Annotated in this window: 57 protein-coding genes and 3 tRNA genes (1 of these 60 only partly in view); 42 read left to right on the top strand and 18 right to left on the bottom strand. The window is 54.9% G+C overall.

The window, feature by feature from the left end; genetic code table 11:
* Positions 1-448: 448 nt before the first annotated feature.
* Genes amyA through fliD form a run of 4 tightly spaced genes read right to left on the bottom strand, consistent with a single transcriptional unit; the run spans position 449 to position 4,219 of the window.
* A complete protein-coding gene (gene amyA, locus ACWHWP_RS14685; RefSeq protein ID WP_059310269.1) occupies positions 449-1,936 on the bottom strand; it encodes an alpha-amylase in 1,488 nt (495 codons plus the stop codon).
* Between the two features lie 52 nt (positions 1,937-1,988).
* Positions 1,989-2,363: a flagella biosynthesis regulatory protein FliT gene (fliT, locus tag ACWHWP_RS14680; RefSeq protein WP_047345983.1), complete on the bottom strand. Its 375-nt coding sequence runs from the start codon at positions 2,361-2,363 to the stop codon at positions 1,989-1,991.
* Between the two features lie 5 nt (positions 2,364-2,368).
* Entirely contained in the window at positions 2,369-2,773 is a 405-nt protein-coding gene (fliS, locus tag ACWHWP_RS14675) for a flagellar export chaperone FliS (RefSeq protein WP_059310222.1), read from the bottom strand.
* 21 nt (positions 2,774-2,794) lie between these two features.
* The gene (fliD, locus tag ACWHWP_RS14670) at positions 2,795-4,219 is read right to left on the bottom strand and encodes a flagellar filament capping protein FliD (protein ID WP_059310221.1); all 1,425 of its coding nucleotides are present in this window, start codon (positions 4,217-4,219) and stop codon (positions 2,795-2,797) included.
* 401 nt (positions 4,220-4,620) lie between these two features.
* Here fliD and ACWHWP_RS14665 point away from each other — a divergent pair, with 401 nt between their 5' ends.
* The 9 genes from ACWHWP_RS14665 to sdiA all read left to right on the top strand — a co-directional run bounded on the left by ACWHWP_RS14665 (position 4,621) and on the right by sdiA (position 12,531).
* Positions 4,621-5,445, top strand: a complete 825-nt coding sequence (locus ACWHWP_RS14665) for a flagellin N-terminal helical domain-containing protein (protein WP_047345980.1) — start codon at positions 4,621-4,623, stop codon at positions 5,443-5,445.
* 62 nt (positions 5,446-5,507) lie between these two features.
* A complete protein-coding gene (gene fliB / locus ACWHWP_RS14660) occupies positions 5,508-6,713 on the top strand; it encodes a flagellin lysine-N-methylase (RefSeq protein ID WP_059310220.1) in 1,206 nt (401 codons plus the stop codon).
* Between the two features lie 129 nt (positions 6,714-6,842).
* Entirely contained in the window at positions 6,843-7,562 is a 720-nt protein-coding gene (locus ACWHWP_RS14655) for an RNA polymerase sigma factor FliA (RefSeq protein ID WP_059310219.1), read from the top strand.
* Between the two features lie 54 nt (positions 7,563-7,616).
* On the top strand, positions 7,617-8,168 hold the full coding sequence (fliZ, locus tag ACWHWP_RS14650; RefSeq protein WP_010432406.1) for a flagella biosynthesis regulatory protein FliZ: 552 nt from the start codon (positions 7,617-7,619) through the stop codon (positions 8,166-8,168).
* Between the two features lie 86 nt (positions 8,169-8,254).
* A complete protein-coding gene (gene tcyJ, locus ACWHWP_RS14645) occupies positions 8,255-9,055 on the top strand; it encodes a cystine ABC transporter substrate-binding protein (RefSeq protein ID WP_021240470.1) in 801 nt (266 codons plus the stop codon).
* Positions 9,056-9,161: 106 nt separating this feature from the next.
* Positions 9,162-10,148, top strand: a complete 987-nt coding sequence (gene dcyD, locus ACWHWP_RS14640; protein WP_059310218.1) for a D-cysteine desulfhydrase — start codon at positions 9,162-9,164, stop codon at positions 10,146-10,148.
* Positions 10,149-10,169: 21 nt separating this feature from the next.
* Entirely contained in the window at positions 10,170-10,838 is a 669-nt protein-coding gene (tcyL, locus tag ACWHWP_RS14635) for a cystine ABC transporter permease (protein WP_047345976.1), read from the top strand.
* Entirely contained in the window at positions 10,835-11,587 is a 753-nt protein-coding gene (gene tcyN / locus ACWHWP_RS14630) for an L-cystine ABC transporter ATP-binding protein TcyN (protein WP_047345975.1), read from the top strand. The genes tcyL and tcyN overlap by 4 nt, the downstream gene beginning before the upstream one ends.
* A 221-nt stretch (positions 11,588-11,808) precedes the next feature.
* Positions 11,809-12,531 carry a transcriptional regulator SdiA gene (gene sdiA / locus ACWHWP_RS14625; protein WP_059310217.1) on the top strand — a complete coding sequence of 241 codons (723 nt, stop codon included), beginning with the start codon at positions 11,809-11,811 and terminating at the stop codon, positions 12,529-12,531.
* 66 nt (positions 12,532-12,597) lie between these two features.
* Here the strand turns inward: sdiA and ACWHWP_RS14620 are convergent, their stop codons facing one another.
* Both ACWHWP_RS14620 and ACWHWP_RS14615 read right to left on the bottom strand, forming a co-directional pair.
* Positions 12,598-12,822 (bottom strand): DUF2594 family protein, encoded by a 225-nt coding sequence (locus tag ACWHWP_RS14620; RefSeq protein WP_008500345.1) that lies wholly within the window; start codon positions 12,820-12,822, stop codon positions 12,598-12,600.
* Positions 12,819-13,070: a hypothetical protein gene (locus tag ACWHWP_RS14615; protein WP_447855889.1), complete on the bottom strand. Its 252-nt coding sequence runs from the start codon at positions 13,068-13,070 to the stop codon at positions 12,819-12,821. Before ACWHWP_RS14615 ends, ACWHWP_RS14620 begins: the two co-directional genes overlap by 4 nt.
* A 218-nt stretch (positions 13,071-13,288) precedes the next feature.
* Between ACWHWP_RS14615 and uvrY the strand changes: the two genes are divergently transcribed.
* The 6 genes from uvrY (at position 13,289) to ACWHWP_RS14585 (ending at position 16,825) form a co-directional block, all read left to right on the top strand.
* On the top strand, positions 13,289-13,945 hold the full coding sequence (gene uvrY / locus ACWHWP_RS14610; RefSeq protein WP_013096026.1) for a UvrY/SirA/GacA family response regulator transcription factor: 657 nt from the start codon (positions 13,289-13,291) through the stop codon (positions 13,943-13,945).
* Entirely contained in the window at positions 13,942-15,774 is a 1,833-nt protein-coding gene (gene uvrC, locus ACWHWP_RS14605; RefSeq protein WP_059310216.1) for an excinuclease ABC subunit UvrC, read from the top strand. The genes uvrY and uvrC overlap by 4 nt, the downstream gene beginning before the upstream one ends.
* 56 nt (positions 15,775-15,830) lie before the next feature.
* A complete protein-coding gene (gene pgsA / locus ACWHWP_RS14600) occupies positions 15,831-16,379 on the top strand; it encodes a CDP-diacylglycerol--glycerol-3-phosphate 3-phosphatidyltransferase (RefSeq protein WP_008500348.1) in 549 nt (182 codons plus the stop codon).
* A 152-nt stretch (positions 16,380-16,531) separates the two neighbouring features.
* A tRNA-Gly gene (locus ACWHWP_RS14595) sits at positions 16,532-16,607 on the top strand.
* 46 nt (positions 16,608-16,653) lie between these two features.
* Positions 16,654-16,727, top strand: a tRNA-Cys gene (locus ACWHWP_RS14590).
* A gap of 11 nt (positions 16,728-16,738) precedes the next feature.
* Positions 16,739-16,825 (top strand) — tRNA-Leu (locus tag ACWHWP_RS14585).
* A gap of 81 nt (positions 16,826-16,906) precedes the next feature.
* Here the strand turns inward: ACWHWP_RS14585 and ACWHWP_RS14580 are convergent.
* The 5 genes from ACWHWP_RS14580 to ACWHWP_RS14560 form a co-directional block, all read right to left on the bottom strand.
* Positions 16,907-17,623, bottom strand: a complete 717-nt coding sequence (locus ACWHWP_RS14580; RefSeq protein ID WP_059312425.1) for an ABC transporter ATP-binding protein — start codon at positions 17,621-17,623, stop codon at positions 16,907-16,909.
* On the bottom strand, positions 17,620-18,495 hold the full coding sequence (locus ACWHWP_RS14575; protein WP_063431875.1) for an ATP-binding cassette domain-containing protein: 876 nt from the start codon (positions 18,493-18,495) through the stop codon (positions 17,620-17,622). Before ACWHWP_RS14575 ends, ACWHWP_RS14580 begins: the two co-directional genes overlap by 4 nt.
* Positions 18,492-19,766 (bottom strand): high-affinity branched-chain amino acid ABC transporter permease LivM, encoded by a 1,275-nt coding sequence (gene livM / locus ACWHWP_RS14570; RefSeq protein ID WP_059312427.1) that lies wholly within the window; start codon positions 19,764-19,766, stop codon positions 18,492-18,494. The genes ACWHWP_RS14575 and livM overlap by 4 nt, the downstream gene beginning before the upstream one ends.
* A gap of 11 nt (positions 19,767-19,777) precedes the next feature.
* Positions 19,778-20,692, bottom strand: coding sequence for an ABC transporter permease subunit (locus ACWHWP_RS14565; RefSeq protein WP_047345968.1), 915 nt, complete (start codon positions 20,690-20,692; stop codon positions 19,778-19,780).
* A gap of 99 nt (positions 20,693-20,791) precedes the next feature.
* Positions 20,792-21,913, bottom strand: a complete 1,122-nt coding sequence (locus ACWHWP_RS14560; protein ID WP_023312277.1) for a branched-chain amino acid ABC transporter substrate-binding protein — start codon at positions 21,911-21,913, stop codon at positions 20,792-20,794.
* A 425-nt stretch (positions 21,914-22,338) separates the two neighbouring features.
* On the opposite strand from ACWHWP_RS14560, the gene ACWHWP_RS14555 reads away from it, so the two are divergent.
* The gene (locus ACWHWP_RS14555; protein ID WP_447855888.1) at positions 22,339-23,007 is read left to right on the top strand and encodes a YecA/YgfB family protein; all 669 of its coding nucleotides are present in this window, start codon (positions 22,339-22,341) and stop codon (positions 23,005-23,007) included.
* A gap of 33 nt (positions 23,008-23,040) precedes the next feature.
* On the opposite strand, the gene tyrP is transcribed toward ACWHWP_RS14555, so the two are convergent.
* The 3 genes from tyrP to yecR all read right to left on the bottom strand — a co-directional run bounded on the left by tyrP (position 23,041) and on the right by yecR (position 25,658).
* Positions 23,041-24,252, bottom strand: a complete 1,212-nt coding sequence (gene tyrP / locus ACWHWP_RS14550; RefSeq protein WP_063431877.1) for a tyrosine transporter TyrP — start codon at positions 24,250-24,252, stop codon at positions 23,041-23,043.
* Positions 24,253-24,495: 243 nt separating this feature from the next.
* Positions 24,496-24,993: a non-heme ferritin gene (gene ftnA, locus ACWHWP_RS14545; RefSeq protein WP_023336146.1), complete on the bottom strand. Its 498-nt coding sequence runs from the start codon at positions 24,991-24,993 to the stop codon at positions 24,496-24,498.
* A gap of 326 nt (positions 24,994-25,319) precedes the next feature.
* A complete protein-coding gene (gene yecR, locus ACWHWP_RS14540; protein WP_447855887.1) occupies positions 25,320-25,658 on the bottom strand; it encodes a YecR family lipoprotein in 339 nt (112 codons plus the stop codon).
* A gap of 235 nt (positions 25,659-25,893) precedes the next feature.
* Between yecR and azuC the strand changes: the two genes are divergently transcribed.
* Both azuC and ACWHWP_RS14530 read left to right on the top strand, forming a co-directional pair.
* Positions 25,894-25,977 carry a stress response protein AzuC gene (azuC, locus tag ACWHWP_RS14535; RefSeq protein WP_014884364.1) on the top strand — a complete coding sequence of 28 codons (84 nt, stop codon included), beginning with the start codon at positions 25,894-25,896 and terminating at the stop codon, positions 25,975-25,977.
* Between the two features lie 108 nt (positions 25,978-26,085).
* The gene (locus ACWHWP_RS14530) at positions 26,086-26,337 is read left to right on the top strand and encodes a DUF2766 family protein (protein ID WP_008500405.1); all 252 of its coding nucleotides are present in this window, start codon (positions 26,086-26,088) and stop codon (positions 26,335-26,337) included.
* A gap of 41 nt (positions 26,338-26,378) precedes the next feature.
* On the opposite strand, the gene ACWHWP_RS14525 is transcribed toward ACWHWP_RS14530, so the two are convergent.
* Positions 26,379-27,722, bottom strand: a complete 1,344-nt coding sequence (locus ACWHWP_RS14525; RefSeq protein ID WP_059312430.1) for an anaerobic C4-dicarboxylate transporter — start codon at positions 27,720-27,722, stop codon at positions 26,379-26,381.
* Between the two features lie 590 nt (positions 27,723-28,312).
* Positions 28,313-28,816 (bottom strand): non-heme ferritin-like protein, encoded by a 504-nt coding sequence (locus ACWHWP_RS14520; RefSeq protein ID WP_059312719.1) that lies wholly within the window; start codon positions 28,814-28,816, stop codon positions 28,313-28,315.
* 789 nt (positions 28,817-29,605) lie between these two features.
* Between ACWHWP_RS14520 and araF the strand changes: the two genes are divergently transcribed.
* The 5 genes from araF (at position 29,606) to otsA (ending at position 35,562) form a co-directional block, all read left to right on the top strand.
* Positions 29,606-30,595, top strand: coding sequence for an arabinose ABC transporter substrate-binding protein AraF (gene araF / locus ACWHWP_RS14515; protein WP_008500409.1), 990 nt, complete (start codon positions 29,606-29,608; stop codon positions 30,593-30,595).
* A gap of 71 nt (positions 30,596-30,666) precedes the next feature.
* A complete protein-coding gene (gene araG, locus ACWHWP_RS14510; protein ID WP_447855886.1) occupies positions 30,667-32,181 on the top strand; it encodes an L-arabinose ABC transporter ATP-binding protein AraG in 1,515 nt (504 codons plus the stop codon).
* Positions 32,182-32,195: 14 nt separating this feature from the next.
* A complete protein-coding gene (gene araH / locus ACWHWP_RS14505; protein ID WP_023336141.1) occupies positions 32,196-33,182 on the top strand; it encodes an L-arabinose ABC transporter permease AraH in 987 nt (328 codons plus the stop codon).
* A gap of 177 nt (positions 33,183-33,359) precedes the next feature.
* Positions 33,360-34,163, top strand: a complete 804-nt coding sequence (gene otsB / locus ACWHWP_RS14500; RefSeq protein WP_447855885.1) for a trehalose-phosphatase — start codon at positions 33,360-33,362, stop codon at positions 34,161-34,163.
* The gene (otsA, locus tag ACWHWP_RS14495; RefSeq protein ID WP_447855884.1) at positions 34,138-35,562 is read left to right on the top strand and encodes an alpha,alpha-trehalose-phosphate synthase; all 1,425 of its coding nucleotides are present in this window, start codon (positions 34,138-34,140) and stop codon (positions 35,560-35,562) included. The genes otsB and otsA overlap by 26 nt, the downstream gene beginning before the upstream one ends.
* 15 nt (positions 35,563-35,577) lie before the next feature.
* Here the strand turns inward: otsA and uspC are convergent, their stop codons facing one another.
* Entirely contained in the window at positions 35,578-36,006 is a 429-nt protein-coding gene (gene uspC / locus ACWHWP_RS14490) for a universal stress protein UspC (RefSeq protein WP_447855883.1), read from the bottom strand.
* A 794-nt stretch (positions 36,007-36,800) separates the two neighbouring features.
* Here uspC and flhD point away from each other — a divergent pair.
* From flhD to cheW, 6 genes are all read left to right on the top strand, one after another.
* The gene (flhD, locus tag ACWHWP_RS14485) at positions 36,801-37,151 is read left to right on the top strand and encodes a flagellar transcriptional regulator FlhD (RefSeq protein WP_023336137.1); all 351 of its coding nucleotides are present in this window, start codon (positions 36,801-36,803) and stop codon (positions 37,149-37,151) included.
* A 2-nt stretch (positions 37,152-37,153) separates the two neighbouring features.
* Positions 37,154-37,732 (top strand): flagellar transcriptional regulator FlhC, encoded by a 579-nt coding sequence (flhC, locus tag ACWHWP_RS14480; protein WP_013096051.1) that lies wholly within the window; start codon positions 37,154-37,156, stop codon positions 37,730-37,732.
* 123 nt (positions 37,733-37,855) lie between these two features.
* Positions 37,856-38,743: a flagellar motor stator protein MotA gene (motA, locus tag ACWHWP_RS14475; RefSeq protein ID WP_008500417.1), complete on the top strand. Its 888-nt coding sequence runs from the start codon at positions 37,856-37,858 to the stop codon at positions 38,741-38,743.
* Entirely contained in the window at positions 38,740-39,669 is a 930-nt protein-coding gene (gene motB, locus ACWHWP_RS14470; protein WP_047345957.1) for a flagellar motor protein MotB, read from the top strand. The genes motA and motB overlap by 4 nt, the downstream gene beginning before the upstream one ends.
* A gap of 4 nt (positions 39,670-39,673) precedes the next feature.
* Positions 39,674-41,710: a chemotaxis protein CheA gene (gene cheA, locus ACWHWP_RS14465; RefSeq protein WP_059312724.1), complete on the top strand. Its 2,037-nt coding sequence runs from the start codon at positions 39,674-39,676 to the stop codon at positions 41,708-41,710.
* A gap of 19 nt (positions 41,711-41,729) precedes the next feature.
* Entirely contained in the window at positions 41,730-42,233 is a 504-nt protein-coding gene (gene cheW, locus ACWHWP_RS14460; RefSeq protein ID WP_008500420.1) for a chemotaxis protein CheW, read from the top strand.
* A 179-nt stretch (positions 42,234-42,412) separates the two neighbouring features.
* On the opposite strand, the gene ACWHWP_RS14455 is transcribed toward cheW, so the two are convergent.
* Positions 42,413-43,672, bottom strand: a complete 1,260-nt coding sequence (locus ACWHWP_RS14455) for a dicarboxylate/amino acid:cation symporter (protein WP_063957579.1) — start codon at positions 43,670-43,672, stop codon at positions 42,413-42,415.
* Positions 43,673-44,102: 430 nt separating this feature from the next.
* Here ACWHWP_RS14455 and ACWHWP_RS14450 point away from each other — a divergent pair, with 430 nt between their 5' ends.
* From ACWHWP_RS14450 to flhA, 13 genes are all read left to right on the top strand, one after another.
* Positions 44,103-44,675, top strand: a complete 573-nt coding sequence (locus ACWHWP_RS14450; RefSeq protein ID WP_047345954.1) for a spore coat protein U domain-containing protein — start codon at positions 44,103-44,105, stop codon at positions 44,673-44,675.
* 12 nt (positions 44,676-44,687) lie between these two features.
* The gene (locus ACWHWP_RS14445) at positions 44,688-45,236 is read left to right on the top strand and encodes a Csu type fimbrial protein (RefSeq protein ID WP_063431894.1); all 549 of its coding nucleotides are present in this window, start codon (positions 44,688-44,690) and stop codon (positions 45,234-45,236) included.
* Positions 45,237-45,252: 16 nt separating this feature from the next.
* Complete coding sequence (locus ACWHWP_RS14440) at positions 45,253-46,008, top strand: fimbrial biogenesis chaperone (RefSeq protein WP_447855882.1); 756 nt, start codon at positions 45,253-45,255, stop codon at positions 46,006-46,008.
* Positions 45,984-48,368: a fimbria/pilus outer membrane usher protein gene (locus ACWHWP_RS14435; protein WP_447855881.1), complete on the top strand. Its 2,385-nt coding sequence runs from the start codon at positions 45,984-45,986 to the stop codon at positions 48,366-48,368. Before ACWHWP_RS14440 ends, ACWHWP_RS14435 begins: the two co-directional genes overlap by 25 nt.
* Positions 48,365-49,327 (top strand): Csu type fimbrial protein, encoded by a 963-nt coding sequence (locus ACWHWP_RS14430; RefSeq protein ID WP_059312729.1) that lies wholly within the window; start codon positions 48,365-48,367, stop codon positions 49,325-49,327. The genes ACWHWP_RS14435 and ACWHWP_RS14430 overlap by 4 nt, the downstream gene beginning before the upstream one ends.
* Positions 49,328-49,411: 84 nt before the next feature.
* Positions 49,412-51,079 carry a methyl-accepting chemotaxis protein II gene (gene tar / locus ACWHWP_RS14425; protein WP_059312730.1) on the top strand — a complete coding sequence of 556 codons (1,668 nt, stop codon included), beginning with the start codon at positions 49,412-49,414 and terminating at the stop codon, positions 51,077-51,079.
* Positions 51,080-51,123: 44 nt separating this feature from the next.
* Entirely contained in the window at positions 51,124-52,725 is a 1,602-nt protein-coding gene (tap, locus tag ACWHWP_RS14420; RefSeq protein ID WP_059312731.1) for a methyl-accepting chemotaxis protein IV, read from the top strand.
* Between the two features lie 19 nt (positions 52,726-52,744).
* A complete protein-coding gene (cheR, locus tag ACWHWP_RS14415) occupies positions 52,745-53,611 on the top strand; it encodes a protein-glutamate O-methyltransferase CheR (protein WP_023312253.1) in 867 nt (288 codons plus the stop codon).
* On the top strand, positions 53,608-54,657 hold the full coding sequence (locus ACWHWP_RS14410) for a protein-glutamate methylesterase/protein-glutamine glutaminase (RefSeq protein WP_029741783.1): 1,050 nt from the start codon (positions 53,608-53,610) through the stop codon (positions 54,655-54,657). Before cheR ends, ACWHWP_RS14410 begins: the two co-directional genes overlap by 4 nt.
* A gap of 16 nt (positions 54,658-54,673) precedes the next feature.
* Positions 54,674-55,063: a chemotaxis response regulator CheY gene (cheY, locus tag ACWHWP_RS14405; protein ID WP_006176072.1), complete on the top strand. Its 390-nt coding sequence runs from the start codon at positions 54,674-54,676 to the stop codon at positions 55,061-55,063.
* A 10-nt stretch (positions 55,064-55,073) separates the two neighbouring features.
* Positions 55,074-55,718: a protein phosphatase CheZ gene (gene cheZ / locus ACWHWP_RS14400; protein ID WP_063957575.1), complete on the top strand. Its 645-nt coding sequence runs from the start codon at positions 55,074-55,076 to the stop codon at positions 55,716-55,718.
* 148 nt (positions 55,719-55,866) lie between these two features.
* A complete protein-coding gene (gene flhB / locus ACWHWP_RS14395) occupies positions 55,867-57,015 on the top strand; it encodes a flagellar biosynthesis protein FlhB (protein ID WP_021240449.1) in 1,149 nt (382 codons plus the stop codon).
* Positions 57,008-57,045, top strand: the 5' portion of a protein-coding gene (gene flhA / locus ACWHWP_RS14390) for a flagellar biosynthesis protein FlhA (protein ID WP_047345946.1). 2,041 nt of this gene lie beyond the right edge of the window; 38 of the gene's 2,079 nt are visible here — the first part of the coding sequence; the start codon lies at positions 57,008-57,010; its stop codon lies beyond the right edge, outside the window. Before flhB ends, flhA begins: the two co-directional genes overlap by 8 nt.

Here is a 57,045-nt window from a genome sequence, read left to right as displayed (position 1 = left end):
GGAGAGGGATCCCCACAAAATAATGCCTGCACAGACGACCCCCTCTCCCTTGAGGGAGAGGGCTGGGGTGAGGGGTAACATACGGCTCTGGTGGTCATTCCGTTCACTTCATGTTCCTTGCTACTCTGTAACGACATGACCGGTGAACGTGCCAGGGTGGCTCAATCGCCACCACCCTGGCGACCCGGGCTCCCGGCGGTAAATCGCCGCTTCGCGGTACCCTCAGCTTATTCCTTCAGGCTATCGGGTCGGGCATGAGCCTGCATCCCTGCGCCTCGCCCCGGCCTTACGGAAACGCCTCGGCGATTTACAGCCGGACCAGGGCATCGCTGTAAGCCATTAATTTTTCTGAAGCAACATTCATCGCTTCCGGTTGAAAAATTACTGGGGATCCCTCAGCCATAGGGAGAGGGACGGGGTGAGGGCATCAGGCCGCATTTTTCCAGTACTACAGCGCATCCTCAATGACCCACACGCTCACGCTTCCACCTTTGCAGGTAAAAGTCCCCTCGCCATCCGCTGCCGTGGTGACCGTCTCTTCGCGATTGCCGAGAAAATCCCGCCACGTTTTGTTGCCGTAGTTTTCCCCAAGACAAATCACCTTCTCGCCGTCGTCTCCGTTCGACATCACCACCACGCAGCCGGGATCGTCATCGGTGCCGCTGCGGCTGAAGGCGATACAGTTAGGATGGTCAAAAAACAGCGTCTGCACGCCGTGGGCAAAACGCTGGCGAGCGAGGATCAGCTCGTGAAGCTGCTCAATGACCGGCATATCAATATGGTACGTTTCACCGTCTCCTCCCGCGTCGTCATAGCTGGCGCCGAAGAGATCGGGATAGAAGACGCTCGGTACGCCATTTTCACGCAGCAGGATCAGCGCGTAGGCCAGCGGTTTAAACCAGGCTTCGACCGGTGCTTCCAGCGCCTGCAGAGGTTGGGTGTCGTGGTTCGCGACGAGGGTGACTGCATGAAACGGATCGGCTTCCACCAGCGTACCGGTGAAGATTTGGCTCATGTCGTAATCCCGTCCCTGGCGCGACGCCTCGTGGAATTTCATTTGCAGGGGGGCGTCAAAGAGCATGGTTTTGCCCTCGACCTGGTCAATATAGGCCTGAAGTTTATCCACCTCGTGGGACCAGTATTCCGCCACAATAAACAGCGGCTGGTCGGCGACCTCCTGAACGTGTTCAATCCACTCTTTGTAAAACCAGGCGGGAATGTGTTTCACCGCGTCCAGGCGGAAACCGTCGCATCCCGTCTGCTCCATTACCCACCGGGCCCAGTATTTGATCTCCTCGGTCACGGCGTGATTGCGAAAATCGATATTCTCGCCCATCAGATAATCGAAGTTACCCATCTCGTCATCAACCTGGTCGTTCCAGCCTTCGCCGGTATAGTCGTTGACGATTTTGAAGATGCCGTCTTCATCGGGGTTTTCTATATGGTCGACGCCGCTGAAGCATTTGTAATCCCAGATGAACTGCGAATATTGTCCGGCGCGGACAGGGAAGGTGTAGCGCGTCCAGGCTTCGCACTCGATGACTTCATCGTCGATTTGGGTGCGGTCCTGCTCGTTGACGCGCTGAACGCGCACAGATTCCTTCTCATCGGCGCCCATTTTGTGATTGACCACCACGTCCAGCAGAACGGCAATGTCGTTGCTTTTGAGGGCGGCGATGGCCTCCAGCAGCTGCGCTTTATCGCCATATTTGGTGGCAACGCTGCCTTTCTGGTCAAACTCGCCGAGGTCGAAGAGGTCGTACGAATCATAGCCAACGGAATACCCACCGGATGCACCCTTATAGGCGGGGGGCAGCCAGATCATGTTGATGCCGATTTCGTTAAGATTGGGGGCTAACGCCGTGACCTCTGGCCACAATTCACCGCCAGCGGGGTAATACCAGTGAAAACATTGTAAAAGGGTGGGGTTTTTCATCATCCTTGCTCCAGAAGCCGTGTGGCTGACTTCTGGAGTATGGATGAAGAAATCATAATTGTGTGTCGCGGGTCAAACTTTCTGGATAAAGAATATTCCCCGACAGCTTTCCATAGGTAGAGGTGATGGATTGCTGTTTACCGGTTTGATCAATCAGGCTGCGCAGTTCGTCCATGCGGACTTTCAGCAGCGCCTTTAGCGCATTCTCATTGTCGAGGATCATTTCCAGCAGCGCACGCGCTTGCTCAACCTGAGCCGGAGGGCATGACATGATGGGCGTTTGAGAAATCCTTTCCACCAGTTGTACGTAATGCATTTCCTGCTCGATAAGCGCATCCCATTGACCAGAATGAGCGAGATTTAGCATAGCAATGCTCTGAGCATGTAACGCCTGCCAGTGGCTAAGCGCTGCGCTGGGACTATTCATCAAAATTATCCTGAAATAGTGGACGCATTGGGGCCAATTTGCTTCCATGCATCCGCAATGTTGTTTAATAAACCCTCGACTTCAACAATTGCGTCTACGTCGTTACTGATATTCGCCAGCAACAAACGTCGAACCATATATTCGTACAAGGAGGCAAGATTACCGGACAACTCGCTCTCAACCTCCATGTTCAGTCCTGCTTTTAAACCGTTGTCGATGATGTTAATGGCTTTGGATAACGCTTCGCCTTTTTCACGAATTTGTCCGGCTTCCAGGAACAAACGCGCGCGGACAAGGGCGCTATGCGCCCCGTCGAACAACATAACAATCAGCTGGTGTGGACTGGCATTCATAACTGCGCTTTCGACGCCTATCTGCTGATAGGATTGAACACCAGAGGTCTTATACATATCCACTCCTAAATGCTACGACTACTTTTGTGAGAACTGTTGGGTCAGGTAGTTGGCCGTGTTGGTCATTTTGGTGACTAATACGTCCAGACTGGTGAACTGCGTTTTGTAACGCGCCATGGTGGCTTCAATTTGGGCATCCATGGCATCGTAACGTTCACCCAGTGTTTTCAGCGTTTTGTTGATCCCGTCTTTCGCGTTCTGGATCACCCCGGCGCTACCGGTACTGGTGCTGAGCATAGTGGTCAGCGTGTTGTTCATCTGGGTCGCCATACCGGTTTTCTTCCCGTCACCGACAAAATACTGCTGTACGGCGTTCGGGTTGTCGGTAAGCGCTTTTTTCAGCTTATCGGTATCGACTTTCAGGTTACCAACGGTACCGTCCGATCCTTTTACCGGATCCTGGGTAATGCCCAGCTGTGCCATGATCTGAACGGAGCCGGCCTGTACTTCGGTCAGCAGGCCGCGCAGCTGGGACTGGATACCACGAACGTTCGCATCACCAACCAGCGCACCATTGCTGGTGGACTGGCTGCCAGAACCTGCATCTACCGGAACATACTTCGTCAGGCTGTTAATGGTGGACTGCAGCGAGTTGTATGCCGTAACCCAGTCCGTAACCGCTTTCTGGTTAGCATCTGTTGCGCGTGTTACCTCAAGGGTTTCATCCGCTTTGCTTTCGGCCTTCACGGTGAAGGTCACCCCAGGCAGCGCATCGGAAATGGTATTCGATTGCCGCTCGATAGGGATGTCATTCACGACCACAATCGCGTTCTGGGCGGCGGTATTCACCGACAGCGCGCCCGTTTTGGTGGTTGAGTCGTAGCCAATAACGCTTTGCAGCTTGTCGTCGCCGGTGACGCTGATGGTCATCACACCATCTGTACCGGTGGTTTTTGACGACAGCATCAGGCGGTAATCACCGTCTTTCGCTTTAATGACGCTGGCGGTGACGTTACCGTTAGCTTTATTAATGGCGCTCGCAATGCCTGCCAGCGACGTATCGTCATCCGCCAGGGTTACCTCTAAAGGTGTCTTCGTACCCGGCTGGGTGATGGTGATTTTACGCGTCGTACCTGTCGTATCGCCCAGCAGATCCGTGTTGTTTGCATAGGAGCCCGTGGTGAGCGCCTGTGCCTTTGCAACCTGGTTGACGTTGACAACAAAGGAACCCACTGAGGCGTCAGCCGTTGTTGTGGCAGTAAAGGCCGTGTTGGTGCTGCTAACGGACGTTGAGTTCCAGGTGGTTGCTTTGCCAAGTGCAGCGGTCGCAGTCTGCAGCGATGTCATGGCGCTCTGCAGTTTGCCGTAAGCACTTAACTGTGCGTTATACGTTGATTGCTGGGAAGTAATCGTCGTCAGCTTGGTTTTCTCTGCCGCTTCCAACTGATTATATAAATCCCCGAGTCCTGCAGAACCTATTCCAAGGTTACTGATAGTAGCCATGCATATTTTCCTTAAAATACGAAAGTAGTTCAGGACTCTTATCGGCCTCTTGACGCAAAAGTTTACGGCGGTGAGAAAAAAATAATCCAAAGAATAGACGCGTCCTGGCGGGGTAAATGAAAGGATTGCACTTTAGGATCATTATCGGTGCAGTGAAAACAGGAATAAGCGTGTGCCTTTTTTGACATCTCTTTGTGCGTTAAAAAAGCGTAAATAATTAACCTCTGGTAAACCTTAATTGATTTTTTAAAATTAAAACCATTAAAAATCATTAAGTTATAATTTTTTCAAAATTGATTCTAAAGTCTTTTGGGGACCCGTCGATAACCTTGTTGACGGTGAGAGACGCTGTGAGTGTTAGGCACCGGACCTAAAACCCAATTTTTGAAGGAAAGAAAATTATGGCAGTTATCAATACTAACCTGTTGTCCCTGACTACTCAGAACAACCTGAACAAATCTCAGTCTTCTCTGGGCACTGCTATTGAGCGTCTGTCTTCAGGTCTGCGTATCAACAGCGCGAAAGACGATGCCGCTGGCCAGGCGATTGCAAACCGCATGACCGCTCAGATCAAAGGGATGAACCAGGCTGCACGTAACGCCAACGACGGTATCTCCATGGCGCAGACTGCTGAAGGTTCTCTGAACGAAATCAACAGCAACTTGCAGCGTGTTCGTGAACTGGCTGTTCAGGCAAGCAACGGCACCAACAGCGCATCTGACCTGGCATCTCTGCAGGATGAAGTTACCGCTCGTCTGGCTGAAATCAACCGTGTTGCTGGCAAAACTGACTTCAACGGCATCAAACTGCTGGACGGTTCTGCAGGTACTGCTGGTGTGGTTAAAATTCAGGTTGGCGTGAACGACGGCGACACCATCGATCTGGACCTGAGCGGTGCTAAAGCTGACACCACCACTCTGGGCGTGAACGCTATCGACCTGAAAGCAATGACCGCTACCGATCTGGACACCATTGACAAAGCTATCGCTAAAGTTGATACCGCTCGTTCAGGCCTGGGTGCTGTGCAGAACCGCTTCACTTCTGCAATCAACAACCTGAACAACACCTCTAACAACCTGTCTGCTGCTCAGTCCCGTATCCAGGACGCTGACTACGCAACTGAAGTTTCCAACATGTCCCGCGCGCAGATCCTGCAGCAGGCTGGTACTTCTGTTCTGTCTCAGGCAAACCAGGTTCCACAGACCGTTCTGTCTCTGCTGCGTTAATTTTACGCACGAAACCCCGCTTCGGCGGGGTTTTTTTATCTCTGCTATTTGAGAATCCACCCGTGAAACAAATCAGTGTCACTCAACCAAAGCTGGTCGCAGATTTTTCATGTGTCGGTGGGGAATGCCGTGAACATTGCTGTCAGGGCTGGACCATCGCATTTGATAAATCCTCCGTTAATCGCTACCTGAACAGTAAAAATGCCGCGATTCGCCACACGGCGAAAACGGCGATAAAAATCACCAAAAAACAGTATGGCCACTGGGGCGAAGTTATTTTCCATACGGAAAGCAAAAACTGCCCGTTTATGGATACCGAAAAACTCTGCTCTATTCATAGCGCCATGGGTGCCCAGGCCTTAAGCCCAACCTGTTCGTCGTTCCCGCGGACAAGTCGGGTCTATAAAAATGAAATCGAAAAATCGCTGAATCTCTCGTGTCCGGAAGTCACCCGACTGCTGTTGAACGATCGGGAGTCTATGTCGATGATGGAATCCATCAGCGTCCAGCAGGACGTTAATAATGCGCCGATGATGGATTTGAAGGCCAAGGTCATCAATCTCTTCTGCCAGAATATATTCAGCGTTGAGAACGTCAGCGTTGAAGAACAGGTTTACGCCGTGGTGAAATTCCTGATGGTGGCTGAAAAGCTCGAAAATCTGGAAGAAAATATCGGCACGCTCGAAACGGTTTATTTTTCGCTGGTGAACGAACTGGCGAGCGGTAAAATCAAGGCGGAGCTAGGCGGATTTAATCAGAACTACAGCCTGAAATTCGCGTTAATCTCGCTCATCCAGAGTTACTTTACAAAGAAAGCGACGGCCCGAGGTGGCGCCGTACTGAACCATTATTTCACCCAGCTTTATCAACAGTTTGAATCTGTCGGTGACACCGTGCCGGCAGAACAGGTCATGGAAAACATCGAGTCCATCTGGCGCGATGTGGCGGGCAGCTACCTGGCGACCCATGACCACTTATTTAAGAACTTTTTTAAATATAAACTCTGGGAGCAGGGCTTCCCGCAGAACAATGGCCGCAGCATGTTGAATAATCTTTATTTAATCGTCGCGGAGTTCTATTTCCTGAAAACGTTACTTGCCGGTCAGGCTATCGTGGCGGGAAAAATTGAACAAGATAATATCATTGACGTTATTTACAGCTTCCACTCGCTTAGCCAGCATAATCAGGAAGCGGGAAAGCTCTTTCATCAACATATAGATAGCGTCAAACTCGGCGACGATCTTTCATTGTTACAACTGCTAATTTAGGCAAAAAAGTTGCCCCGGTTGTGGGCAACCTCAGAATAACCTCACTTTATCCCCCTTTTTCATCCAATTGAACGCCCTGCAGAATCGGATAATCATGCCGATAACTCAACTAACGCAGGGCTGTTTATCGTGAATTCACTCTATACCGCTGAAGGTGTAATGGATAAACACTCGCTGTGGCAGCGTTATGTCCCGCTGGTGCGTCACGAAGCATTGCGCCTCCAGGTGCGCTTGCCGGCGAGCGTGGAACTCGACGATCTGCTACAGGCGGGCGGTATCGGGTTATTGAATGCAGTTGACCGATACGACGCTCTGCAAGGAACGGCATTTACGACTTACGCAGTTCAGCGTATTCGTGGTGCGATGCTGGACGAGCTGCGCAGCCGCGACTGGGTGCCGCGCAGTGTTCGCCGCAACGCGCGCGAAGTGGCGCATGCGATGGGGCAGCTGGAACAGGAACTGGGACGTAACGCAACGGAAACCGAAGTGGCGGAACGTCTTGGCATTGCTGTTGAAGAGTATCGTCAGATGTTGCTCGATACCAATAATAGCCAACTCTTCTCCTATGACGAGTGGCGCGAAGAGCATGGCGATAGCATCGAGCTGGTGACGGATGAGCACCAGCAGGAAAACCCGTTACACCACTTAATGGAAGGGAATTTACGCCATCGCGTGATGGAGGCTATTGAAGCTCTGCCTGAACGCGAACAGCTGGTGTTGACCCTTTATTACCAGGAAGAGCTTAACCTCAAAGAGATTGGCGCTGTTCTGGAGGTGGGAGAGTCGCGGGTGAGCCAGCTGCACAGCCAGGCCATTAAACGCTTACGAACCAAGCTGGGTAAGTTATAGGTGATTGATTCACCTGAAAAATGCCGCACAACGTATTGACAACCAGGAGTTATCATGACGGTGCAGCAATCTAAAAGACGGCCTTTAAGCCGCTACCTGAAAGACTTTAAACACAGCCAGACGCATTGCGCCCACTGTAACAAGCTACTCGACCGTATCACGCTGGTTCGCCGTGGCGAAATCGTCAATAAGATCGCGATTTCGCGCCTCGACACGTTGATGGACGAAGCCGCATGGCTCGAAGAGCAAAAAGAGTGGGTGGCGCTTTGCCGTTTCTGTGGCGATCTCCACTGCAAAGAGCAAAGCGACTTCTTCGATATTATTGGCTTCAAACAATTCCTGTTTGAACAAACGGAGATGAGCCACGGAACCGTTCGCGAATATGTGGTTCGTCTGCGTCGCCTCGGCCAGCATCTGACCGTGAACAATATTTCCCGCGATCTGCTCAAGACCGGTTATCTGGATGAGAATCTGGAGCCGTGGCTGCCAGCGACCAGCACCAACAACTACCGTATTGCCCTGCGTAAGTATGCGCAATACAAGGTACAAATGCCGGGGGTCGTGAAGCAGAAAGCCCACGCCGGAACAACTTCTGATATATATTAAAAAAGAATAAGATGTAGCGCAGTCGCCTTTGACGTTGCAGGCGATTTCTCTACACTACGTAAAAATTCCACTATATCGGGGTATTTATGAAATTTGCACTTCTGGGTCGTCAGGCGCTGATGGGTGTTATGGCCGTTGCGCTGGTTGCGGGCATGAGCGTGAAAACGTTCGCTGCAGAAAACCTGCTGAATAAAGTAAAAGAGCGCGGTACGCTGCTGGTTGGGCTGGAAGGGACCTATCCTCCGTTCAGCTTCCAGGGCGATGACGGTAAGCTGACCGGTTTTGAAGTGGAATTTGCTGAAGAGCTGGCGAAGCACCTCGGCGTGAAAGCGTCCCTGAAACCGACCAAATGGGACGGTATGCTGGCGTCGCTGGATTCCAAACGTATTGATGTAGTTATTAACCAGGTGACCATCTCTGACGAACGTAAGAAGAAATATGACTTCTCCACCCCGTACACCGTATCCGGTATTCAGGCGCTGGTGAAAAAAGGCAACGAAGGCACCATCAAAACGGCTGCGGACCTGAAAGGTAAGAAAGTCGGCGTGGGTCTGGGAACCAACTACGAAGAGTGGCTGCGCCAGAACGTTCAGGGCGTGGATATCCGCACCTATGATGATGACCCGACGAAATACCAGGATCTTCGCGTGGGCCGTACCGATGCCATTCTGGTTGACCGCCTGGCAGCGCTGGATCTGGTCAAGAAAACCAACAATACCCTGGCGGTAGCGGGTGATGCGTTCTCTCGTCAGGAATCCGGCGTGGCCGTTCGTAAAGGCAACGAAGACCTGGTAAAAGCGATCGATTCCGCGATTGCTGACATGCAAAAAGACGGCAGCCTGAAGGCGCTCTCCGAGAAGTGGTTCGGGGCAGACGTCACCAAATAAGTCTTTGACGTAAAAAAAGGCGCTTTTAAAAGCGCCTTTTTTATTTCTTACGCGTCTGCGTGCATAATGAAAAATATCACATTTTGTCTGAGTTACCGGAGAACCCATGCCACTACAGAATTTAACGCGCTTTCCTCGCCTGGAGTTTATCGGCGCGCCAACGCCGCTGGAGTACCTGCCGCGATTTTCTGATTATTTAGGCCGCGATATTTTTATTAAGCGTGACGACGTGACGCCGATGGCGATGGGAGGCAACAAACTGCGCAAGCTGGAGTTTCTGGCGGCGGACGCCCTGCGCGAAGGCGCGGATACGCTCATTACTGCCGGGGCCATTCAGTCCAACCACGTTCGTCAGACGGCGGCAGTGGCGGCAAAACTTGGGCTCCACTGCGTGGCGTTGCTGGAAAACCCGATTGGCACGCGGGCAGAAAACTATCTGACGAACGGTAACCGCCTGCTGCTGGACCTGTTTAACGTGCAGGTTGAGATGGTCGACGCGTTGACCGACCCGACCGCCCAGCTTGACGAGCTGGCGACGCGTCTGGAAGCGCAGGGTTTTCGTCCCTACGTTATTCCCGTCGGCGGTTCGAATGCGCTGGGCGCGCTGGGGTATGTGGAAAGCGCGCTGGAAATCGCGCAGCAGTGCGAGGGCGCGGTAAGCCTCTCCTCCGTGGTGGTGGCGTCTGGCAGTGCGGGCACGCATGCCGGGCTGGCGGTGGGTCTGGAGCAGCTGATGCCGGACGTCGAGCTGATTGGCGTGACGGTTTCCCGCAGCGTGGCGGACCAGAAGCCAAAAGTGGTGACCTTACAGCAGGCGGTAGCCGGGCAGCTGGAGCTGAAGGCAAAGGCCGATATTCTGCTCTGGGATGACTATTTTGCGCCGGGCTACGGCACGCCTAACGAAGAGGGAATGGAAGCGGTTAAGCTGCTGGCGCGCCTCGAGGGCATTTTGCTCGACCCGGTCTATACGGGTAAAGCGATGGCCGGACTGATTGATGGCATTGCGCAGAAACGCTTTAAGGATGAAGGGCCGATTTTATTTGTCCATACCGGCGGGGCGCCTGCGCTGTTTGCCTACCATCCTCATGTCTAAAAATCAGGTCGAAAAATAATAATGCAAGAAAGTATTCAACTGGTTATTGATTCGCTGCCGTATCTGCTGAAAGGCGCGGTGTTTACATTACAGCTCAGTATTGGCGGGATGTTCTTCGGGCTGGTGCTGGGCTTTGTGCTGGCCTTAATGCGCCTGTCACCCATTCTGCCGGTACGCTGGCTGGCGCGTTTTTATATCTCCGTGTTTCGCGGTACGCCGCTTATCGCCCAGCTCTTTATGATCTACTACGGCTTACCGCAGTTTGGTATCGAGCTGGATCCGATCCCCGCAGCGATGATTGGCCTGTCGCTCAATACCGCAGCGTACACCTCTGAAACCCTGCGCGCGGCCATCTCCTCCATTGACAAAGGGCAGTGGGAGGCGGCGGCAAGTATCGGTATGACCCCCTGGCAGACGCTGCGCCGCGCCATCCTGCCGCAGGCGGCCCGGGTTGCGCTTCCGCCGCTCAGCAACAGCTTCATTAGCCTGGTGAAAGATACGTCCCTGGCGGCAACGATTCAGGTCCCTGAGCTGTTCCGTCAGGCGCAGCTGATTACCTCCCGCACGCTTGAAGTCTTCACCATGTATCTGGCCGCCTCGCTGATTTACTGGGTGATGGCGACGGTGCTTTCTGCCCTGCAAAACTACTTCGAAAACCAGCTTAACCGCCAGGAGCGTGATCCAAAATGAGTGCTATCGATGTCAAAAACCTGGTGAAAAAATTCCACGGTCAAACGGTGCTCCACGGGATCGATCTTGAAGTTGAGCAGGGTGAAGTGGTGGCGATTATCGGACCGAGCGGGTCGGGAAAGACAACGCTGCTGCGCAGCATCAACCTGCTTGAACAGCCGGAAGGCGGCACCATTCGGGTTGGGGAGATAACGATTGATACCGCGAAATCCATCAGCCAGCAGAAGGGATTGATCCGCCGCCTGCGCCAGCACGTCGGCTTCGTTTTCCAGAACTTCAACCTTTTCCCACACCGTACGGTGCTGGAGAACATTATTGAAGGGCCGGTCATCGTAAAGGGTGAATCGAAAGAGGAGGCGACGGCGCGCGCGCGTGAATTACTCGCCAAAGTTGGGCTGGCGGGTAAAGAGACCAGCTATCCGCGCCGCCTGTCGGGGGGCCAACAGCAGCGCGTGGCGATAGCGCGCGCGCTGGCGATGCGCCCGGACGTAATCCTTTTTGATGAACCGACTTCTGCGCTCGATCCCGAGCTGGTGGGGGAGGTGTTGAACACCATTCGCCAGCTGGCACAGGAAAAACGAACGATGGTGATCGTGACCCATGAGATGAGCTTTGCACGTGACGTTGCTGACAGAGCCATCTTTATGGACCAGGGAAGGATCGTGGAGCAGGGGCCGGCGAAGCGCTTATTCGCAGACCCTCAACAGCCGCGAACCCGTCAGTTCCTTGAAAAATTCCTCATGCAGTAGCATTTTTGCACTAATTTGCTCCAGAAATTTACCCTGGGGCAAATTATTCTCCCTCTTCACGCTGTGCCATGTTTTTTTATTCCGCCCTGCTCGGATAAACCTTATCAATAGTAAAGTTAATTGTGCTATTGCCGATATTTTGTAGTTAGAAATAAGTTTTCTGTGTTAGGTTATATTCACCATAATAATGATTATCTTTTCAGAGGCTTCATTTAGTAAGTATGAAGGATTCAGACTTTTTCACCTGGCGACGGGATTGCTCCCTCCGGTTTCAGGAATTGACCTGTGCCGACGAGGTATATCAGGAACTACAGAGACAAACACAGGCGCTGGAATTTGATTATTACGCGCTCTGCGTGCGCCATCCCGTGCCATTTACGCGGCCTAAGATCTCCGTGCAGACCACTTACCCAAAGCAGTGGATGGCGCAATATCAATCCGCGAACTATTTCGCTATTGATCCGGTTTTAAAACCGGAGAATTTCATTCAGGGCCATCTTCCCTGGACAGACGCATTATTCGCTGATGCACAGGAATTATGGCACGGCGCGCAGGATCACGGTCTACGCACGGGAATAACGCAGTGCCTGATGCTGCCTAATCATGCGCTCGGCTTCCTGTCAGTTTCCCGTACTAGTGTCCTGGAAGGACCGTTTGCCAGTGAAGAAATAGAATTGCGGTTGCAAATGCTGGTGCAAATGGCCTTAACCTCCCTGGTGCGTTTTGAAGATGGGATGGTCATGCCGCCCGAAATGAAATTCAGCAAACGCGAGCGGGAAATTTTGAAATGGACTGCGGAAGGTAAGACCTCAGCGGAAATAGCGATCATTCTCTCTATCTCGGAGAATACCGTTAACTTCCATCAAAAAAATATGCAGAAGAAATTCAATGCACCAAACAAGACGCAGATTGCGTGCTACGCGGCGGCTACGGGAGTGATTTGAGTAGATAAGACGTTCTGCGTGACAGACGAGATAACGGCTGAATGCCCTGCATTCAGCCGTTTTTTGTTACTGGCGGTAGGCTTGTTTGATCTGCTTAACGGTGTTCGCAAATACCGCAGATTCAGCCTGGTCTTCCATCTCCGCGATTTGTTTTTCCATTTTAATGATCACACGACCGGCGTCAGCCTGGCCCATCGCCTGCAGCATCAGCGTCAGCAGCGCTTTCAGGCAGTTTACTTCCTGTGCCAGTTCCTGGTTATTCTCCGCAGTGGCAAATTCAGGTGTGCTCATTTATTTTCCTCATTATTTAACGGCGCTAAAACGCGACGACGAAAGTCAAGGCGGCGGAGTATACCACAAGCTGTCGCAAAAAATGCAGCGGTTGTTTTTCGTACTTTTATGCGGATGTTTAATTGCGTAAACAGAGCGAGCCGGTAAACTGAGCTGCTGTTTCTGGCAATTAATTGTTTATGTCCGGTTCGCTTGCCGTTAATTATTGTTACAAAAATTTGAGAGCTGTTTTTTTGCAGGTCAAGCATGCAAGGTTTTTGTAACTTTTTGAATACAGATGCTTAAAAAAAGCCGCAACAGCACTGTATGTACGGGCTCGCTTTCCAGGGACTGTACAGGCTAATTTCCAAAAACGAGAGCGAAATCGAATAGCCGGTTTTTTAACGTTTTAATCTTGTGAGGAAAACCGTTAATATAAACCAAATTATCACTCAGTAGCGTTATCCCTATTCTGGAGACATTTCCTTTGATCAACGTCCTTCTTGTTGATGACCACGAACTGGTGCGCGCAGGGATACGACGCATTCTTGAAGATATTAAAGGTATTAAAGTTGCCGGTGAGGCGTGCTGTGGCGAAGATGCCGTAAAATGGTGCCGCACAAACTCCGCCGACGTGGTACTGATGGATATGAACATGCCCGGTATCGGTGGTCTTGAAGCAACACGCAAAATCGCGCGTACCTTTGTTGATACGAAAGTCATCATGCTGACCGTGCATACCGAGAATCCACTGCCTGCGAAAGTGATGCAGGCGGGCGCCGCGGGTTACCTGAGTAAAGGTGCTGCACCCCAGGAAGTGGTTAATGCTATCCGTTCCGTGTTTGCCGGGCAGCGCTACATTGCTTCCGACATTGCTCAGCAGATGGCGCTGAGCCAGATCGAGCCCGAGAAAACCGAATCGCCGTTTGCCAGTTTGTCCGAGCGTGAATTGCAGATTATGCTGATGATCACCAAAGGTCAGAAGGTGAATGAGATCTCGGAACAGCTGAATCTCAGCCCGAAAACGGTGAACAGCTATCGTTACCGGATGTTCAGTAAACTGAACATTCATGGTGATGTTGAACTGACGCATCTGGCCATCCGGCATGGTTTGTGTAATGCGGAGACGTTGTTAAGTCAGTGAGTGATGTGTTCGATTCAAAAGCATTTCTAAAAACCGTAACCAGCCAGCCTGGCGTCTATCGCATGTATGACGCTGGCGGTACGGTTATCTACGTGGGGAAGGCCAAAGATCTTAAAAAACGCCTCTCCAGCTATTTTCGCAGCAACCTTGCCTCCCGTAAGACCGAAGCGCTGGTCTCACTCATTCAGAATATTGATGTAACCGTCACGCACACGGAGACAGAAGCGCTGCTGCTTGAGCATAACTATATTAAGCTCTACCAGCCGCGTTATAACGTGCTGTTGCGTGATGATAAATCCTATCCGTTTATCTTTCTGAGCGGCGACACCCATCCGCGCCTCGCCATGCACCGCGGTGCAAAACATGCGAAGGGTGAATATTTTGGCCCGTTCCCTAACGGCTATGCCGTGCGCGAAACGCTGGCGCTGCTGCAGAAAATCTTCCCGATCCGCCAGTGTGAAAACAGCGTCTACCGTAACCGCTCCCGCCCGTGCCTGCAGTATCAGATTGGGCGCTGCCTGGGGCCCTGCGTTGCCGGGCTGGTGAGTGAAGAAGAGTACGCGCAGCAGGTGGAGTACGTGCGCCTGTTCTTAGCCGGAAAAGACGATCAGGTGTTAACGCAGCTGATCGAGCGTATGGAAAAAGCCAGCGCCTCCCTTGAGTTCGAAGAGGCCGCGCGAATCCGCGACCAGATCCAGGCGGTGCGCAGAGTTACTGAGAAACAGTTTGTCTCAAATACCGGTGACGATCTCGACGTCATCGGGGTGTCCTTTGACGCAGGGATGGCCTGCGTGCACGTTCTCTTTATTCGCCAGGGCAAAGTGCTCGGTAGCCGCAGCTATTTCCCGAAAGTGCCCGGCGGCACCGAGCTGGGTGAAGTGGTGGAAACCTTTGTCGGTCAGTTCTATCTGCAGGGAAGCCAGATGCGCACGCTGCCTTCTGAGATCCTGCTTGATTTCAATCTCGACGATAAAACCCTGCTGGCCGATTCGCTTTCCGAACTTGCCGGCCGTCGGGTCAATGTACAAACCAGGCCGCGCGGCGACAGAGCGCGTTACCTGAAGCTGGCGCGGACCAACGCGGCGACGGCGCTCACGACGAAACTGTCTCAGCAATCGACGGTGAACCAGCGCTTAACGGCCCTGGCGACGCTGCTGAAGCTGCCGGAAGTGAAGCGTATGGAGTGTTTCGACATCAGCCATACGATGGGTGAACAGACGGTTGCGTCCTGCGTGGTGTTTGATGCCAATGGCCCGCTGCGCGCCGAGTACCGCCGTTACAACATCACCGGCATCACGCCGGGCGATGACTATGCGGCGATGAATCAGGTACTGCGTCGTCGCTATGGTAAAGCCATCGAAGAGAGCAAGATCCCGGATGTGATCCTGATTGACGGTGGGAAAGGGCAGCTTGGCCAGGCGAAGGCGGTATTTGAATCGCTTGACGTCAGCTGGGATAAAAACCATCCGCTGCTGCTGGGCGTCGCAAAAGGGGCCGATCGCAAGGCCGGTCTGGAGACATTGTTCTTTGAGCCGGAAGGTGAGGGCTTCAGCCTGCCGCCGGACTCCCCGGCGCTGCACGTCATCCAGCATATTCGCGATGAGTCACACGACCATGCCATCAGCGGCCACCGTAAAAAGCGGGCCAAGGTAAAAAATACCAGTACCCTGGAAACGATTGAAGGCGTGGGGCCGAAGCGTCGGCAGATGCTGCTGAAGTATATGGGCGGATTGCAAGGATTACTCAACGCCAGTATGGAAGAAATTGCAAAAGTGCCGGGTATTTCGCAAGGGCTGGCAGAAAAGATCTACTACTCGTTGAAACATTGAGGGCTCTGTAGCAACATAGAGCTAAATTTTACTGACAACAAATAGTTACCGTCACTATGCAATATAATATCCCTACGTTGCTCACTCTCTTTCGTGTTGTACTCATCCCGTTCTTTGTACTGGCGTTTTATCTCCCGGTCGTCTGGGCACCTTTTGCCTGCGCATTGATCTTCCTGATTGCAGCGGTCACCGACTGGTTCGATGGCTATCTGGCCCGCCGCTGGAACCAAAGCACCCGTTTCGGTGCCTTCCTCGATCCGGTAGCGGATAAAGTCATGGTCGCTATCGCGATGGTGCTGGTGGCCGAGCACTATCATACCTGGTGGGTAACGCTGCCGGCAGCAACCATGATCGGCCGTGAGATCATCATCTCCGCGCTGCGCGAGTGGATGGCTGAACTGGGCAAACGCAGCAGCGTGGCGGTCTCCTGGATTGGTAAAGTGAAAACGACAGCGCAGATGGCGGCGCTGGTCTGGATGCTCTGGCGTCCGAACGCCTGGGTTGAATGGGCGGGAATTGGTCTGCTGTGGGTGGCGGCAGTGCTGACGTTATGGTCAATGCTGCAATATTTGAACGCTGCGCGCGGGGATTTGCTTGATCAGTGATCGTTTCGCCGTAATTTTCAGCAAACGATCCGGGGATGCAAAAAATAACGTTGACTCATAACGTCATATCAGTAGAATGCAACGCATCGAACGGCGGCACAGTAAGCCGGACGATAATGAAATCAAGTGGTTAGAAGTTAACTTGATGACATGCGGGAATAGCTCAGTTGGTAGAGCACGACCTTGCCAAGGTCGGGGTCGCGAGTTCGAGTCTCGTTTCCCGCTCCAGATTAAAGACATGCGCAATAGCGGGTGTCAGTTTGAAAGATTTAACGGCGCGTTAGCAAAGCGGTTATGTAGCGGATTGCAAATCCGTCTAGTCCGGTTCGACTCCGGAACGCGCCTCCACTTTCTTCCCTGGCCGGATGGTGGAATCGGTAGACACAAGGGATTTAAAATCCCTCGGCGTTCGCGCTGTGTGGGTTCAAGTCCCACTCCGGCTACCATGGGAAACAAAGAATAATCAAAGCAATAAGCAGTGTCGTGAAACCACCGAAAGGTGGTTTTTTTGTACCTGAGATCCGGCCTCACACCCCGCCCAAATAAGCCTTCCTCACCTCCTGATTACCCAGCAGCTCCTCGCCGCTGCCGCTTAGCCGGATCTGTCCGTTAACCATCACGTACCCTCGGTCAGACAGCTTTAACGCGTGATGCGCATTCTGCTCCACCAGAAAAATGGTCATCCCGTTGCGGGCCAGCTCGCGCAGCGTCTGGAAGATCTGTTTCACCACTATTGGGGCTAAGCCCAGGCTAGGTTCATCCAGCAGCAGCAGTTTAGGGCGGCTCATCAGCGCCCGGGCAATCGCCAGCATCTGCTGTTCCCCGCCGGACATGGTCATGGCGCGCTGTTTGCGCCGCTCTTTCAGGCGAGGGAAGAGGTCAAACATGGTTTGCATATCGTCAGCGGCAAACTGGCTGCCAATGGGGATGGTGCCCATCAGCAGGTTCTCTTCAACGGTCATATCGGGAAAGATACGTCGTCCCTCAGGTGCCTGCGCAATGCCGCCTGAGGCGACGTAGTGGGTGGATTTATGGCTGATATCTTCACCACCGAAAAGGATCTGCCCGTTGCGGATACGGGGCTGGCCAAAGATGGACATCAGCAGCGTTGATTTCCCGGCGCCGTTTGCGCCAATCAGCGCCACGGTTTCACCCTTATTGACCTCCAGAGAGACCTGCTTCAGCGCCTGAATGACGCCGTAGAACACATCCACTTCGCGAAATGCCAGCAGCGGTTCGCTCATAGGGTGACCTCGCTTTCGTCAGTGCCCAGGTAGGCGGCAATCACCTTTTCATCATGCTGGATCTGCTCGGGTTTTCCTCTGGCAATCACATCGCCGTGGTCGAGCACGATAATGTCGTCTGAAATCTCCATCACCATCCCCATATCGTGTTCAATCAGTAATACCGTGATGTCATGGCGATCCCGCAGAAAGCGAATAATACTGCTCAGCTTGTGCGTTTCAACCGGGTTAAGCCCGGCAGCGGGTTCATCCAGGCAGATCATTTCCGGCCCGGTGCACATTGCTCGCGCAATTTCCAGACGCCGCTGCTGGCCGTACGACATCTCTCCCGCCAGGCGATTGGCGCACTCCACCAGATCCACCACTTCCAGCCAGTAGAAGGCCCGGTCCAGGGCGTCGCTTTCCGCCCGACGGTAAGCCGGCGTATTTAAGATCCCGGCGAGCAGATTGCGGTTTACGCGCATGTGCTGTGCGACCAGCAGGTTTTCCACCACCGACATCTCGCGAAAAAGGCGGATATTTTGAAACGTGCGGGCCAGCCCTGCGCGGTTGACCAGGTGCGTTCCGCCAAACATTTTGTAGAAAAGACGCTGCCCTAACTGGGCGGGATGGATCCAGTCGCCGGGCTGGAATTTTTGTCCGAGTACCTGAATGACGTTGGTCGTTTTATTGCGGGTATTAAATAAAATGTTGCCGCCCGAGGCTCTGTAGAAGCCCGTCAGGCAGTTAAATACGGTGGTTTTTCCCGCCCCGTTGGGCCCAATAAGGGCGGTAATTGACCCGCGCTGAACGTCGAGGTTGACGTCGTTTAGCGCTTTAATCCCGCCGAAGTGCATCATTAAATGTTCAACGCGTAATATCGTTTCGTTCATGGCGCGACGCCCTTACGCACGGCAAACCCGCTGCGGTTAATGCGGATCAAACCGCGTGGACGCCAGATCATCATCACCACCATGAGCATGCCAAACAGCAGGACACGGTACTCTGCAAAACTGCGCAGCAGTTCTGGCGTGACCGTGAGCACAAAGGCGGCCAGCACCACGCCCAGCGTCGAGCCCATGCCGCCCAGCACGACGATGGCGAGGATCAGCGCGGATTCAAAAAACGTGAATGAGGTTGGGTTCACGAACCCCTGGTAGGTCGCGAAGAACACCCCGGCAATGCCCGCGGTTGACGCGCCCAGCGTAAACGCCGAGAGCTTGACCAGAACATGATTCAGCCCCATTGAGCGACAGGCAATTTCGTCTTCACGCAGGGCTTCCCACGCCCGGCCAATCGGCATTCGCGTCAGGCGGTGCTTGATATAGAGTACCAGCATCACCACCAGAAACAGCACCGCATAGATAAAGATAAATTTCATGTTCGGGTTGTAGGTCAGGTGGAAGAACTCGTGAAACGGCACCCCACCTTCTTTCGCGCGCCGACCAAATTCCAGACCGAAGAAGGTGGGGGGAGGGGCCGAAACGCCGTTAGGCCCGCCGGTGAAGGTCAGCCAGTTGTTCAGGATCAGGCGAATAATCTCCCCGAACCCAAGAGTGACGATGGCCAGATAGTCACCGTGCATGCGCAGCACCGGGAAGCCGAGCAGGGCACCCGCGGCGGCGGCCATGATTGCCGCCAGCGGCAGCATGCTCCAGAAGCCCAAGCCGAGATACTGGTACCCCAGCGCCAGGCCGTAAGCGCCAATCGCGTAGAAAGCGACGTATCCCAGGTCCAGCAGACCGGCCAGACCCACGACGATGTTCAGCCCGAGACCCAGAAGCACGTAGATCAGCCCGAGGATGGCGACGGTCAGCACATATTTGGTGGCGACAAACGGGAAGCAAACCGCAAGGGTAATCACCAGAGGAATAATCCAGCGCATGCGGCTTTTGTATTCCGGTGGCCGGACATACACGCCTGCGCTATCGGCCTCGAAGCGCGCCTGGAAACGGGCGCCGGCAGGGGTACCTAAAAAAGCGCTCAGCAGAAAACGCCCCAGCATCACAATGCCGACCATCCAGGCCAGGCGCTGGCCGGCGAAGTTAAAGCTGTACCCGTCCAGCACCACGCCCGCAATGGGGCCGAAGATAATTAGCGCAATCAGCCCGGAGAAAATCGCGTCCAGAATGCAGCGTCTAAGCGAAAAAGTGTGCGATACCATGTCGTTCTCCCTCACACTTTGGCCACAATTGGGCGCCCAAGCAGCCCCTGGGGACGGAAAATCAGGATCATCACCAGCAGCCCAAACGAGAAGACATCCTTATAGTCGGAGTTCACCATGCCCGAGAACTGCGCTTCCGCCACGCCGAGGATAAGGCCGCCGAGCATTGCGCCGGGCAGAGAACCGATGCCGCCCAGTACCGCCGCCGTAAAAGCTTTTATGCCGATCACAAACCCGACGTAGAAATCAAAGGTGCCGTAATTCATGGTGATCAGCACACCCGCCAGGCCGGCCATCGCCGCGCCGATGACAAAGACCAGCGAGATGATCCGGTCGGTGTTAATGCCCAGAATGGAGGCCATTTTTCGGTCCTGCTGCACCGCGCGGCACATCCGCCCCAGCCGGGTATGGTTGATTATCCAGGTGAGCACCAGCATGCCGGCAAACGAGGCGAGCAGAATAAACACTTTGGTGTAGGTTATCTGAACGAACCCGTCGCCCAGATGCAGACGAATAACGCCGTCCAGCATGGTTGGCACCCCCTGCTGGCGCGGGCCCTGGCTCAGCTGCGCGTAGTTTTGCAGGATAAGCGACATCCCGATGGCGGAGATAAGCGGCGCCAGGCGCGTGGAGTTTCGCAGCGGCTTGTAGGCGATACGCTCGATGGTCCAGCCGTACACCCCGGTTACCACAATGGTGAATACCAGCGTCCCGAGGATCAGCAGCGGGAACGACTGCAGGCCGAAGAAAGAGAGCAGCGCCAGGCCAATGGCGCAGAGATAGGCGGAAATCATATACACTTCGCCGTGGGCGAAATTAATCATGCCGATAATGCCGTACACCATGGTGTAGCCGATGGCGATCAGGCCGTAGACGGAGCCCAGCGTTAAGCCATTAATTAACTGTTGCAGGAAGAATGTACTCATTTTAGCGCGCTCGTTTTATAGGCTGCGCGAGCCGCGCAGCCTGATGTTTATTACGCGCCGGCAGGCAGGCCCGCCGACGTTGAGCGTGACTCCGTCCCGTTACTGCACTTCCTTATATTTTCCTTTGTCGTCCCACTGGTAAACCACATAGTCAGAGACCTTCAGGTCGCCTTTGCTGTCCCAGGCTTTTTTGCCCATTACCGTGTCGACGGAGTTGGCTTTCAGCCACTCGCTGGCTTTGGCTGAATCCTTGCCGCCGGTGGCCTTGAAGGCCGCTGCAATCGCCTGTACGGAAGCATAGGAGTAGAGGGTGTAACCTTCCGGCTCGAATTTACCGGCGCGGAATTTCTCGATAACCGCTTTACCGTCCGGGATCAGGCGCGGATCTTTACCGAAGGTCATGTAAATGCCGTTGGTGTACTGCGGGCCGCCCGCGGCGGTGACCATCTCTTCGTTGACGATACAGTCCCCGGAGAAGAATTTCGCCTGTACGCCCTGTTCACGCATCTGTCGAACCAGCGGGCCGGCTTCAGGGTGACACCCGCCGAAGAACACCACGTCCGGTTTTTGTGCGCCAATTTTGGTGACCAGCGCGTTGAAATCTTTTTCACCGCGCGAGAGACCCTCGTACATCACATCCTGAACCCCGCGTTTCGCCAGCGCCGCTTTGGTGGCGTCAGCCAGGCCTTGTCCATAGGTGTCTTTATCGTGAATGATGACCACGCGTTTGGCTTTCAGCTTGTCGATGATGAAGTCGCTGGCAACCTGTCCCTGCTGGTCATCGCGGCCGCACATGCGGAACATGTCGCTCATGCCGCGTTCGGTAATCAGCGGGTTGGTCGAGCCGGGGGTGATGGCGATGATCCCCGCATCGCTGTAAACCTCGGAGGCGGGCATCGTGGAAGAGGAGCAGAAATGGCCGACCACGGCGTTGACTTTATCCTGGTCAACTAAACGGTTGGCGACGGCCACGGCCTGCTTAGGCTCGCAGGCGTCATCGCCCTGAACCAGTTTGATCTTCTCACCGTTAATGCCGCCGGCAGCGTTAATGTCTTCAGCGGCCTGCGTTGCGCCGTGCCAGTACTGATCGCCATAGGTGGCATTAGGACCCGTGAACGGCCCGGCCACGCCAATCACAATATCGGCCCTGGCGGAAAACGCCGTCACCAGGCAGCCGGCCAACACGAGAGAAAGAGGAGTTCTGATAAATTTCAGCGACATTATTATGTTCCTTAGCAAAGAGGTTTTTGCACCACGGCGTAAACCCAAACGCCCGACGGCGCAGCCAATCCAAAACGTGAACAAGAACAAAATGCACTAAACGAACAAGATACAGACGGCATCCTGCATATTACGGCGAGGTTTCCCTGCGCAGCATCGCGCGAAGAACAGCAAGCAAAAACGTTGCCAGAATGGTTAACCCATTGACGGGCCTGTGACCTGTTTGAGTATAGAGCGCCGCGTTATGCCGCCCTGCGGGAGGAGAAGAAATTACAGCGGAGATCACATATCGTTAACAATAAAGCCCATAAGTTGTGCAAAGGTCACGATTTGCACGTTTTTGCAGCAATAAAGACCTAAACTTCCGCCCGTAGAGGCGGGAGATATGTGTTAGGATCGTTTCCTTTTTATCAGGAGTGTCAGCGATGACTGAAGGCCCATTAAATGAAAGCGAAATGGCGTGGCTTGAAGAGACGTTAATGTCTTACGGTCATGATGATGCGTCCGTTATTGACGTGTCCGAGCTGGACGGCATGCTCACCGCAGTGCTTTCCGGCCCCGTTGTCGTTGAGCCAGATGCCTGGCTGGTGGCGGTATGGGGTGGCGAGAAATACATTCCACGCTGGAAAAACGATCGTGAGATGAACCGTTTTATCGATCTCTGCTTTAAGCACATGAACGATATTGCCGAGCGCCTGAGCGAATATCCGGATCAGTTTGAACCGATGTTTGGATATAACGACGTAGACGATGAAAGCTATACCGTTGTGGAAGAGTGGTGCTACGGCTACATGCGCGGCGTGGCGTTGACGGACTGGTCAGCCTTGCCGGAAGCGCTGAAGGCCGATCTTGATGTGATTGCGCTGCACGGTACGGAAGATAACAGCGAAAAGCTGGATGAACTGTCCGAAGAGGAGTATATCGCCAGCATCGAGAGCATCCAGCCTGCGGCACTGCGTTTATATCAATACTGGGTCAACAACCCGCAGCAGCCGGAAGTGAAGAAACCGACGGTGAACGGCACCAAGGTTGGGCGTAACGATCCGTGTCCTTGCGGCAGCGGGAAGAAGTTTAAGAGCTGCTGTTTGCACTGATAAAAAAGGGGCTGATGATAGCCCCTTTTTTATTTAACCCACTTCCGGCAGCATTCCCGCTGCAATCAACACCTGCACCAGAATAATCACCACTCCACAGGCAAACACAATGCACAGCAGCGGTTTTCCCCCCGCCACGCGGTATCCCTGCTGCGGATGCTGCTGGCGGCTCTTCCATGCCAGCAAGGAAGGGAGGAGCAGAGCAAGGACCGACAGCGCCACCCCTGCGTATCCCAGGGCCATCACAAACCCGCGCGGATAAAACAGTGCGAATGCCAGCGGCGGCAGGAAGGTGATTGCCCCGGTCTGTAAGCGTCCTGCGGCGGTATTGCGACGCTGGAACAGATCGGCCAGGTAATCGAACAGGCCAAGCGCCACGCCCAGGAACGAGGTCGCCAGCGCCAGGTCGGCAAACAGGTGTACCGCCAGCTCAACGTGCGGGGAGGTGACGACCTCGCGCAGGGCCAGCAGAAAACCGTTCAGGCCAGCGTGCTGTGCCATCAGCCCAATAAAGGTTGAAGAGTCAATGCTGCCCAGCGTGACCAGCTGCCAGAAAATATAGGCGATCAGCGGGATCGCGCTGCCGATAACAAAGACGCGGCGCAGCTTGCGAATATCGCCGTTCATATAGCTGACGATGCTCGGCACGCTGCCGTGGAAGCCAAACGAGGTGAAGATGACCGGGATGGCGGAAAGCGCCAGCCCTTTTTCCAGCGGCAGCGTTAGCAGGTTGACCTTGTGCACGTGCGGCGCCAGCAGGACCAGCATGACAATCAGGAACAGAATTTTGGCGCTGAACAGAAAACGGTTAAACAGATCGACAAGCGATGTTCCCACGCAGACCACGCCGCCGCCGATGAGCGCAAAGAAGATAGCCCCCGTCGCAGGGGTAATGTCAGAGCCGAACCAGTCATTAACGCTGGAGGCGATCAATTCCCCGGCGCCGCTGATGTAGGCGGCGGTCAGGGCATACATCAGGAACATCATGCTAAAGCCGGTTATCCACTGGCCGTAACGTCCCAGGTAGCGCGCCGCAAGTGAACCCAGGCCGGTGTCGGCGGGCACGTGCTGGTAAACCTCAAGCAGCAGCAGGGCGGTGTAACACATCAAGGCCCAGAGCGTACCCAGCAGCAGCAGGGTCATGCCAAATCCCACGCCTGCGGCCGCCAGGGGCATTGCCAGCATTCCTGCGCCAATTGTCGTTCCGGCGACGATAAAAATACTTCCCAGGGTTCTGTTTTTCACGCTTTCCTCTACAACGACTCTACATCGCGACAAAATCTGCGGCGCAGAGTAAGGGAAAAGCGGCAATTCGTCAAACCACCGTTACAAGGGGTGTAATGTAAGGTTTACGCATTGCGCTGCCGCCAGTCCGACGTGGGGCGAAGGTCAGGCGTGACGTAAACAAGGCGTTCAGGGAAAAATGCGGGTTTTGATGCGGGGGGAAGGTAAATTAACGCGGTGCCGGAAACCAGCACCGCATTGATATTAATTCTGCGTGTCGAGAGTGGAAAGTTCTTTATCAATAAAGTAAAGACCTTCGCCTGATTTACCGACCAGAGATAATTTATCCAGAACGGATTTAAACAGCTTCTCTTCTTCGTGCTGTTCTGCGACGTACCACTGCAGGAAATTAAAGGTTGGATAATCCTGGCTGGTCATAGCGGCATGAACCAGTTCGTTAATTTTCTGCGTGATCAGCTGCTCGTGCTCGTAGGTGGCGCGGAACAGTTCATCGAGAGAATTATATTCAGCAAAAGGGGATGTCACGGTTTCAATGCGCGGCAGGCTGCCCGTATCTGTCAGATAATCAAACAGACGCTGCATGTGGGTCATCTCTTCCTGAGCGTGACGACGCAGAAACGCGGCTGCGCCTTCGAAGCTGTGGTAGCTGCACCAGGCGCTCATCTGCTGGTAGAGGAGAGACGAAAAAAGCTCAAGGTTCATTTGTGCGTTGAGCTTGTCGATCATTTCAGTTTTCAGCATGGTGGCGCTCCGGTTTATTATTTCTGGTTCACAATGAGCGACACTATAATTTGTTATTTAATTATTTGCAAAACGTAAAATATTTATTTCTTTATTTAAAATACGAATGGGAATAAAACGCATTGGCGATATTTATATATATTAATGAGAATTGTTTTTGTTCGTAATAAATATACCCTAAATAATTCAGGTTGCATGCAGGCGGCAAGGGAGTGAATCCCCGGGAGCTTACATAAGTAAGTGACCGGGGTGAACGAGTGCAGCCAACGCACAGGCAACGTGAAGTATGACGGGTATAAAGTGCCAGCAAGCGCTGGCAGCCTCGATCAATACCACGGATTATTTGACTTAGGGTTAACGGCGTACCCCATACATTTATACTGGATGGTCACGCTCTCGTTCAGACACAACGCGCCGCTGGTCAGGGTGCAGGTTTTAATGGGCTGACCATAGGCTGATGCTGTGGCATACCCCATACTCTGACACGCTTTTGCCGCCGTTCCGTTATTCACATACTCATCGGAATACGCATTTTGCAGCACTGCCTGGCCGTAGTCGAGGCGGACGATGCCGTTCGGCGCGTCGAGGCTGCTGACTTCAGCCTGGCGGTTAATACTGCATCCTGCGAGCAGCAGGAGCATGCCGGCTACAATGACTCTTTTCATGGTTCGCTCTGAGTGGATGGAAATACGATATCGTACCCGCAGATGCCCGCTGCAATGCCTGGAATAGCCGGACATTCTGCCCTCACTCTTTGCAACGGGTCAGAGATGAACGCTTTCAGGCTACACCCTGAGAAAAATTGTGATGAATGTCACAAAAATATTGATTTTTGTGATAGTGGTCATATTATAGGCACGTTGATAATAAAGTTGTATAACAAGTTAATGGAGCCTCATCGTGAAACTGCGCAAAATCCTGAAAAGCATGTGGGCCAATTACTGCCGCACGTTCAAAGACGTGCCGCCGGGCGCCATGTTCTGATAAAAAAACCTGCTTCGGCAGGTTTTTTTGTCTCTGCAGACGACGAAGGGGAGATGAAAGGGGCTGCGTTTTGCTACTATGGCCGCCTTTAAATAAGGAGAACGCCCCATGTCACAAAACCTGAGCGCCGATCAGGAGCTGGTGTCTGACGTTGTTGCATGCCAGCTGGTTATCAAACAAATCCTTGATGTTCTGGACGTGATTGCGCCGGTTGAAGTGCGCGAGAAGATGTCTACGCAGCTGAAAAACATCGATTTCGCCAGCCATCCTGCTGCCGCTGACCCGGTTACGCTTCGTGCGATCCAGAAAGCCATCGCGCTGATTGAGCTGCGATTCACGCCGCAGGGTGAGTCCCACTAACGCGGGAAATGGGCGACGGCACGTGTCGCCCGTTGATGCCGCTAAAAGAACGTCTGGACCAGCAGGTAGCTCGCCGCGCACGCGCAGCTTACCCCAATCAGCCCCGGCAAAATAAAGCTGTGGTTGATGATAAATTTGCCGATGCGGGTGGTGCCTGAACGGTCAAAGCCGATGCAGGCCAAATCGCTCGGATAGGTCGGCAGGACAAAATAGCCGTATGAGGCCGGGAAAAAGGCGATCAGCATTTTCGGATCGATACCCAGCATAAGGCCCATCGGCGCAACGGCCGTCAGCGCAGCCGCCTGGCTGTTCACCAGTTTAGACACCAGAAACAGGACAATCGCATACGTCCACGGGTGGCTTTTCACCACGCCTTCCAGCGCCAGCTTTAGCTCGTCGAGATGCGCCTGGAAAAAGGTATCGCTCATCCACGCCACGCCGAACACCGAGAAGATCGCGACCATTCCAGCCTTGAATACCGCGCCGTTAGAAATCGCGGACGCATTGACCCTGCAGGCCATCAGCATCACGGCGCCCGCAATCAGCATCATCATCTGGATGACAAGGTTCATCGACAGCGCCGTCATTTTGCCTTTCAGTTCAAAGGCGGGGCGCAGTTCAGGAAATGCCCCCAGCAGAACGACCACGGCAATACCGGCAAAGAAAATCCACGTGGACCAGTAGGCCTGTTTTGGGAAGCGTTGATCCATTAACGTCTCCGTTCCGCCATAGATAAACTCGCGCTGCTTTGGATCTTTCAGCTTTTCCTGAAACTCTGTGTCGTCAGCCAGGTCTTTTCCGCGGCGCAAGCTCCACAGGGCCGCAATGGCCACGCCGAACAGTGAAGCGGGAACCGACACGGCGAGTATTTCAAGTATCCCCCACGCGTGACCGATCCCATGCTGGGCCGCCAGGATGGAGACCAGCGACACGACGGCAACGGAAACGGGGGAGGCCGTAATCGCCATCTGCGATGCCACCGATGCCACGGCCATTGGGCGCTCCGGGCGGATCCCTTTTTTCAGCGCGATATCTGCAATGATGGGGAACATGGTGTACACCACGTGCCCTGTCCCGCACAGGAAGGTCAGCATCCAGGTGGTGAACGGGGCGAGCAGGGTGATGTGCTGCGGGTGTTTGCGCAGCAGACGTTCGGCAAACTGCATCATGACGTTGAGGCCGCCCGCCGTTTGCAGGGTAGCCGCGCAGCCAATCACCGCGAGAATAGTCAGCATAACGTCGACCGGCGGCTTGCCTGGCTGCAGGCCAAAGACAAAACATAAAATAAAAAGACCAATACCGCTTATTAACCCAAGCCCCATCCCGCCGAAACGTGTACCCGTCAGCAGGCAGAGGAGAATGACAACAAACTCAATGGTGATCATGATGCTCCCTCGTCAATGATTATGTAATTAAATAAATCATTACACGTTGTAGGGTTAATCATTGGGAGCAAGATCTGATTTGTTAAATTTCAGCAAAAGCAGGAGGTTGGAGATAGGAAAGGGAGTCCAGCCTCCGGTGGGCTGAGGGATCCCCATAAAATAATGCCTGCTCAGACGGCCCCCTCGCCCTTGAGGGAGAGGGCTGGGGTGAGGGGGAACATACGGCTCTGGTGGTCATTCCGTTCACTTTATGTTCGTTGCTACTCTGTAACGACATGACCTGTGAACGTGCCAGGGTGGCTCAATCGCCACCACCCTGGCGACCCGGGCTTCCGGCGGTAAATCGCCGCTTCGCGGTGCCCTCAGCTTATTCCTTCAGGCTATCGGGTCGGGCATGAGCCTGCATCCCTGCAGGCCACGCCCTCTCGGCGCATCCCTGCGCCTCGCCCCGGCCCTACGGAAACGCTTCGGCGATTTACAGCCGGTCCAGGTCATCGCTGTAAGTTATTCACTTGCCTGATACAAAGTTCATCGCTTCAGATTAATAAATTTCTGGGAAACCCTCAGCCCGGTTGGAGCAGATTAAAAACTCAGTGGTGTTGCACCGCCACAATGTCGAGCAGATGACGGTCGGTTTGCTCAGGGCATAAACCCGCCTGCTGCGCATGATGAATCTCATCCGCCAGCGTCTTCAGCAGCATGCCGTCCTGCTGCTGCTCTTTGTCCATATCACGTAAGAACGTGAGGGTGGTCATGTCCTGCTGCGCTCTGGCTTCATCGGCCAGTTTGCTGAGCGTGCTGCAGCGTTGTTCATACTCTTCAAGCGTTTTCTGGAACAGCTCTTCCAGAGAGGAGTAGCTTTCATTAATTCCATCAAGGGCTTTAACGACAGGATTTGCTCCTGAGGCCTTAAGGAAGTTAAAGACGCGCATCATGTGAGTGACGTTACTTTGCGCCTGAGAGCGAAAGAATGTGGCAGAGCCCGTAAGGCTATTCTCGGCGCACCATGCGCTTAAGTGAAGGTGCAGATTCGAGGCGTAGAACTCAAGGTTCATCTGCGCGTTAAGTTTTTGCATCATCGTTTGGGTAGCCATACTCATATCCTTATTGACTGTGGGACGTGATGTCCGTTGCTTAACCTGAGCACCAGGCAAATGCGAAGAAAAAGGCAGAAATACAATTCCTGCAGTGACCTAAGTCGACCGAAATACACTTCCTGTGTTCGATATAAATAAGCATACCCTTGTCTGTGGTCTAAGAAAACTCTTAATTAGGCTGTGTTTACCATACATTACAAAGTTTAATATAGTACAGAAATGCAATTAGCTCGCCATGAATTAAGTATTTCTTAATTCTTTGATAACTAATGTTTTTCATTGGGTGTGTATATTGTTACTCTTTCAGAATTATTTAGGTGGAATAATCCTCGGTGAAAAAGAGAAATACGCATTTATTAATTTGAATATATGATGTTTTAGTAAATTTGCGCTAAATCAATTTCTGCGAAATAACGGTTTTTCAGGTTCGTTATGCTTTCGTGATGAAACACCTGCTCAATGCTTTTTAGGAATGGGTGCCATTTTGCCCGCCGCAGGGCATCAGGGATTTCTTAGCTAATCTTATGGATAATTCTGCTTAACCTCTTTTTATTTGTCAGACAAATCCTGCCTTTTTTATGTCATTTTTCGCTGAATTTATGTACGCAATTACTGTAATTCTGCGGTGTGATGGGGCTCTCTTATGGATGATTAATTTCCCGCTAAAACTATCACCAGCAATAACGCTTATGACGAGGTAAGCGCTAATACCTTGTTTTAAGTCCGATTAAATTAGAAGCACGCAAATATTCCCTACAGAAAAGAATGCTAAAGCTGGAGTTTACCATGCACAAATTTACTAAAGCGCTGGCGGCCATCGGTCTGGCTGCCGTTATGTCACAATCCGCTATCGCTGAGAATTTAAAACTCGGTTTTTTGGTAAAACAGCCCGAAGAACCCTGGTTCCAGACCGAGTGGAAATTCGCTGATAAAGCCGGGAAAGATTTAGGTTTTGAAGTGATTAAAATCGCCGTGCCTGACGGTGAGAAAACCCTGAACGCCATCGACAGCCTGGCGGCCAGCGGTGCGAAAGGTTTCGTTATCTGTACTCCGGATCCAAAGCTCGGTTCGGCCATCGCGGCGAAAGCCCGCGGTTACGACATGAAAGTCATTGCCGTTGACGATCAGTTCGTGAACGCCAAAGGCAAGCCAATGGACAGCGTTCCGCTGGTGATGATGGCGGCGACCAAAATCGGCGAACGCCAGGGCCAGGAACTCTATAAAGAGATGCAAAAGCGCGGCTGGGATGTCAAAGAAACTGCGGTTATGGCCATCACCGCGGATGAGCTGGACACCGCACGCCGTCGTACTACCGGTTCAATGGACGCGCTGAAAGCGGCCGGCTTCCCGGAAAAACAGATCTACAAAGTCCCAACCAAGTCTAACGATATCCCGGGCGCTTTTGACGCCGCAAACTCCATGCTGGTTCAGCATCCGGAGGTGAAACACTGGCTGGTGGTCGGCATGAACGACAACACCGTGCTGGGCGGAGTACGCGCGACGGAAGGCCAGGGCTTCAAAGCGCCTGACGTCATCGGGATCGGCATCAACGGCGTTGACGCCGTCAGCGAGCTGTCCAAAGCGCAGGCCACTGGCTTCTACGGCTCTCTGCTGCCAAGCCCGGACGTTCACGGCTACAAATCCAGCGAGATGCTCTACAACTGGGTGACCAAAGGGGCGGAACCGCCGAAATTTACCGAAGTGACCGACGTGGTGCTGATCACCCGCGACAACTTCAAAGAGGAGCTGGCGAAAAAAGGACTGGGCGGTAAGTAATACGCTGTGATTGTGCCCCTCACGCATCGTGAGGGGCCAGACGTACACACTACAGGAATCACGGAGACGTTATGCGACAGTCTGATCCGTATCTCTCTTTTCGCGGCATCGGGAAAACCTTCCCCGGTGTTAACGCGCTGACCGATATCAGCTTCGACTGCTATGCCGGCCAGGTTCACGCCCTGATGGGGGAAAACGGTGCGGGAAAATCCACGCTGTTAAAAATCCTCAGCGGCAACTACGCGCCCACGACCGGCACGCTCGCTATTCGCGGCGAAGAGATGGCCTTTGCCGATACCACGGCGGCGCTCAATGCCGGGGTAGCCATTATCTATCAGGAGCTGCACCTTATCCCTGAGATGACCGTGGCGGAAAACATCTATTTAGGGCAGCTTCCGCACAAAGGCGGCGTGGTGAATCGTTCGCTACTTAATTATGAAGCGGGGCTGCAGCTAAAACACCTGGGTCTGGACGTCGATCCCCAGACGCCGCTGAAATATCTCTCCATCGGCCAGTGGCAGATGGTTGAAATTGCCAAGGCGCTGGCGCGTAACGCCAGAGTGATTGCCTTCGATGAGCCCACCAGTTCGCTCTCCGCGCGTGAAATCGACAATCTGTTCCGCGTGATCCGCGAGCTGCGTCAGGAAGGCCGTACGATTTTGTATGTATCACACCGTATGGAAGAGATATTTGCCCTGAGCGACGCCATCACCGTGTTTAAAGATGGCCGCTATGTGCGCACCTTTACCGACATGACGCAGGTTAACCACGACCAGCTTGTTCAGGCGATGGTCGGGCGCGAGCTCGGTGATATTTATCACTGGCAGCCGCGGGCGTACGGGCCAGAACGCCTGCGTCTGGACAGCGTCAAAGCGCCGGGCGTACGTACGCCTGTGTCGTTATCCGTGCGCAGCGGCGAAATTGTCGGACTGTTTGGCCTGGTGGGCGCGGGACGCAGCGAATTAATGAAAGGCCTGTTCGGCGGTACCCGCATTACCGAGGGGCAGGTCTCCATTGACGGCGAGCGGGTAGATATCCAGAAACCGGCCCACGCGATCAGGGCGGGGATGATGCTCTGCCCGGAAGACCGGAAAGCCGAGGGGATCATTCCGGTGCACTCGGTGCGCGACAACATCAATATTTCCGCCCGCCGCAAGTTTATTCATGCAGGCTGCCTGATAAACGATAGCTGGGAGTCGAGCAACGCCGACCACCATATTCGTTCACTGAATATCAAAACGCCGGGACCGGAACAGCTGATCATGAATCTTTCCGGCGGCAACCAGCAGAAGGCCATTTTGGGCCGCTGGCTGTCAGAGGATATGAAGGTCATTTTGCTGGACGAGCCGACGCGCGGCATTGATGTGGGGGCAAAACACGAGATTTATAACGTGATCTACGAGCTGGCAAAACGCGGCGTAGCGGTGCTCTTCGCCTCCAGCGATCTGCCGGAGGTGCTTGGCGTGGCCGACCGCATTGTGGTGATGCGTGAAGGTGAAATTGCCGGTGAATTGCTTCATGAACAGGCGAATGAACAACAGGCGTTGAATCTCGCCATGCCTAAAGTCAGCCAGGCTGTCGCCTGAGTAAGGAGTTAATGATGTCCTCTGTTACTACATCCGGAGTGCCGAAGTCGAAGTCGGCGTTGAGTTTTGGGCGTATCTGGGATCAGTACGGCATGCTGGTGGTCTTTGCCGCACTCTTCCTCGCCTGTGCGATCTTTGTCCCGAATTTTGCCACCTTCATTAATATGAAGGGGCTGGGGTTGGCCATTTCCATGTCCGGGATGGTGGCCTGCGGAATGCTGTTCTGCCTGGCCTCCGGCGATTTTGACCTGTCGGTGGCGTCGGTAATTGCCTGCGCGGGCGTCACGACGGCAGTGGTGATCAATATGACCGAGAGCCTGTGGATTGGCGTCCTGGCCGGTCTGTTACTCGGCGTCATCAGCGGTCTGGTGAACGGTTTTGTTATCGCTCGCCTGAAGATTAACGCCCTGATCACCACGCTTGCGACGATGCAAATCGTCCGCGGGCTGGCCTATATCATCTCCGACGGTAAAGCGGTGGGGATTGAAGACGAGCGCTTCTTTACCCTGGGTTACGCCAACTGGCTGGGCCTGCCTGCGCCTATCTGGCTGACCGTGGCCTGCCTGATCCTGTTCGGCTTCCTGCTGAACCGGACCACCTTTGGCCGCAACACGCTGGCGATTGGCGGTAATGAAGAGGCCGCTCGTCTGGCCGGCGTGCCGGTCGTGCGAACCAAGATTATTATCTTTGTGCTCTCAGGACTGGTTTCTGCCGCCGCGGGGATTATTCTGGCTTCGCGTATGACCAGCGGCCAGCCAATGACCTCCATCGGTTATGAGCTGATTGTCATTTCGGCCTGCGTTTTAGGGGGCGTTTCCCTCAAGGGCGGCATCGGAAAAATCTCATATGTGGTGGCCGGTATCCTGATTTTAGGGACGGTAGAGAACGCCATGAACCTGCTGAATATTTCGCCGTTCTCTCAGTACGTGGTTCGCGGCCTGATCCTGCTCGCAGCCGTGATTTTCGACCGTTACAAGCAAAAAGCGAAGCGTACGGTTTAACTTTAATCCCTCTCTTTTATTGCTCAACTAATAACCTTAGTTGACCCCTTAACCGCCCCGCCAGTAAAACTGGCGGGGCGGTTGTCAAATGGCGAGCGACGTCACACTGTCTATACTTACATGGCTATGAAAGAGGTAAAGGCGTTTACCTCTCAGTAAACCGTAAGGAGGAATAGGGTGGCTGACTTGTTAACCGCACCGCCTGTACTGCCCGGACACTATGCTTTCTTTTTTGATCTCGACGGCACGCTCGCCGGGATAAAACCGCACCCCGATCAGGTGTCTATTCCGGATGCGGTGTTACAGGATTTGCATCAGCTCTCGCTTATGAATGAGGGAGCACTGGCATTGATATCAGGGCGCTCAATGGCCGAGCTGGACATGCTCGCCAGTCCTTACCACTTTCCGCTGGCCGGTGTACACGGAGCGGAGCGCCGCGACATCCATGATCACACGCATATCGTTTCACTCCCCGACGCACTCACGCAAATGCTGCAGAAGCAGCTCTCTGCTGCGCTGGCCGAACTGCCGGGCACCGAGCTGGAAGCCAAAGGCATGGCCTTTGCGCTGCACTATCGTCAGGCACCACAGCATGAAGAGGCCGTGCTTGCGCTGGCTCAGGCGGTTGCGGATACACACCCACAGCTGGCCTTGCAGCCCGGCAAATGCGTGGTGGAGTTAAAGCCGAAAGGGATTAATAAAGGCGCGGCCATTGCCGCGTTTATGGCGACACCGCCTTTCAAAGGGCGGACGCCCGTTTTCATTGGGGATGACCTGACCGACGAGGCCGGGTTTCGCGTGGTGAATCAGGCCGGAGGGATCGCCGTCAAGGTGGGGCCTGGTGACACCGTAGCCGAATGGCGGCTGGCGGATGTCGCCAGCGTCTGGCAATGGATATCTGACATCGCTAACCAGCAACAACAACAAATAGCGCAAAGCAAAGGGGGAAACCATTATGGGTCGCTTAGTCGTCGTCTCTAACCGAATCGCACCGCCGGATGATAAAAAAGCCAGCGCGGGTGGCCTGGCGGTAGGGGTGTTAGGTGCCTTAAAAGCCGCTGGCGGGCTGTGGTTTGGCTGGAGTGGAGAAATCAGTGAGGAAGAGAAACCGCTCAAAAAAGTGACGCGCGGAAATATTACGTGGGCTTCATTTGCATTGAAAGAGAAAGACTATGACGAGTACTACTCGCAGTTCTCCAATGCCGTCCTGTGGCCCGCATTCCACTATCGTCTTGACCTGGTCAAATTCCAGCGGGAATCGTTCGAAGGCTATTCGCGCGTGAACGCGCTGCTGGCGGATAAACTGCTGCCTTTAATCGAAGAAGACGATATTTTATGGATCCACGATTACCACCTGCTGCCGTTTGCCAGAGAGCTGCGGAAAAGGGGGGTAAATAACCGGATTGGATTCTTCCTGCACATCCCGTTCCCGACGCCGGAAATCTTTACCGCATTGCCGCCGCACGAAGAGCTGCTGGAGGCGCTGTGTGATTACGATTTGCTGGGCTTCCAGACCGAGAATGACCGCCTCGCGTTCCTTGACTCCGTGTCTGGTAAAACGCGTCTGGTCACCAAAGGCGGGAAAACCCATACGGCGTGGGGGAAAACCTTCCACACTGAAGTGTATCCGATAGGCATTGAACCCGACGAAATCGCCGAGCAGGCCTCCGGCCCGCTGCCGCCTAAGCTGGCGCAGCTTAAGAATGAACTCAAGCACGTGAAAAATATCTTCTCGGTAGAGCGTCTTGATTATTCTAAAGGGCTGCCGGAACGCTTCCTGGCGTATGAGACGCTGCTGGATAAATACCCGCAGCATCACGGCAAGATTCGCTATACCCAGATAGCGCCAACGTCGCGCGGTGAGGTTCAGGCCTATCAGGATATTCGCCATCAGCTGGAGACCGAAGCAGGGCGCATCAATGGGCGCTACGGCCAGCTGGGCTGGACGCCGCTCTTTTACCTGAACCAGCACTTTGACCGTAAGATCCTGATGAAGGTCTTCCGCTATGCGGACGTTGGCCTGGTTACGCCGCTGCGTGACGGGATGAACCTGGTCGCGAAAGAGTATGTGGCGGCCCAGGACCCTGCCGATCCGGGCGTTCTGGTGCTTTCCCAGTTTGCCGGTGCCGCGAATGAACTCACGTCGGCGCTTATCGTTAACCCTTACGATCGGGATGACGTGGCTAACGCGCTGAATCGTGCCCTGACAATGCCGCTCACGGAGCGTATTTCCCGTCATGCTGAAATGATGGAAACGATCCGCGAGAACGATATTAATCGCTGGCAGGCGCGCTTTATTGAGGATCTTCGGGATATCGCCCCGCAAAGCCACGAAGGCGATCTGCAAAAAAAGATCGCGACCTTTCCTAAACTAGCCTGATATTCCCCTGGGGGGTTAACGCCCCCCAAGCGGCACTAACAGCACATCAACCTGGCTTGACGCGACAATAGATTTTGCCGCGCAGGCCGCGCGCGATAAAAAGCTGTGGTTATGATTCCCACATATCACTAAATCAATTTGGTGCTTACGACACATATCGAGAATATGGGCGTTGAGTTCTCCCGTCGCAATAACGGTTTCCGAAACCGGATATTGCGCCTTTTCAGCTAACTCTCGCAGAAATTGCTGTGTTTCCTCCTGAAGAACCTCACGAATATCCTCCAGCATCGGGGCTGCCAGCTGATTATACATTTCTGGCTCGGCCGCGAGAGTGATGAGGCTGATGCGGGCATTGTGGGGCCTGGCAATGGAAACGGCCCGGGCAACGAGTTGATGGCTTTCGGGGGAAACTGCAACAGAAACAAGGATATGGGAGTAACTCATGGCGCACTCCTTAGGTGTCTGACAGACAGCGTTTGATCACCATTACCGCGATTTGCCCGGTTCTGCAAGAGCGGATTACGACATTAGTGTGAAGCTTATCATAATTATTCATTAATTATTCTTATAAGAAGAATAACTGAAAAATGCGCCTAAATGAAAAAAATTAACAACTTAACGTAAATCACACAAATTCCCGCTTTCACCATTAAATGATTTTGACACGTAACAAAATCATTTCGAATGATTACGAACTGAAACATCTTTTTTGTGCTACCTGCATAACTATATGTTTTTTCACGGTAAGAAAAATGTTTCCAGGAGAGGTACTTGATGTGAATGTTTCCGCGCATCGCTTAAGACGGCAAAAGCACGTTACGTGCCAGTTCGGATCGCCTTTTCGCATGAGTATTCGTCAACTAAGAATACAAAACAGTGCTGATTGGTTAAATAATAAACAAATTACAAGTCATACTGATGGATTTATGGATGATATTCACTTAAATTGTGTGACGTGGATCACATTTTTTTTAAATTTGAGGATGGCTGGATTGTATGTGGCAAAACTGACGAGTAGAGTTTGCGTCGAATTAGGAAAAATCTTAGTTATTTGTAAGAAATGATAAATCATGTAAGAGACGCGCTCGCGTTTCATCTTTACGTGTTTCAGTGAATACAAACCTAAATTCAACTATGCATTTAGCCTTTTCTTTTTTATACCGGGTGATTTCCCGGCGACATCACGGGGTGCGGTCTTTCCGCATAAAAATAATAGTTGGTTATTCGGGATGGGAACAATGCATACATCCGAGTTGCTAAAACATATCTATGACATCAATTTGTCGTATTTACTGCTCGCGCAGCGTTTAATTAGTCAGGACAAGGCGTCCGCGATGTTTCGTCTGGGTATTAACGAAGAAATGGCAACCATGCTGGGTGGTTTAACCCTCCCGCAGATGGTTAAACTGGCTGAAACGAATCAACTGGTTTGCCAGTTCCGTTTCGACGATTCGCAGACAATAACGCGTCTGACGCAGGACTCCCGTGTTGACGATCTTCAACAGATCCATACCGGAATTCTTCTCTCCACCCGCTTGCTTAACGAAATCAGCCAGCCTGATGACGCAGCCCGTAAGAAAAGGGCCTAGCAATGAGCGAGAAAAGCATTGTTCAGGAAGCGCGTGACATACAGCTGGCCATGGAGCTGATTACGCTGGGTGCTCGTTTACAAATGCTGGAAAGCGAGACTCAGTTGAGCCGTGGCCGTCTCATCAAACTGTATAAAGAGTTACGTGGTAGTCCCCCGCCGAAAGGCATGCTGCCGTTTTCTACCGACTGGTTTATGACGTGGGAGCAGAATATTCACGCTTCCATGTTCTGTAATGCCTGGCAGTATCTTCTCAAAACCGGTTTGTGTAGCGGCGTTGACGCCGTGATCAAAGCGTACAAACTTTACCTTGAACAATGCCCACAGCAGGAAGAAGGTCCTCTGCTGGCGCTGACCCGCGCATGGACGCTGGTGCGTTTTGTTGAGAGCGGAATGCTTGAACTGTCGCGCTGCAACTGTTGCGATGGCAATTTCATCACCCATGCTCACCAGCCTGCAGGCAGCTTCGCCTGTAGTTTATGTCAGCCTCCATCCCGCGCAGTAAAAAGACGTAAACTTTCCCGGGATGCTGCCGATATTATTCCACAACTGCTGGATGAACAGATCGAACAAGCTGTTTAACCCGAACGTGTGGGCAAGATTCCAGCAGCGGTAAGCAATTACCGCTGCTTTTTTTTACCCCACAAACGGTAAACGCTGCGAGCTGGACGTCCTTGCCATAGTCACTAGCGGAAGGATGATGTCGTGCTTATCTTATTAGGTTACCTGGTAGTTCTCGGTACAGTTTTCGGCGGTTACATGATGACCGGCGGGCACCTTGGAGCACTCTATCAACCGGCTGAACTTATTATCATCGGCGGTGCAGGGGTAGGGGCTTTTATCGTTGGCAACAACGGTAAATCGATCAAGGGGACGCTGAAAGCTATTCCACTGCTGTTCCGTCGTTCGAAATACACCAAAAGCATGTATATGGATCTGCTGGCACTGCTCTATCGCCTGATGGCGAAGTCGCGTCAGCAGGGGATGTTCTCTCTTGAACGGGATATTGAAAACCCTAAAGAGAGCGAAATTTTTGCCAGCTATCCGCGCATTCTTGCCGATGCCATGATGCTGGACTTCATCGTCGATTATCTGCGACTGATCATCAGCGGCAACATGAATACCTTCGAAATCGAAGCGCTGATGGACGAAGAGATCGAAACCCACGAAAGCGAATCCGAAGTGCCAGCCAACAGCCTGGCGCTGGTGGGCGATTCCCTCCCGGCATTCGGTATCGTTGCTGCGGTCATGGGGGTGGTTCACGCCCTGGCTTCGGCAGACCGTCCGGCAGCCGAGCTGGGTGCGCTGATTGCCCATGCGATGGTGGGCACCTTCCTCGGTATTTTGCTGGCGTACGGCTTTATCTCTCCGCTGGCAAGCGTGCTGCGCCAGAAGAGCGCGGAAACCACCAAAATGATGCAGTGCGTGAAGATCACGCTGCTCTCTAACCTCAACGGTTACGCGCCACCGATCGCGGTTGAGTTTGGCCGTAAAACGCTTTACTCCAGCGAGCGTCCGTCGTTTATCGAACTTGAAGAACACGTGCGCGCGGTGAAAAACCCAAACCAACAGACGACAACTGAGGACGCATGAAAAACCAGTCCCATCCGATCGTCATCGTAAAAAAACGCAAGCACAAGGGCGGTGGGCATGGCGCTCACGGCTCGTGGAAAATTGCCTACGCCGACTTTATGACCGCAATGATGGCGTTCTTTCTGGTGATGTGGCTGATCTCCATCTCCAGCCCAAAAGAGCTGATCCAGATTGCCGAATATTTCCGAACGCCGCTGGCGACGGCGGTGTCCGGTGGGCCGCGTATCTCTAACAGCGACAGCCCGATCCCCGGTGGGGGCGATGATTACACCCAGCAGAAGGGTGAGGTGAAAAAAGAGCCGAACATCGACGAGCTGAAAAGAAAGATGGAACAGGCGCGCCTGAAGAAACTGCGCGGCGATCTCGATCAGTTGATTGAAGCCGATCCGAAGCTGCGCGCATTGCGCCCGCACCTGAAAATCGATCTGGTGCAGGAAGGGTTACGTATTCAGATTATTGATAGCCAGAACCGCCCGATGTTTAAAACCGGGAGTGCGGAAGTTGAACCGTACATGCGCGATATTCTGCGCGCCATTGCCCCGGTGCTGAACGGCATTCCTAACCGGGTCAGCCTGTCAGGACACACGGATGATTTCCCGTACGCCAGTGGGGAGAAGGGATACAGCAACTGGGAGCTTTCTGCCGATCGTGCCAACGCCTCGCGCCGCGAGCTGGTGGTAGGTGGGCTTGATGATGGCAAGGTACTGCGCGTGGTCGGCATGGCAGCAACCATGCGCGTCTCCGACCGCGGGCCGGATGACGCCATCAACCGTCGTATCAGTCTTTTAGTGCTGAACCAGCAGGCGGAGCAGGCCATCCTGCATGAAAACGCCGAAAGTCAGAATGAGTCACTGGACGATTTAAAACAGCCTGGGGCCGTTCCTTCGGCTGCCGTTCCAACATCGCCACCAGCCAATCCGAGGTGATAGCGTGAGCATGGATATTAGCGATTTTTACCAGACATTCTTTGATGAAGCCGACGAATTGTTGGCCGATATGGAGCAACACTTACTCGATTTGGTGCCCGAAGCACCGGACTCCGAGCAGCTCAATGCCATCTTCCGTGCGGCGCATTCCATTAAGGGCGGGGCCGGAACGTTTGGATTTACCATCCTGCAGGAAACAACCCATTTAATGGAAAACCTGCTTGATGAAGCACGACGCGGTGAGATGCAGCTCAATACCGACATTATCAACCTGTTTTTGGAAACCAAAGATATTATGCAGGAACAGCTCGACGCCTATAAAAGTTCGGCAGAGCCTGACGCCGCCAGCTTTGAATACATCTGCAACGCGCTGCGCCAGCTCGCGCTGGAAGCCAAAGGTGAAGTTGCCGCAGCCGTGGTTCCGGCCGCAAAACTGAGCGTTGTCGATGCGGTTGCCGCGCAGGAGTCAGCCCCTGCCGACGCACCGGCGGGCAAATTGCGCGTTGTGCTGTCACGCCTGAAAGAGAGTGAAGTTAACCTGCTGGAAGACGAGCTGGGTAACCTGGCGACGTTAAGCAACGTGGTCAAAGGCAAAGACAGCCTTGCCGCGACGCTTGATGGCGGTATTGGCCAGGACGATATCGTGGCGGTGCTGTGCTTTGTGATTGAAGCCGACCAGATTGCTTTTGAGACCGAAACCGCCGCGGTTGAAGCCCCGGCGGCTGAGGAAGCGGTGGCGGTCGTCGCTCAGGCTGCGGTACCGGCCGTTGCCCCTGCGGCTCCGGCGTTAAAAGCGGTGCCAAAAGAGGCGGCCGCGCCGGGCCGTGGTGAAAAACCTGCCGCGCGCGCCAGCGAGTCAACCAGCATCCGCGTTGCGGTTGAGAAGGTTGACCAGCTGATTAACCTGGTGGGTGAACTGGTCATCACGCAGTCCATGCTGGCCCAGCGTTCTAACGAACTGGACCCGGTCACCCATGGCGACCTGATTACCAGCATGGGTCAGCTGCAGCGTAATGCCCGCGATCTGCAGGAATCGGTCATGTCCATCCGTATGATGCCGATGGAATATGTCTTCAGCCGCTTCCCGCGCCTGGTTCGCGATCTCGCCAGCAAGCTGAATAAACAGATTGAACTGACCCTGATGGGCAGCTCAACGGAGCTGGATAAGAGCCTGATCGAGCGCATTATCGACCCGTTAACGCACCTGGTGCGTAACAGCCTCGACCACGGTATCGAACTGCCGGAAAACCGCATTGCCGCTGGAAAATCCCCGGTCGGGAATCTGATCCTCTCTGCGGAACACCAGGGCGGGAACATCTGCATCGAAGTGACCGATGACGGCGCGGGCCTTAACCGCGAGCGCATCCTGGCAAAAGCGATTTCGCAGGGGATGGCGGTCAATGAAAACATGACCGACGAAGAAGTGGGCATGCTGATCTTCGCGCCGGGCTTCTCAACCGCAGAGCAGGTGACCGACGTGTCCGGCCGCGGCGTGGGCATGGACGTGGTGAAACGTAACATCCAGGAGATGGGCGGCCACGTTGAGATCAAGTCTAAACAGGGTTCCGGCACTACCATTCGCATCCTGCTGCCGCTGACGCTGGCGATTCTGGACGGCATGTCGGTGAAGGTGGCGGACGAAGTCTTTATCCTGCCGCTGAACGCGGTGATGGAATCCCTGCAGCCGCGTGAGGAAGATCTGCATCCGCTGGCGGGCGGTGAGCGCGTTCTCGAAGTGCGCGGCGAGTACCTGCCGCTGGTGGAGCTGTGGAAAGTGTTCGAGGTGGACGGGGCGAAGACGGAGGCCACGCAGGGTATCGTTGTGATCCTGCAAAGTGCGGGCCGCCGCTACGCGCTGCTGGTCGATCAGCTGATTGGTCAGCACCAGGTTGTTGTGAAGAACCTCGAAAGCAACTACCGCAAAGTGCCGGGTATTTCTGCCGCCACCATTCTGGGTGATGGTAGCGTGGCGCTGATCGTCGACGTGTCGGCGCTTCAGGGATTAAATCGTGAACAACGTGTGGCGTACACAGCCGCCTGATTAAGTAGAAGGTAAAAACATGACCGGTATGAGTAACGTAACGAAACTGGCGGGCGAGCCATCAGGGCAGGAATTCCTGGTATTCACTTTGGGCGATGAGGAGTACGGCATCGATATCCTGAAAGTGCAGGAAATCCGTGGTTATGACCAGGTTACCCGCATCGCCAACACGCCTGCTTTTATTAAAGGCGTCACCAACCTGCGCGGCGTTATTGTGCCTATCGTCGATCTGCGCGTGAAGTTCAGCCAGGGCGACGTTGACTACAACGACAACACCGTGGTGATCGTCCTGAACCTGGGTCAACGCGTGGTGGGTATTGTGGTGGATGGCGTCTCTGACGTGCTTTCTCTGACGTCCGATCAAATCCGTCCTGCACCGGAATTTGCGGTCACGCTGTCGACCGAATATCTGACCGGTCTGGGCGCGCTCGGCGAGCGTATGCTGATTCTGGTGAACATTGAGAAGCTGCTGAACAGCGACGAGATGGCGCTGCTGGATATCGCGGCGAGCCACGTAGCGTAGGTAAATGCAAAACGGCAACCCAGGTTGCCGTTTTTTGTGTTTGCACCCTCTCCCCGTGGGAGAGGGCTGGGGTGAGGGCATCAGGCCTCACCCTTTTTTACATCATAACGCTTACCCGGCCTACGTGTTCGAGCCATTTGTAGGCCGGGTAAGGCGAAGCCGCCACCCGGCTTTTTTACTTACGCTTCCTGCTTCACCAGCTCAGCTTCCGCTTCACGCGCGCCTTCATTTTGCGACAGCATCGCGGTCGCAATCCCGTTCCCCAGCACGTTAATCGCAGAGCGGCCCATATCCAGGAAGTGGTCGATCCCCATCAGCAGCAGAATGCCGGCTACCGGAATGTTAAAGCTCGGGATCGTTGCGGCCAGCACCACCAGCGAGGAGCGCGGTACGCCCGCAATCCCTTTGGAGGCCAGCATCAGGGTCAGCATCAGAACCGTCACCTCAGAGAAGCTCAGGTGAATATTGTACGCCTGCGCGATAAACATCGAGGCGAAAGAGCAGTACACCATCGACCCCACCAGGTTGAAGGAGTAGCCAATCGGCAGAACGAAAGAGGCGATGTTGCGCGAACAGCCAAAACGCTCCAGCTGCTCCAGCGTTTTTGGATAGGCCGCTTCTGAACTGCTGGTGGTAAACGCCACCAGTACCGGGTCTTTCAGCATGCTGACCAGGCGAAACACCTCTTTTTTCAACACCATGTAACCCACGGCCAGCAGCACCATGCAGGTGAGAACAATGGCAACGTAGTAGCCGCCAATAAAGGAGGCATAGTTCAGCAGAATGCCGAGACCCTGAGTGGCAATCACGGACGAAATCGCCGCGAAAATGGCCAGCGGCGCAACGTACATTACGTAACCCGTCACCTTCAGCATGATATGGGAAACCACGTCCAGCGCGGCTACCAGCGGTGCGTTGAATTTCTGACCCAGCGATGCGCCGCCGATGCCAAAGAACATCGAGAACACCACAATCTGCAGGATCTCATTGTTCGACATCGCCCCTGCGATGCTGGTTGGAATGGTGTGGGACAGGAACGCTTTCAGCGTCATGCCCCCAACGGCCAGACCGGTATCGACCGCCTCGGTTGGGATTGTCAGGTTCAGACCGCTGCCCGGGTGCTCCAGGGTGACGATAAACAGGCCGACCAGAATCGAGAGCACGGAAGAGCTGATAAACCACACCATCGCTTTGCCCCCCACGCGGCCAATGGTGGAGGTTTCGCCCAGCTTCATGATGCCGACGGTGAGCGTGCTGAAGACCAGTGGTGCAATGACCATTTTGATCAGACGAAGGAAAATATCGGTCAGAAGGGTAATATTATCCGACCAGGCTTTGATGGCATCCGCAGATGCATACTCATGAATTGCTGCCCCTGAAAGAATACCCGCCAGCATGAATATCACGATGAAGAGTGTGAGTTTGTTTGCACTTGCCACGAAAAAAGACCCTCTATGCGCTTCGGTTGCCACTCGCATCGATACATATAAATTTTTTATTACGATGCGGGAAATTATTCGGCACATAAATTGACGCAAAGTGTAGGGGGTTACAACTCCTTTTTAATTTTTATTAATTTTGTTGTTTATACGTCGACGATATATTGTGATCGCGATCACACTTCAATGGATATATTCTCTGCGTATACAATAAAATCCCTGGCTGAATGCATTTAACCTTCTGTTATCTATATAAAAATTGAGTCAATAAGACATATTCCTTATACATCATGGGGCAGGTGGTCGAAGCGATATCCGTAAACTAAATTCTCAATAACCCCCTCAGAGGAATGTTAAGCGGGGCTAACATCTTGAACGGCCGAAATAAAATGTGGCAAGGGAACGGCGACGTCTTCTGGAGGGTGGCAAAATGAAAAGAATACTTCTTGTGATCTGCACAGGAACTTTACTGACGGCGACAACAGCCCCGCAGGCGCTGGCCGTCACCAGCAGCGGCACTATCGGCGCGACGCTGACGCTGACCAACGGTTGTCTGATAAACGGATCGCCCACGCAAAACGGCATTAACTTCGGGACGCTTAATTTCGGCACCCATCCCGCCACGTTTTCCACCCTGACCACGCAGTTAACCGGTGCCAGCGGCGGAAACACCTTCACTATTCAATGTACGACCGCCAGCTATACGGTGGCGATTACCGGCAACACCAACTCCACGGCACCCGGTACCGTTGTCGGCACGCCGGGAACGCCAGCACGTTATCTGATCAACACCGCCAATGCGGCACAGGGCGTGGCATACAGCCTTTACAGCGACAGCGGGTTTAACAACGTTGTTGCCAACAATGCCGCGTTGCCTGTCGCGTCTACGGCGGGAGGCGTCGATAGTTACACGCTCTACGGACGTATTACCGGCGGCGGTAACAGCGTAGCGGTCGTACCGGGAACCTACACCGACACGATAAACGTCAGCGTAACCTATTAGTCCGGCAGTGCCATGAAGGCATTTATAACGAGTCTGCGCAAAAGCGCAGAGGGACACGTGCAGCCTTTTTTCGCGCTGGTGGTCGGATTGCTGATGACGTCCTCGGCCGGCGCGGTGACGTCACAGTCCTTCAAAGTGAGCGCGACCATTGTACCGGGATGCGCGGTGGCCACCGGCAGCGGGGGGATGCTCGGTACGCTGGATTTTGGCAGCCATAACGGCGTCGAAACCGCACCGGTAAGCACCAGCTTTGTACCAAACGGGGCCTTATCCATCGCCTGTACGCCAGGCGTGGCGCTGAGCATGAGCATTAACGGCGGTCAAAATTATGCATCCGTTCGCCGCATGAAGCGCACGGACGGTGCCGACCTGGTGAGTTACCGGCTCTACAGCAGCAGCTCGCTGGCCGCGAACAGCGAAATTGGCGTCAACCAGGCAATACCGGTGACTTATACCAACAGCAATAACATCGCGCTGCCGCTTTTTGGCGTGGCGCTACTGACCGGGTTTAGCCCGGCAGGGACGTATTCCGATCAGCTCACTGTGACCTTGTCATGGTAATAAAGGGAGAGTGCCGATGAAGCCGTTTTTCAGACCTCTATGTCTGGCGGGCGCGTTGGGAATGGCGGCAGCCGGCCAGGCGCAGGCGGCAGCCACCATTCTGCTCTGGCCTATCGATCCGTGGCTTTCGGCAGACGCCAAAGCCACGGAACTGTGGATCCAGAACCAGGGAAACAGCGCGGCGACGATGCAGGTGCGCATTGTGCGCTGGAAGCAGGAGGACGGGCACGAGCGTTATACCGCGCAGCAGGACGTGGTGGCCAGCCCGCCCATCGTCACGATTGGCACAGGCAGTAAGCAGCTTATTCGTCTTATTAAACAGGCTACGGTTCCCGCAGGCGTTGAGCAAGCCTACCGCATTATTGTGGATGAAATCCCCCAGCCGGATGCCAAAGCCGAACCCACCATCGGCCTCAAATTACAGATGCGTTACTCCATTCCTCTGTTCGTTTATGGGCAGGGGATTCCGACAATAAAAGAGGGCGCGCATCACGCGCTGGCGGAGACCCAAAACCTGAGCTGGCGGGTGACGCAGGCGGGTGGACAACCTGCGCTGGAGGTCCGAAACCGGGGTGATGTCCACGTCAGGCTGAGCCAGGTGGCGCTGGAGCAGGGTGGGCAGAAACGCACGGTCGCGGAGGGATTGCTGGGTTACGTGCTCCCGGGCAGCACCCGCAGCTGGCCAATACCCGCTGGCGTTCGTCAGCCAGAGCGGATGAGCGCGCAGATTAATGCCAGGGATGCACAATGGCAGTCGACCCCCGTCAACTGAAGCCGGCGATGATGATCCTGCTTTGCGTCACTTCCGCGGCCTGGGCTGAGCCCGGCGACGACAGTTTACCGCCCCCTCCCCAGGCGCAGGCGATAAACGACGAGGCGGTGTTCCAGCTTGCGCTCGTGCTGAACCACTACGATACCGGCCTGGTCGTGCCGGTGACGCAGCGTAAAGGCGCTTTCTTTATCTCCAGCGCCGATTTACTGCGCGCGGGGCTGCCCCCGGAGCATGTGCCAACCGGAGAGGTCAATCTCTCCTCGCTTGCCCGGGTGCGGGTAGAGTACGACAGCGCCGCGCAGCGCCTGCTGCTGACCGTTCCCCGCGACTGGGTCACCGCCCGCGCGACTCCCTTCAGCGCCCAAACGGCGCAGACTAAACCGCACTTCGGACGCGGCGCGCTGCTGAATTACGATTTCTACACCAACCACACGGAGCATATCGGCGGTCAGGCCTCGCTCTGGCACGAATTCCGCTACTTCAATGAGAACGGCTCGTTTTCCTCTACGGGCTATGCCCGGGAAAATTTCACCGGTAACCACGGCCAGCAGGAAGGGTATGTCCGCTACGACACGACCCTGCTGTACACGAATGAAGAGGACGCAATGAGCTGGAGCGTGGGGGACGTGATCTCCGATGCCCTGAGCTGGAGCTCCAGCGTGCGGATGGGCGGGGTAAGCGTCGGGCGGGATTTTTCCCTGCGCCCCGATCTGGTGACGTGGCCGCTGCCCGAGTTCTCGGGGGAAGCCGCGGTACCCACCTCGGTCGATCTCTTTATCAACGGCTATCGCTCCGGCTCAACCCAGCTTCAGCCGGGCCCCTTCACCCTGACCAATCTGCCCTATATTAACGGCGCCGGAAATGCGGTGCTGGTGACCACCGATGCGCTGGGGCGCCAGGTGAGCACCACGCTGCCGTTTTACGTCACCAGTGATTTGCTTAAACAAGGACTGAGCGACGGCGCCGTGACCCTGGGCAGCCTGCGGCGCAATTACGGCATTAAGAATTTCGACTACGGCTCGGCGGCCGGCAGCGGCTCGTATCGCTACGGGGTAACGGACTGGCTGACGCTGGAGGGCCACGCGGAGGGGGCGCAGGAGCTGGCGCTGGGCGGGGCAGGGACGGTAATAAAACTCGGGCAGCTTGGCGTGGTGAATACCGCCTACTCGCAAAGCCGCATGCGCGGGGATACGGGCGGGCAAATCAGCTGGGGTTACCAGTACAGCACCAGCGAGTTTAGCGTCGCGACCCAGCACACGCGCCGCGGCCGCGGTTTTGGCAACCTCGCTCTCTACGATCAGCCGACGGTCTATGACGAAAACGACAAACCCATCGCCAGCTTTAGCCGCAATACGGACCAGTATTCTCTGACCTTCAATCTGGGACAGTACGGCAACATTGGCGCGGCCTGGATTGGCGTTGAGAGCTTTGACAGTCAAAAAACGGAGCTGCTGAACCTCTCATGGAGCCGCAACCTGTGGGGGGCAAGCAGTATTTACCTTGCTGGCAGCCGGGACCAGCAGCGGGGAGACTGGACGGTCGCGCTGTCGCTGCAGGTCCCGCTGGGCGCGCGCGACAGCGCTGCCTTCACCGTTGAAAACACCCCGGACGCAGGCAGTACCCAGCGGATCAACTACAACCACTCTATGCCCTCAGACGGCGGGTTTAGCTGGAACATGGCGTGGGCCAACCAGTCGAGAGCCAGTGATTATCAGCAGGGCACGCTGGGCTGGCGCAACAACAACGTTGAGCTGCAGGGCGGCGCCTATGGCGAAAGGGACATGATGACCTGGTGGGGCGAGGCGATGGGTTCCGTTGTGCTGATGGACGGCGAGCTGTTTGCAGCAAACAAGATCAACGATGCGTTTGTGGTCATTAGTACCGACGGCCATCCGGATGTGCCCGTCAGCTATGAGAACCAGCCCGTCGGGAAAACAAACCGCAACGGTTACCTGCTGGTCAGCGGGGTCTCGGCCTATTACCCGGCAAGCTACCGGATTGATACCCTGAATCTGCCGGCGGATACCCAGCTGAAAGAGACCGAACGGCGCATTGCGATCCGCCGCCACAGCGGTTACCTGGTTGATTTCCCGATGGAGCAGGAGCGGGTCGCCAGCGTCATCCTGCATGATGCGCGCGGACAGGCGATTCCGGTGGGCAGCCAGGTGCGCAGGACCTCGCGCAGCAATGCGGTGGTGGGGTATGACGGCATCGCCTGGCTGGAAAATCTCAGCGATGTGAACCCGCTTGAGGTAATAACGCCTGACGGGAAGCGCTGCACGACCACCCTGAGCGTGGGGGCAAACCCGGAGCACAGACTGGAAACCTACGGTCCGCTGGTTTGTCGGGAGGGGCCATGAGGCGCCTGCTGCTGTGGGTGCTGCTGCTGTTCTCCGGCGGCGGCTGGGCGGCATGTACCGTCAGTACGGTCAATGCGTCGTTTGGCAGCGTCACGTCGTTCGCGCTCAGCGGAACCGGAGAGGTGGAAACGACCGGCACGCTGGTGGTGGCGTGTGATACCGTGCTCAACGTTCTGACCAACGACTCGGTGACGCTGAACTACACCGCGGCATCGGTGTCGGGCAGCAGTCGCGCGACCATGAAACGTACGGATAATGCGGCCATCGCGGACGTTATCCCCACCCGACTGTGCGGATTATCGGGCTGCGCGAGCAGCAGCGAGGTGCAGATAAGTAAATCGTATACCTGGAGCGGAAACACTCTGCTGGGATTGCTGGGGTCAAAGCAGTACAACATTCCGCTCTATTTTCGCACCGTCGCCGGGCAAAACGTCACCGCCGGGCCTTACCAGGTACTGTTGACGTTCAGCATCAACTACAGCGTCTGCGCGTTAGGCGTGGGAAGCCTGTGTACGAATCCCCAGACGGGAACTGCAACGACCACTATTCTGCTTAACATGACCGTTACCAACGACTGCAGCGCGATGACCACCCCGGACGTGAACTTTAACAGCGCGCCGCTGGTGCAAAGTTTCCCGACCGTCTCGCAGGCGATTGCTGTTACCTGTACCAAAGGCAGTACTTATACCATCGGCATTAATAATGGTGCTAACGCGCTGAACAACGTGCGGCGGATGGTGAGCGGCAGCAACTATATGAGCTACGACATCTATAAAGAAGCCACGACTAACCGCTGGGGCGGCAGCGGCACCGAGCGCTGGACCAGCGCGACGTCGTCGCAGGTCAGCACGGACGGTTTACTGCGCACCTACAACTACACCGCAAAAGTCCTGACCAGTCAGGCCACGCCCCCCGCCGGCACCTACACCGACACGCTGATTGTCGACGTGGCGTTTTAACCCCGCGCTTTTCCCTTTCTCAAATGTAAAGTTCCTGTGGGCAGTGCCGATAACACCGTTAATAAATCTATGAGAAGGTGTTGTATGTTGAACCGTATCCGCGTTGTCACAATGCTCATGATGGTGCTGGTCATTTTCGCACTTCTTCAGCTCATTTCCGGCGGGCTTTTTTTCTCGTCATTGAAACAGAACCAGGACAGCTTCGCGGCCTCGAACGATCTCCGCCTGCAGCAGAGTGAACTCACGTCGACGTGGGATCTGATGCTGCAAACGCGTATCAACCTGAGCCGCTCGTCCGCGCGCATGATGATGGACCCCAACAATCAGCAGAGCAGCGCGAAAACCGATCTGTTGAAAAATGCCCGCGCCACCCTCGCTGACGCCGCTAAACACTACGACGCCTTCAAAAAGATTACGCCGCAGCCTGCCATGGAGCAGGTGAGCCAGAATATTGATGAAAAATACAGCGCCTACCATGCCGGTCTGACGGAGCTGATTCAGTTCCTGGAGAGCGGCAACATGGACGCCTATTTCGCGCAGCCGACGCAAGGGATGCAAAACGCCCTCGGCGCGGCGCTTGGGGAATACGCGAAGGCCAGCGGTGACCTGTATCACTCGGCCTTTACGGAAAGCCAGAATGACTACCGTTTTGCGAAATGGCAGATGGCGGTACTGGCGCTGGCGCTGGTCATCGTGCTGGTTGCGGTATGGTACGGCATTCGCCATATCCTGCTGAATCCTCTCGGCCGCGTGATTGCCCACATTCGTGAAATTGCCGGCGGTGACCTGACCAAAACGCTGACCGTTTCCGGGCGCAATGAGATCACCGAGCTGGCAAACAGCGTTGACCATATGCAGCGTTCGCTTATTGAGACCGTCGCCAACGTGCGTAACGGGTCAGAGGCGATCTATACCGGCACCAGCGAAATCGCAATGGGGAATAACGATCTCTCTTCCCGCACCGAACAGCAGGCGTCCGCCCTGGAAGAGACGGCCGCCAGCATGGAGCAGCTCACCGCAACCGTGAAGCAGAACGCCGATAACGCCCGCCAGGCGTCTCAGCTGGCGGAAAGTGCCTCCGAGACGGCGCAGCGCGGTGGTCGCGTGGTGGATGGCGTGGTCAAAACCATGCACGAAATCGCCGACAGCTCGAAGAAAATTGCCGACATCATCAGCGTGATCGACGGCATAGCTTTTCAGACCAACATTCTGGCGCTGAACGCCGCCGTGGAAGCGGCGCGCGCGGGCGAACAGGGTCGCGGGTTTGCCGTAGTGGCCGGGGAAGTGCGTAACCTGGCCAGCCGCAGCGCCAACGCGGCAAAAGAGATCAAGTCGCTGATTGAAGATTCCGTCTCCCGCGTGGATACCGGCTCCGTGCTGGTGGAAAGCGCCGGGGAGACCATGAATGACATCGTGAATGCCGTTACTCGCGTGACGGACATCATGGGTGAAATCGCCTCTGCGTCCGATGAGCAGAGTCGTGGTATCGACCAGGTTGCCCTGGCGGTATCGGAAATGGATCGCGTGACACAGCAAAACGCCGCCCTGGTGCAGGAGTCCGCCGCGGCGGCCGCTGCCCTGGAAGACCAGGCGAGCCGTCTGAAGATGGCCGTCTCGGCGTTTCGTCTCGCTTCACTCGCTGGAAACACGGTCGCCCCGCAGGCGACGTATCGCGCGCCAGCCGTTGAATCGGCTGCCAACCGTACGCGTACCGCGACGACCGGACAAGATGAAAACTGGGAAACATTTTGACTGACAATTAAACCGCGGCTGCTTGCCGCTTGATGGGAGCGTGGATGTTAAATCGTATTCGTATCTCGACCACACTGTTTTTGATTCTGATCCTTTGCGGTGTGTTGCAGGTTGGCAGTAACGGGTTGTCTTTTTGGGCGTTTCGCGATGGCTATCAGAATTTGCAGGAAGTTGAGGCGAGTAACCAGCAGCGCTCCGCACTGGCACAAACGCGTGCCGTGCTGTTGCAGGCAAGCACCGCGCTGAACAAGGCGGGAACCTTAACCGCCCTGAGCTATCCGCCGGATGACATTAAAGCGCTGATGGCGACCGCGCGCGACAGCCTGAAACAGGCAGACGCACAGTTTAAGGCCTTTACGGCGCAGGCCGCCGACAGCGAGAAAGAGAAAGCGCTGAAGGCCGCCATGAAGACGAACTTTGACCAGTGGTACGGCGATCTGGACCACCAGGCGACCTGGCTTGAGAACAACCAGCTGTCGGACTTTATGACCGCGCCGGTTCAGGCCTCTCAGGCAGCGTTTGACGGCAGCTTTAACGCGTGGCAGCAGAATATTAACCAGACCGTTCAGCGTGCCGGTGAAGACAGCCGTAAAAGCTATCACATGTCCGGCGTCATCTTTGCCGCGGTTGTGATTCTGGCAGGGTTGCTGACCGGCGGGTCGCTGCTCTGGTCGCGCAGAATGATTGTGCAGCCGCTGGCGATCGTCAGCAGCCATTTCGACAGCATTGCGAAGGGGGACCTGGCGCGACCGGTGGCGGTGTTCGGCAGGAACGAAATTTCGGCGATCTTTGCCAGCCTGAAGGCGATGCAGGGATCGCTCAGGGAGACGGTATCCGACGTGCGTCAGGGCAGCTATGCCATGCACACCGGGATCTCAGAGATTGCGGCAGGTAATAACGATCTTTCATCCCGCACCGAGCAACAGGCGGCCTCGCTGGCGCAGACGGCGGCCAGCATGGAGCAGCTGACCGCGACGGTAAGCCAGAACGCCGATAATGCGCGTCAGGCGTCTGACCTGTCAAAACAGGCGGCGATGACGGCGAAGAAGGGCGGCGATCAGGCCTCTCACGTCGCCAGCACTATGCAGGAGATTGCCACCAGCTCGCAGAAAATTGGTGACATCATCAGCGTGATTGACGGTATCGCGTTCCAGACCAATATTCTGGCGCTGAACGCCGCGGTTGAAGCGGCGCGTGCCGGGGAGCAGGGGCGCGGGTTTGCGGTGGTGGCGGGTGAAGTGCGTAACCTGGCCAGCCGCAGCGCCAACGCGGCAAAAGAAATTAAGGTGCTGATTGAAGAGTCGGTTTCGCGCGTCCAGCAGGGCTCAACGCTGGTGGACACGGCGGCGAAAACGATGAACGAGATTGTCACCTCCGTCACGCGGGTAAACGACATCATGGGCGAAATTGCCTCTGCGTCGGACGAACAGCGTCGCGGCATTGAGCAGGTTGCCCAGGCTGTCAGCCAGATGGATCAGGTCACGCAACAAAACGCCTCGCTGGTCGAGGAAGCGGCAGCGGCAACCGATCAGCTGGCCAGCCAGGCGGATCGTCTGACCGGGCTGGTCGCGGTATTTAATGTGAAAGAGCACGTTGAAGCAGTAACAGAAGTCGGGCGGTCGCAGGCCGTGCCAGTTGTATCCTGAATGTAATTAAGAAGGCGCTATGACATCACCAATGCCCCCTGGGCAAACGTCATTATTGTTGCAGATGACACAGCGCCTCGCGCTGTCCGACGCGCATTTTCGTCGGATATGTCAGTTAATCTACCAGCGTGCGGGGATCGTGCTTGCGGATCATAAGCGAGACATGGTCTACAACCGTCTGGTGCGGCGCTTGCGTACGCTGGGGCTGGATGATTTTGGTCGCTATCTGAGCATGCTCGAGGCGAACCAGAACAGCGCTGAGTGGCAGGCATTTATTAACTCCTTAACCACCAACCTGACGGCGTTTTTCCGTGAAGCTCACCACTTCCCGGTACTGGCAGAGCACGCGCGCCGTCGCACCGGGGAGTACCGCGTCTGGAGTGCGGCCGCCTCGACGGGCGAAGAGCCTTACTCGCTGGCGATCACCCTTGCCGACACGCTGGGAATGACGCCCGGACGCTGGAAAGTTTACGCCAGCGATATCGATACCGAGGTGCTGGAGAAGGCGCGCAACGGTGTTTATCGCCAGGATGAGCTGAAAACGCTGTCGCCGCAGCAGCTGCAGCGTTATTTCATGCGCGGCACAGGCCCGCATGAAGGCCTGGTACGCGTACGCCAGGAGCTGGCGAACTGCGTCGAGTTCGCGCCCGTTAACCTGCTGGATAAGCAGTACAACGTGCCGGGGCCGTTCGACGCCATTTTTTGCCGTAACGTCATGATCTATTTTGATAAAACGACGCAACAGGACATTCTGCGTCGGTTTGTTCCGTTGCTCAAGCCTGACGGTTTACTGTTTGCCGGGCACTCGGAAAACTTCAGCAACCTCGCGCGTGAGTTTAGCCTGCGTGGGCAAACGGTATATGCGCTGAGTAAGGAAAAAGCATGAGTAAAATCAGGGTATTGTCTGTCGATGATTCAGCGCTGATGCGTCAGATCATGACTGAAATCATCAATAGCCACAGCGACATGGAGATGGTGGCGACAGCGCCCGATCCCCTGGTAGCGCGGGATTTAATTAAAAAATATAACCCCGATGTGCTAACGCTGGATGTCGAGATGCCGCGCATGGATGGCATAGATTTCCTCGAAAAGTTAATGCGTCTTCGGCCCATGCCGGTGGTGATGGTCTCCTCCCTGACCGGGAAAGGATCGGAAATCACCCTGCGCGCGCTGGAGTTGGGGGCGGTGGATTTTGTCACCAAACCGCAGCTCGGCATTCGTGAAGGGATGCTGGCGTACAGCGAAATGATCGCCGAGAAAATTCGCACCGCGTCGCGCGCGAAGCTTGCCGCCCACACGCCGCTGGCCGCGCCGGCAACCCTGAAGGCCGGCCCGTTACTCAGCTCGGAAAAACTGCTGGTCATTGGAGCGTCAACCGGAGGAACAGAGGCAATTCGCCATGTACTCCAGCCATTGCCGCTTTCAAGTCCGGGTATTCTGATCACTCAGCATATGCCGCCAGGCTTTACCCGTTCGTTCGCCGAACGCCTGAACAAGCTGTGCCAGATCAGCGTGAAAGAGGCGGAAGACGGCGAGCGCGTGCTTCCGGGACATGCGTATATCGCCCCGGGCGACAAGCATATGGAGCTGTCGCGCAGCGGCGCTAACTATCAGATCAAAATTCATGACGGACCGCCGGTTAACCGGCACCGTCCGTCGGTGGATGTGCTGTTTCATTCGGTGGCGAAACATGCGGGGCGCAACGCCGTTGGGGTGATCCTGACGGGGATGGGCAACGACGGTGCCGCCGGAATGCTTGCAATGCACCAGGCTGGCGCCTGGACGATTGCGCAGAATGAAGCAAGTTGTGTGGTGTTCGGCATGCCGCGCGAGGCCATCAATATGGGTGGCGTGAGCGAAGTGGTCGATCTTAGCCAGGTAAGCCAGCAGATGCTGGCGAAAATCAGTGCCGGACAGGCAATACGTATTTAAAGAGGAGTGTAGTTTTATGGCGGACAAAGAGCTCAGATTTTTGGTTGTGGACGACTTTTCCACCATGCGTCGCATTGTGCGTAACCTGCTGAAAGAGTTGGGCTTCAACAACGTTGAAGAAGCTGAAGATGGCGTTGATGCGCTGAACAAACTGCAGGCTGGCGGGTTTGGTTTTGTCATCTCTGACTGGAACATGCCAAACATGGACGGTCTGGAACTGCTGAAAACCATTCGTGCAGACGCGGCAATGGCCTCTCTGCCGGTTCTGATGGTTACCGCAGAAGCGAAGAAAGAGAACATCATTGCCGCTGCACAGGCGGGCGCAAGCGGCTATGTGGTGAAGCCATTTACCGCGGCGACCCTGGAAGAGAAGCTCGGCAAGATCTTCGAGAAACTCGGCATGTGAGGTGTTGGTCATGATGCAACCTGCTATGAAACCCGTTGAAGAACACTCGCCGAGCGACATCATCGTCCGCATCGGCAGCCTGACGCGCATGCTGCGCGACAGCCTGCGTGAGCTGGGACTGGATCAGGCGATTGCCGAAGCGGCGGAAGCGATTCCTGATGCCCGCGATCGTCTGGACTACGTGGTACAGATGACCGCCCAGGCCGCGGAGCGTGCGCTGAACAGCGTTGAAGCGTCACAGCCGCACCAGGATGCGATGGAAAAGGGTGCGAAAGCGCTGAGCAAACGCTGGGACGAGTGGTTTGAAAACCCGATCGAGCTGGCGGATGCCCGCGAGCTGGTGACGGATACCCGTCAGTTCCTGGGTGATGTGCCGGGTCACACCAGCTTCACCAACGCCCAACTGTTGGACATCATGATGGCGCAGGATTTCCAGGACCTCACCGGTCAGGTTATCAAGCGCATGATGGATGTGATCCAGGAGATTGAGCGCCAGCTGCTGATGGTCCTGCTGGAGAACATCCCGGAACCGGCAGCCCGTCCAAAACGCGAGAACGAAAGCCTGCTCAATGGTCCACAGCTCGACGCCAGCAAGGCGGGCGTTGTGGCAAGCCAGGATCAGGTAGACGACCTGCTGGACAGCCTCGGCTTCTGATGGTCCGTTCCGCCTCAGGAGGTTAACGCCCCCTGAGGCGGTTTGCGCCAAAATCACCGAAAAGAGCCCGAATAAACGGGCTTTTCCCGCCATTGGATTTCCGCTGCGCTGGCATGATACCCGTGACGTAATGGGCTGAGCATGCACTGTGGCAGAAGAGAACGACGACAAAACGGAAGCCCCCACACCCCACCGACTTGAAAAAGCGCGTGAGGAAGGGCAGATCCCCCGATCCCGAGAATTGACCTCCCTGCTGATCCTTATCGTAGGCGTGTGCATTATCTGGTGGGGCGGGGAGTCGCTCGCCCGCAAGCTGGCGGGAATGCTCTCAACCGGCTTACGGTTTGACCACAGCATGGTCAACGATCCGAACCTGATACTCAGCCAGATTATTCAGCTTATTAAAGGGGCCATGGTCGCGCTGCTGCCCCTGATTACCGGGGTTGTGCTGGTCGCGCTGGTTTCTCCGGTGATGCTCGGCGGTCTGGTTTTTAGCGCCAAATCGCTGCAGCCGAAATTCTCCAAACTGAACCCGCTGCCGGGCATTGCGAAAATGTTCTCTGCCCAGACCGGGGCCGAGCTGCTCAAAGCCATTCTCAAATCGGTGCTGATGGGCAGTTCCGCGGGGTTTTACCTCTGGTACCACTGGCCGGAGATGATGCGTCTTATCAGCGAGTCTCCCCTTACCGCGATGAGCAACGCGCTGAATCTGGTCGGGCTCTGCGCGCTGCTGGTGGTGCTCAGCATAATCCCGATGGTGGGGTTTGACGTGATCTTCCAGCTTTACACCCACTTCAAGAAGCTGCGGATGTCGCGTCAGGATATCCGTGACGAATACAAGCAGATGGAAGGTGACCCGCACGTCAAAGGGCGTATCCGCCAGATGCAGCGTGCCGCCGCCCGTCGCCGCATGATGGACGATGTGCCAAAGGCCGACGTCATCGTCACCAACCCGACACACTATTCCGTTGCGCTGCGCTATGACGAAAACAAAATGAGCGCGCCGAAGGTGGTGGCGAAAGGGGCGGGACTGATCGCGCTGCGCATCCGCGAAATTGGCACCGAACACCGCGTGCCGATCCTCGAAGCCCCTCCGCTGGCGCGTGCCCTGTACCGCCATGCGGATATTGGACAACAGATCCCCGGACAACTCTACGCCGCCGTGGCGGAAGTGCTGGCCTGGGTATGGCAGTTGAAGCGCTGGCGTCTGGCCGGTGGTCAACGGCCTGTGAAACCTGAGAACCTTCCGGTGCCTGCCGCGCTGGATTTTATGAACGAGAAGGACACTGATGGCTAATCTGGTGGCAATGTTGCGCCTGCCCGGCAA

The organism is Enterobacter sp. WI-ESBL-E8, assembly GCF_053364895.1.
The sequence above is the reverse complement of the archived record's forward strand: the minus strand, read 5'-3'. Positions and strand labels throughout refer to the sequence as shown.

What these genes read in the sequence shown, in the direction of transcription:
- amyA (WP_059310269.1), bottom strand. Translation starts at nt 1,936, where the DNA reads ATGAAAAACCCCACCCTTTTACAATGTTTTCACTGGTATTACCCCGCT.
- fliT (WP_047345983.1), bottom strand. Translation starts at nt 2,363, where the DNA reads ATGAATAGTCCCAGCGCAGCGCTTAGCCACTGGCAGGCGTTACATGCT.
- fliS (WP_059310222.1), bottom strand. Translation starts at nt 2,773, where the DNA reads ATGTATAAGACCTCTGGTGTTCAATCCTATCAGCAGATAGGCGTCGAA.
- fliD (WP_059310221.1), bottom strand. Translation starts at nt 4,219, where the DNA reads ATGGCTACTATCAGTAACCTTGGAATAGGTTCTGCAGGACTCGGGGAT.
- ACWHWP_RS14665 (WP_047345980.1), top strand. Translation starts at nt 4,621, where the DNA reads ATGGCAGTTATCAATACTAACCTGTTGTCCCTGACTACTCAGAACAAC.
- fliZ (WP_010432406.1), top strand. Translation starts at nt 7,617, where the DNA reads ATGACGGTGCAGCAATCTAAAAGACGGCCTTTAAGCCGCTACCTGAAA.
- tcyJ (WP_021240470.1), top strand. Translation starts at nt 8,255, where the DNA reads ATGAAATTTGCACTTCTGGGTCGTCAGGCGCTGATGGGTGTTATGGCC.
- dcyD (WP_059310218.1), top strand. Translation starts at nt 9,162, where the DNA reads ATGCCACTACAGAATTTAACGCGCTTTCCTCGCCTGGAGTTTATCGGC.
- tcyL (WP_047345976.1), top strand. Translation starts at nt 10,170, where the DNA reads ATGCAAGAAAGTATTCAACTGGTTATTGATTCGCTGCCGTATCTGCTG.
- tcyN (WP_047345975.1), top strand. Translation starts at nt 10,835, where the DNA reads ATGAGTGCTATCGATGTCAAAAACCTGGTGAAAAAATTCCACGGTCAA.
- sdiA (WP_059310217.1), top strand. Translation starts at nt 11,809, where the DNA reads ATGAAGGATTCAGACTTTTTCACCTGGCGACGGGATTGCTCCCTCCGG.
- ACWHWP_RS14620 (WP_008500345.1), bottom strand. Translation starts at nt 12,822, where the DNA reads ATGAGCACACCTGAATTTGCCACTGCGGAGAATAACCAGGAACTGGCA.
- ACWHWP_RS14615 (WP_447855889.1), bottom strand. Translation starts at nt 13,070, where the DNA reads ATGCTTGACCTGCAAAAAAACAGCTCTCAAATTTTTGTAACAATAATT.
- pgsA (WP_008500348.1), top strand. Translation starts at nt 15,831, where the DNA reads ATGCAATATAATATCCCTACGTTGCTCACTCTCTTTCGTGTTGTACTC.
- ACWHWP_RS14580 (WP_059312425.1), bottom strand. Translation starts at nt 17,623, where the DNA reads ATGAGCGAACCGCTGCTGGCATTTCGCGAAGTGGATGTGTTCTACGGC.
- ACWHWP_RS14575 (WP_063431875.1), bottom strand. Translation starts at nt 18,495, where the DNA reads ATGAACGAAACGATATTACGCGTTGAACATTTAATGATGCACTTCGGC.
- livM (WP_059312427.1), bottom strand. Translation starts at nt 19,766, where the DNA reads ATGGTATCGCACACTTTTTCGCTTAGACGCTGCATTCTGGACGCGATT.
- ACWHWP_RS14565 (WP_047345968.1), bottom strand. Translation starts at nt 20,692, where the DNA reads ATGAGTACATTCTTCCTGCAACAGTTAATTAATGGCTTAACGCTGGGC.
- ACWHWP_RS14560 (WP_023312277.1), bottom strand. Translation starts at nt 21,913, where the DNA reads ATGTCGCTGAAATTTATCAGAACTCCTCTTTCTCTCGTGTTGGCCGGC.
- ACWHWP_RS14555 (WP_447855888.1), top strand. Translation starts at nt 22,339, where the DNA reads ATGACTGAAGGCCCATTAAATGAAAGCGAAATGGCGTGGCTTGAAGAG.
- ftnA (WP_023336146.1), bottom strand. Translation starts at nt 24,993, where the DNA reads ATGCTGAAAACTGAAATGATCGACAAGCTCAACGCACAAATGAACCTT.
- yecR (WP_447855887.1), bottom strand. Translation starts at nt 25,658, where the DNA reads ATGAAAAGAGTCATTGTAGCCGGCATGCTCCTGCTGCTCGCAGGATGC.
- ACWHWP_RS14530 (WP_008500405.1), top strand. Translation starts at nt 26,086, where the DNA reads ATGTCACAAAACCTGAGCGCCGATCAGGAGCTGGTGTCTGACGTTGTT.
- ACWHWP_RS14525 (WP_059312430.1), bottom strand. Translation starts at nt 27,722, where the DNA reads ATGATCACCATTGAGTTTGTTGTCATTCTCCTCTGCCTGCTGACGGGT.
- ACWHWP_RS14520 (WP_059312719.1), bottom strand. Translation starts at nt 28,816, where the DNA reads ATGGCTACCCAAACGATGATGCAAAAACTTAACGCGCAGATGAACCTT.
- araF (WP_008500409.1), top strand. Translation starts at nt 29,606, where the DNA reads ATGCACAAATTTACTAAAGCGCTGGCGGCCATCGGTCTGGCTGCCGTT.
- araG (WP_447855886.1), top strand. Translation starts at nt 30,667, where the DNA reads ATGCGACAGTCTGATCCGTATCTCTCTTTTCGCGGCATCGGGAAAACC.
- araH (WP_023336141.1), top strand. Translation starts at nt 32,196, where the DNA reads ATGTCCTCTGTTACTACATCCGGAGTGCCGAAGTCGAAGTCGGCGTTG.
- otsA (WP_447855884.1), top strand. Translation starts at nt 34,138, where the DNA reads ATGGGTCGCTTAGTCGTCGTCTCTAACCGAATCGCACCGCCGGATGAT.
- uspC (WP_447855883.1), bottom strand. Translation starts at nt 36,006, where the DNA reads ATGAGTTACTCCCATATCCTTGTTTCTGTTGCAGTTTCCCCCGAAAGC.
- flhD (WP_023336137.1), top strand. Translation starts at nt 36,801, where the DNA reads ATGCATACATCCGAGTTGCTAAAACATATCTATGACATCAATTTGTCG.
- flhC (WP_013096051.1), top strand. Translation starts at nt 37,154, where the DNA reads ATGAGCGAGAAAAGCATTGTTCAGGAAGCGCGTGACATACAGCTGGCC.
- motB (WP_047345957.1), top strand. Translation starts at nt 38,740, where the DNA reads ATGAAAAACCAGTCCCATCCGATCGTCATCGTAAAAAAACGCAAGCAC.
- cheW (WP_008500420.1), top strand. Translation starts at nt 41,730, where the DNA reads ATGACCGGTATGAGTAACGTAACGAAACTGGCGGGCGAGCCATCAGGG.
- ACWHWP_RS14450 (WP_047345954.1), top strand. Translation starts at nt 44,103, where the DNA reads ATGAAAAGAATACTTCTTGTGATCTGCACAGGAACTTTACTGACGGCG.
- ACWHWP_RS14445 (WP_063431894.1), top strand. Translation starts at nt 44,688, where the DNA reads ATGAAGGCATTTATAACGAGTCTGCGCAAAAGCGCAGAGGGACACGTG.
- ACWHWP_RS14440 (WP_447855882.1), top strand. Translation starts at nt 45,253, where the DNA reads ATGAAGCCGTTTTTCAGACCTCTATGTCTGGCGGGCGCGTTGGGAATG.
- ACWHWP_RS14435 (WP_447855881.1), top strand. Translation starts at nt 45,984, where the DNA reads ATGGCAGTCGACCCCCGTCAACTGAAGCCGGCGATGATGATCCTGCTT.
- ACWHWP_RS14430 (WP_059312729.1), top strand. Translation starts at nt 48,365, where the DNA reads ATGAGGCGCCTGCTGCTGTGGGTGCTGCTGCTGTTCTCCGGCGGCGGC.
- tar (WP_059312730.1), top strand. Translation starts at nt 49,412, where the DNA reads ATGTTGAACCGTATCCGCGTTGTCACAATGCTCATGATGGTGCTGGTC.
- tap (WP_059312731.1), top strand. Translation starts at nt 51,124, where the DNA reads ATGTTAAATCGTATTCGTATCTCGACCACACTGTTTTTGATTCTGATC.
- cheR (WP_023312253.1), top strand. Translation starts at nt 52,745, where the DNA reads ATGACATCACCAATGCCCCCTGGGCAAACGTCATTATTGTTGCAGATG.
- ACWHWP_RS14410 (WP_029741783.1), top strand. Translation starts at nt 53,608, where the DNA reads ATGAGTAAAATCAGGGTATTGTCTGTCGATGATTCAGCGCTGATGCGT.
- cheY (WP_006176072.1), top strand. Translation starts at nt 54,674, where the DNA reads ATGGCGGACAAAGAGCTCAGATTTTTGGTTGTGGACGACTTTTCCACC.
- cheZ (WP_063957575.1), top strand. Translation starts at nt 55,074, where the DNA reads ATGATGCAACCTGCTATGAAACCCGTTGAAGAACACTCGCCGAGCGAC.